At 57.2% G+C, this 56167-nt stretch carries 53 protein-coding genes and 1 pseudogene (1 of these 54 only partly in view); 26 read left to right on the forward strand and 28 right to left on the reverse strand.

The features are described 5' to 3' along the window. The 3 genes in view from WD071_RS15590 to WD071_RS15600 are tightly spaced (at most 46 nt apart) and all read left to right on the forward strand, a layout consistent with a single transcriptional unit that may run on beyond the window. Positions 1 to 678, forward strand: partial view of a M16 family metallopeptidase gene (locus WD071_RS15590; protein WP_368049320.1) — the 3' portion only. The gene continues 753 nt to the left of window position 1, outside the view; the window shows 678 of its 1431 coding nt (coding positions 754-1431); its start codon lies off the left edge, out of view; its stop codon occupies positions 676 to 678. A 1-nt stretch (position 679) separates the two neighbouring features. Next, positions 680 to 1429, forward strand: coding sequence for an SURF1 family protein (locus tag WD071_RS15595; protein ID WP_368049321.1), 750 nt, complete (start codon positions 680 to 682; stop codon positions 1427 to 1429). A gap of 46 nt (positions 1430 to 1475) precedes the next feature. Continuing rightward, positions 1476 to 3020, forward strand: a complete 1545-nt coding sequence (locus tag WD071_RS15600; RefSeq protein WP_368049322.1) for a RimK family protein — start codon at positions 1476 to 1478, stop codon at positions 3018 to 3020. Here WD071_RS15600 and WD071_RS15605 read toward each other — a convergent pair. From WD071_RS15605 to WD071_RS15640, 8 genes are all read right to left on the reverse strand, one after another. Then, complete coding sequence (locus tag WD071_RS15605) at positions 2977 to 4140, reverse strand: peptidase C39 family protein (protein ID WP_368049323.1); 1164 nt, start codon at positions 4138 to 4140, stop codon at positions 2977 to 2979. The genes WD071_RS15600 and WD071_RS15605 overlap by 44 nt on opposite strands. Positions 4141 to 4169: 29 nt before the next feature. After that, entirely contained in the window at positions 4170 to 4814 is a 645-nt protein-coding gene (locus WD071_RS15610; protein ID WP_368049324.1) for an OmpA family protein, read from the reverse strand. 90 nt (positions 4815 to 4904) lie between these two features. Continuing rightward, complete coding sequence (locus tag WD071_RS15615) at positions 4905 to 5915, reverse strand: NAD(P)/FAD-dependent oxidoreductase (protein ID WP_368049325.1); 1011 nt, start codon at positions 5913 to 5915, stop codon at positions 4905 to 4907. Further along, the gene (locus WD071_RS15620) at positions 5912 to 6496 is read right to left on the reverse strand and encodes a lipocalin family protein (protein ID WP_368049326.1); all 585 of its coding nucleotides are present in this window, start codon (positions 6494 to 6496) and stop codon (positions 5912 to 5914) included. The genes WD071_RS15615 and WD071_RS15620 overlap by 4 nt, the downstream gene beginning before the upstream one ends. Before the next feature lie 14 nt (positions 6497 to 6510). Then, positions 6511 to 7242, reverse strand: a complete 732-nt coding sequence (locus WD071_RS15625) for an SDR family NAD(P)-dependent oxidoreductase (protein ID WP_368049327.1) — start codon at positions 7240 to 7242, stop codon at positions 6511 to 6513. Continuing rightward, positions 7242 to 8771, reverse strand: coding sequence for a cryptochrome/photolyase family protein (locus WD071_RS15630; protein ID WP_368049328.1), 1530 nt, complete (start codon positions 8769 to 8771; stop codon positions 7242 to 7244). The genes WD071_RS15625 and WD071_RS15630 overlap by 1 nt, the downstream gene beginning before the upstream one ends. Beyond that, the gene (locus WD071_RS15635) at positions 8768 to 9151 is read right to left on the reverse strand and encodes a thiol-disulfide oxidoreductase DCC family protein (protein WP_368049329.1); all 384 of its coding nucleotides are present in this window, start codon (positions 9149 to 9151) and stop codon (positions 8768 to 8770) included. The genes WD071_RS15630 and WD071_RS15635 overlap by 4 nt, the downstream gene beginning before the upstream one ends. Positions 9152 to 9192: 41 nt before the next feature. Further along, positions 9193 to 10704 carry a methyl-accepting chemotaxis protein gene (locus WD071_RS15640; protein ID WP_368049330.1) on the reverse strand — a complete coding sequence of 504 codons (1512 nt, stop codon included), beginning with the start codon at positions 10702 to 10704 and terminating at the stop codon, positions 9193 to 9195. Between the two features lie 219 nt (positions 10705 to 10923). Between WD071_RS15640 and WD071_RS15645 the strand changes: the two genes are divergently transcribed. After that, positions 10924 to 12402 (forward strand): PhoX family phosphatase, encoded by a 1479-nt coding sequence (locus WD071_RS15645; RefSeq protein ID WP_368049331.1) that lies wholly within the window; start codon positions 10924 to 10926, stop codon positions 12400 to 12402. Here the strand turns inward: WD071_RS15645 and WD071_RS15650 are convergent. After that, positions 12399 to 13430, reverse strand: a complete 1032-nt coding sequence (locus WD071_RS15650) for a hypothetical protein (protein WP_368049332.1) — start codon at positions 13428 to 13430, stop codon at positions 12399 to 12401. The genes WD071_RS15645 and WD071_RS15650 overlap by 4 nt on opposite strands. 199 nt (positions 13431 to 13629) lie before the next feature. Between WD071_RS15650 and WD071_RS15655 the strand changes: the two genes are divergently transcribed. Next, positions 13630 to 13827, forward strand: a complete 198-nt coding sequence (locus WD071_RS15655) for a (2Fe-2S)-binding protein (RefSeq protein WP_368049333.1) — start codon at positions 13630 to 13632, stop codon at positions 13825 to 13827. Positions 13828 to 14035: 208 nt separating this feature from the next. Then, the gene (bfr, locus tag WD071_RS15660) at positions 14036 to 14500 is read left to right on the forward strand and encodes a bacterioferritin (RefSeq protein ID WP_368049334.1); all 465 of its coding nucleotides are present in this window, start codon (positions 14036 to 14038) and stop codon (positions 14498 to 14500) included. A gap of 35 nt (positions 14501 to 14535) precedes the next feature. Here the strand turns inward: bfr and WD071_RS15665 are convergent, their stop codons facing one another. Then, positions 14536 to 15639, reverse strand: a complete 1104-nt coding sequence (locus WD071_RS15665) for an alpha/beta fold hydrolase (protein ID WP_368049335.1) — start codon at positions 15637 to 15639, stop codon at positions 14536 to 14538. Positions 15640 to 15711: 72 nt separating this feature from the next. Between WD071_RS15665 and WD071_RS15670 the strand changes: the two genes are divergently transcribed. After that, positions 15712 to 16032, forward strand: a complete 321-nt coding sequence (locus WD071_RS15670; protein WP_368049336.1) for a DUF3301 domain-containing protein — start codon at positions 15712 to 15714, stop codon at positions 16030 to 16032. A 21-nt stretch (positions 16033 to 16053) separates the two neighbouring features. Here WD071_RS15670 and WD071_RS15675 read toward each other — a convergent pair whose 3' ends face one another. Next, entirely contained in the window at positions 16054 to 18027 is a 1974-nt protein-coding gene (locus WD071_RS15675) for an alkyl/aryl-sulfatase (RefSeq protein WP_368049337.1), read from the reverse strand. Positions 18028 to 18241: 214 nt separating this feature from the next. Between WD071_RS15675 and WD071_RS15680 the strand changes: the two genes are divergently transcribed. Next, positions 18242 to 19471, forward strand: a complete 1230-nt coding sequence (locus WD071_RS15680; RefSeq protein WP_368049338.1) for an epoxide hydrolase family protein — start codon at positions 18242 to 18244, stop codon at positions 19469 to 19471. A gap of 5 nt (positions 19472 to 19476) precedes the next feature. Here WD071_RS15680 and WD071_RS15685 read toward each other — a convergent pair whose 3' ends face one another. After that, a complete protein-coding gene (locus tag WD071_RS15685; protein WP_368049339.1) occupies positions 19477 to 20106 on the reverse strand; it encodes a hypothetical protein in 630 nt (209 codons plus the stop codon). Between the two features lie 155 nt (positions 20107 to 20261). Here WD071_RS15685 and WD071_RS15690 point away from each other — a divergent pair, with 155 nt between their 5' ends. Then, positions 20262 to 22580 (forward strand): penicillin acylase family protein, encoded by a 2319-nt coding sequence (locus WD071_RS15690; RefSeq protein ID WP_368049340.1) that lies wholly within the window; start codon positions 20262 to 20264, stop codon positions 22578 to 22580. Between the two features lie 57 nt (positions 22581 to 22637). Here the strand turns inward: WD071_RS15690 and WD071_RS15695 are convergent, their stop codons facing one another. Together WD071_RS15695 and WD071_RS15700 are read right to left on the reverse strand one after the other, a co-directional pair. Next, entirely contained in the window at positions 22638 to 23192 is a 555-nt protein-coding gene (locus WD071_RS15695) for a hypothetical protein (RefSeq protein WP_368049341.1), read from the reverse strand. A 92-nt stretch (positions 23193 to 23284) separates the two neighbouring features. Then, positions 23285 to 23800 (reverse strand): MarR family winged helix-turn-helix transcriptional regulator, encoded by a 516-nt coding sequence (locus WD071_RS15700; RefSeq protein WP_368049342.1) that lies wholly within the window; start codon positions 23798 to 23800, stop codon positions 23285 to 23287. 100 nt (positions 23801 to 23900) lie between these two features. Here WD071_RS15700 and WD071_RS15705 point away from each other — a divergent pair, with 100 nt between their 5' ends. After that, entirely contained in the window at positions 23901 to 24437 is a 537-nt protein-coding gene (locus tag WD071_RS15705; RefSeq protein ID WP_368049343.1) for a hypothetical protein, read from the forward strand. 7 nt (positions 24438 to 24444) lie between these two features. On the opposite strand, the gene WD071_RS15710 is transcribed toward WD071_RS15705, so the two are convergent. After that, positions 24445 to 26469, reverse strand: coding sequence for a 4Fe-4S binding protein (locus tag WD071_RS15710; RefSeq protein ID WP_368049344.1), 2025 nt, complete (start codon positions 26467 to 26469; stop codon positions 24445 to 24447). 135 nt (positions 26470 to 26604) lie between these two features. Between WD071_RS15710 and WD071_RS15715 the strand changes: the two genes are divergently transcribed. After that, positions 26605 to 27066 (forward strand): isoprenylcysteine carboxylmethyltransferase family protein, encoded by a 462-nt coding sequence (locus WD071_RS15715; protein WP_368049345.1) that lies wholly within the window; start codon positions 26605 to 26607, stop codon positions 27064 to 27066. 48 nt (positions 27067 to 27114) lie between these two features. On the opposite strand, the gene WD071_RS15720 is transcribed toward WD071_RS15715, so the two are convergent. Continuing rightward, entirely contained in the window at positions 27115 to 27777 is a 663-nt protein-coding gene (locus tag WD071_RS15720; RefSeq protein ID WP_368049346.1) for a hypothetical protein, read from the reverse strand. A gap of 166 nt (positions 27778 to 27943) precedes the next feature. On the opposite strand from WD071_RS15720, the gene WD071_RS15725 reads away from it, so the two are divergent. The 8 genes from WD071_RS15725 to WD071_RS15760 all read left to right on the forward strand — a co-directional run bounded on the left by WD071_RS15725 (position 27944) and on the right by WD071_RS15760 (position 37295). Continuing rightward, a complete protein-coding gene (locus tag WD071_RS15725) occupies positions 27944 to 28675 on the forward strand; it encodes a MauE/DoxX family redox-associated membrane protein (protein WP_368049347.1) in 732 nt (243 codons plus the stop codon). Positions 28676 to 28793: 118 nt separating this feature from the next. Then, on the forward strand, positions 28794 to 31031 hold the full coding sequence (locus WD071_RS15730) for an NADP-dependent isocitrate dehydrogenase (RefSeq protein WP_368049348.1): 2238 nt from the start codon (positions 28794 to 28796) through the stop codon (positions 31029 to 31031). Positions 31032 to 31165: 134 nt separating this feature from the next. Then, entirely contained in the window at positions 31166 to 31501 is a 336-nt protein-coding gene (locus WD071_RS15735) for a hypothetical protein (RefSeq protein WP_368049349.1), read from the forward strand. Beyond that, positions 31498 to 32715, forward strand: coding sequence for a type II toxin-antitoxin system HipA family toxin (locus WD071_RS15740; protein ID WP_368049350.1), 1218 nt, complete (start codon positions 31498 to 31500; stop codon positions 32713 to 32715). Before WD071_RS15735 ends, WD071_RS15740 begins: the two co-directional genes overlap by 4 nt. 126 nt (positions 32716 to 32841) lie before the next feature. Next, positions 32842 to 35019, forward strand: coding sequence for a TonB-dependent siderophore receptor (locus tag WD071_RS15745; RefSeq protein ID WP_368049351.1), 2178 nt, complete (start codon positions 32842 to 32844; stop codon positions 35017 to 35019). 31 nt (positions 35020 to 35050) lie between these two features. After that, entirely contained in the window at positions 35051 to 35326 is a 276-nt protein-coding gene (locus WD071_RS15750; RefSeq protein ID WP_368049352.1) for a hypothetical protein, read from the forward strand. Further along, positions 35323 to 36966 carry a PepSY-associated TM helix domain-containing protein gene (locus tag WD071_RS15755; RefSeq protein WP_368049353.1) on the forward strand — a complete coding sequence of 548 codons (1644 nt, stop codon included), beginning with the start codon at positions 35323 to 35325 and terminating at the stop codon, positions 36964 to 36966. The genes WD071_RS15750 and WD071_RS15755 overlap by 4 nt, the downstream gene beginning before the upstream one ends. Continuing rightward, complete coding sequence (locus WD071_RS15760; RefSeq protein WP_368049354.1) at positions 36963 to 37295, forward strand: DUF3325 domain-containing protein; 333 nt, start codon at positions 36963 to 36965, stop codon at positions 37293 to 37295. Before WD071_RS15755 ends, WD071_RS15760 begins: the two co-directional genes overlap by 4 nt. Here WD071_RS15760 and WD071_RS15765 read toward each other — a convergent pair. After that, on the reverse strand, positions 37216 to 38691 hold the full coding sequence (locus WD071_RS15765; RefSeq protein ID WP_368049355.1) for a PepSY-associated TM helix domain-containing protein: 1476 nt from the start codon (positions 38689 to 38691) through the stop codon (positions 37216 to 37218). The genes WD071_RS15760 and WD071_RS15765 overlap by 80 nt on opposite strands. Before the next feature lie 29 nt (positions 38692 to 38720). Next, on the reverse strand, positions 38721 to 39329 hold the full coding sequence (locus tag WD071_RS15770; protein ID WP_368049356.1) for a hypothetical protein: 609 nt from the start codon (positions 39327 to 39329) through the stop codon (positions 38721 to 38723). Positions 39330 to 39568: 239 nt separating this feature from the next. Between WD071_RS15770 and WD071_RS15775 the strand changes: the two genes are divergently transcribed. After that, positions 39569 to 40231, forward strand: a complete 663-nt coding sequence (locus WD071_RS15775) for a putative 2OG-Fe(II) oxygenase (RefSeq protein ID WP_368049357.1) — start codon at positions 39569 to 39571, stop codon at positions 40229 to 40231. Positions 40232 to 40306: 75 nt separating this feature from the next. On the opposite strand, the gene WD071_RS15780 is transcribed toward WD071_RS15775, so the two are convergent. The 4 genes from WD071_RS15780 to WD071_RS15795 are packed head-to-tail and all read right to left on the reverse strand — an operon-like array spanning position 40307 to position 45398. Further along, positions 40307 to 43519 (reverse strand): SNF2-related protein, encoded by a 3213-nt coding sequence (locus tag WD071_RS15780; protein ID WP_368049358.1) that lies wholly within the window; start codon positions 43517 to 43519, stop codon positions 40307 to 40309. Between the two features lie 57 nt (positions 43520 to 43576). After that, positions 43577 to 44071: a hypothetical protein gene (locus WD071_RS15785; RefSeq protein WP_368049359.1), complete on the reverse strand. Its 495-nt coding sequence runs from the start codon at positions 44069 to 44071 to the stop codon at positions 43577 to 43579. 55 nt (positions 44072 to 44126) lie between these two features. Continuing rightward, positions 44127 to 44312 carry a DUF2256 domain-containing protein gene (locus WD071_RS15790; RefSeq protein ID WP_368049360.1) on the reverse strand — a complete coding sequence of 62 codons (186 nt, stop codon included), beginning with the start codon at positions 44310 to 44312 and terminating at the stop codon, positions 44127 to 44129. Next, positions 44313 to 45398 carry a PQQ-dependent sugar dehydrogenase gene (locus WD071_RS15795; RefSeq protein ID WP_368049361.1) on the reverse strand — a complete coding sequence of 362 codons (1086 nt, stop codon included), beginning with the start codon at positions 45396 to 45398 and terminating at the stop codon, positions 44313 to 44315. Positions 45399 to 45518: 120 nt separating this feature from the next. Here WD071_RS15795 and WD071_RS15800 point away from each other — a divergent pair, with 120 nt between their 5' ends. Further along, positions 45519 to 45992 (forward strand): hypothetical protein, encoded by a 474-nt coding sequence (locus tag WD071_RS15800; protein WP_368049362.1) that lies wholly within the window; start codon positions 45519 to 45521, stop codon positions 45990 to 45992. Further along, on the forward strand, positions 45985 to 46779 hold the full coding sequence (locus tag WD071_RS15805) for an SDR family NAD(P)-dependent oxidoreductase (protein WP_368049363.1): 795 nt from the start codon (positions 45985 to 45987) through the stop codon (positions 46777 to 46779). Before WD071_RS15800 ends, WD071_RS15805 begins: the two co-directional genes overlap by 8 nt. Before the next feature lie 57 nt (positions 46780 to 46836). Here WD071_RS15805 and WD071_RS15810 read toward each other — a convergent pair whose 3' ends face one another. Both WD071_RS15810 and WD071_RS15815 read right to left on the reverse strand, forming a co-directional pair. Next, entirely contained in the window at positions 46837 to 47922 is a 1086-nt protein-coding gene (locus tag WD071_RS15810; RefSeq protein WP_368049364.1) for a strictosidine synthase family protein, read from the reverse strand. Between the two features lie 75 nt (positions 47923 to 47997). Further along, positions 47998 to 48960 (reverse strand): alpha/beta fold hydrolase, encoded by a 963-nt coding sequence (locus tag WD071_RS15815; protein WP_368049365.1) that lies wholly within the window; start codon positions 48958 to 48960, stop codon positions 47998 to 48000. Between the two features lie 470 nt (positions 48961 to 49430). Here WD071_RS15815 and WD071_RS15820 point away from each other — a divergent pair. Then, positions 49431 to 49544 (forward strand): annotated as a pseudogene (locus WD071_RS15820) (glycine zipper 2TM domain-containing protein); the annotation flags it as partial. A 220-nt stretch (positions 49545 to 49764) separates the two neighbouring features. Here WD071_RS15820 and WD071_RS15825 read toward each other — a convergent pair. The 3 genes from WD071_RS15825 to WD071_RS15835 all read right to left on the reverse strand — a co-directional run bounded on the left by WD071_RS15825 (position 49765) and on the right by WD071_RS15835 (position 51806). After that, positions 49765 to 50691: a hypothetical protein gene (locus WD071_RS15825; protein ID WP_368049366.1), complete on the reverse strand. Its 927-nt coding sequence runs from the start codon at positions 50689 to 50691 to the stop codon at positions 49765 to 49767. Between the two features lie 103 nt (positions 50692 to 50794). Next, entirely contained in the window at positions 50795 to 51412 is a 618-nt protein-coding gene (locus WD071_RS15830) for a DUF998 domain-containing protein (protein ID WP_368049367.1), read from the reverse strand. Then, complete coding sequence (locus tag WD071_RS15835; protein ID WP_368049368.1) at positions 51405 to 51806, reverse strand: YchJ family protein; 402 nt, start codon at positions 51804 to 51806, stop codon at positions 51405 to 51407. Before WD071_RS15835 ends, WD071_RS15830 begins: the two co-directional genes overlap by 8 nt. Positions 51807 to 51918: 112 nt before the next feature. Between WD071_RS15835 and WD071_RS15840 the strand changes: the two genes are divergently transcribed. The 3 genes from WD071_RS15840 (at position 51919) to WD071_RS15850 (ending at position 53823) form a co-directional block, all read left to right on the forward strand. Next, on the forward strand, positions 51919 to 53175 hold the full coding sequence (locus tag WD071_RS15840; RefSeq protein ID WP_368049369.1) for a trans-acting enoyl reductase family protein: 1257 nt from the start codon (positions 51919 to 51921) through the stop codon (positions 53173 to 53175). A 125-nt stretch (positions 53176 to 53300) separates the two neighbouring features. Further along, a complete protein-coding gene (locus tag WD071_RS15845) occupies positions 53301 to 53558 on the forward strand; it encodes a hypothetical protein (protein WP_368049370.1) in 258 nt (85 codons plus the stop codon). Further along, positions 53548 to 53823: a type II toxin-antitoxin system YafQ family toxin gene (locus tag WD071_RS15850; protein WP_368049371.1), complete on the forward strand. Its 276-nt coding sequence runs from the start codon at positions 53548 to 53550 to the stop codon at positions 53821 to 53823. Before WD071_RS15845 ends, WD071_RS15850 begins: the two co-directional genes overlap by 11 nt. On the opposite strand, the gene WD071_RS15855 is transcribed toward WD071_RS15850, so the two are convergent. Beyond that, the gene (locus WD071_RS15855; protein ID WP_368049372.1) at positions 53817 to 55910 is read right to left on the reverse strand and encodes an amidohydrolase family protein; all 2094 of its coding nucleotides are present in this window, start codon (positions 55908 to 55910) and stop codon (positions 53817 to 53819) included. The two genes, WD071_RS15850 and WD071_RS15855, sit on opposite strands and share 7 nt — an antisense overlap. Between the last annotated feature and the right edge of the window lie 257 nt (positions 55911 to 56167).

Below are 56167 nucleotides of genomic sequence, written 5' to 3' on the forward strand. Positions count from 1 at the left end.
GCGGGAGAGGCGTTGACGCTGGAGTTCCCCGGTGTTGACTATGAGTTTACCCCGGGAATCTATTTTGTTGACAAGTCCGATGTTAATCAAAGTTATGTACTGTTGGGTCATATTGGTGGCATGCGTGATAACCCTGACTATGCTGCACTGCAGGTCATGAACCGGGTATTAAGCGGCGGTTTTTCCAGTCGCCTGATGCAGGTCGTGCGCAGCGAAATGGGGCTGGCCTATTCGGTATTCGGCTCTTATGGCAGTGGTATACATTTTCCGGGCACATTTACCGCCGGTGTCATGACCCAGAGTGAGTCAACGGCCGAAGCAATACAGGCGATTATTGGCCAGATTGAGCGTTTGCAGGACGAAGCGATAACCGACGAAGAGCTGGCCCAGACCAAGGATCAGTTTCTCAACACCCTGGTTTTCCAGTACACCAGTATTGCCTCGGTGCTGCGTGAACGCATGTCCAACGATTACGCCGGGCTGCCGCCGGATACGTTTGAGCGTCTGGTCGAAGAAGTATCCGCCGTGACTGTTGACGACGTGCAGCGCGTTGCCCGGGAATACCTGCGCCCCGATGCCCTGCGTATTCTGGTGGTCGGTAACGATGCCGAGTTGGGAGACCAGCTTGAGGTCTTCGGTGACGTGAACAGTATTGATATCTCGATTCCGGAGAACTGAGATGCGCCTGGGCACGACCTTGCAGCTTGGCAGGCTCACGCTGAAAGTTGATGCCTTTATTGTGCTGTGCATTTTTCTCAGTTGCGGCATGTTCGTCAGTCTGGGTTTCTGGCAACTGGACCGGGCGGCGGAAAAGCGCGCGCTCTCTGCCGCCTATCAGGAAGCGGCGCAGGCCGAGCCGGTAGCATACGAGTCATTGTCGCACGCTGATGCAGAACGGGTAACCAACAATCAGCGGATGGCATTGCAGGGACGTTTTCAGAGTGAAATATCCTTTCTGGTGCTTTACCAGTTCTTCCGGGGGCAACCGGGCTATGAACTGGTAACACCCTTCAGGCCTGCCTCCGGTGGCGATCTGGTTCTGATCAGCCGCGGCTGGATTGCACCGGGTAGTCATGGTGACCGGCCCGAGGTTCCTGCTGTTGAAGGTGAGCAAACCCTGATTGCCCGCGTTTATCTTCCCGAGTCGGAAATACCGGCAGGGGAGGTCACGGATGACAGCTGGCCAGTCAGGTTGCCGCGGCTGAATTTGACCCAGGCCGGTCGTCTGCTGGGTGAACCCGTTGTTCCGTATGTCTTGCGGCTGGAGTCAGATCAGCCCGGGGTTCAGGCCCGGCACTGGTCACAACCCGATTTCAGTACTCGCAGTCACTACGCATATACGGCACAATGGTTTGGCCTGGCAGCGTTGGTTTTGTTGCTGTCGTTTGTTTATGCCAGCAACGTTCTCAGTGTGCTGCGAGACAGATAAATCGAATTTGCCCCCCCCCGTCCTTTTTTGTGGAGTTTTTATACGAATGCCGCAGTTATACCTGGTTGTTGATGATCTCAGTCAATGGACGCACACCTTGCCCGGTGAAGCCGTTATCAGCTTTGAAACCTACCTTACCGAACATCCGATCAAAGGTCAGAAAAAAACACGTATCATCAACCTGTGTAATACCGACCAATACCTGAGTACCGGGTATTACTGTTCCCTGCTTGCAGAAGCACGTGGTCACAAAGTACTGCCGCCGGCCAATACCCTCACGGACCTGAGCAGTCAGCAGTTGACGCTGGTGCAGGCGGCCGAGGTATTGGAGGATCTCAATCATAAAGATCTGACGCGAACCGATGATGGATACGCGTTCCGGGTTTACTTTGGGCGCACGGCTTTGCCGCAACTCAAGCTGCTGGCGCGCCGGTTGTTTGAGCGTTTTCCCTGTCCCATCCTTGAAGTGCGCCTGGCGTTTCTGCCGGGTCTGCAAACCAGCGTTGCGGCAGCACCGGAAGAAGTCGTCGCGCCCGTGGATGCTGCGGGTGAGCACACCGTGTCTGACAGCTGGCAGATACGGTCTGTGCATGCGGTTGCTTATGCCGAACTGGACGAGCAGTCAACGCCGGAGTTTGTTGCTGCGCTGGAGAAGTTCACTCAAAGTGTCTGGCGCAAACCACGGAGCAGCAAAGCCAGTCGCTGGGACATGGCAATCCTGGTCAATCCGAGGGAAAAGCTGCCGCCCAGTGATGCCAAGGCACTAAAGAAGATGGAGCGCGCCGCACAAAAAATGGGGTTCGCGGTTGAATTTATTGGTCCACAGGATTACGCGCGACTGGGCGAGTTTGATGCGCTGTTCATTCGCGAAACAACAGCAATAGATCATCATACCTATCGTTTCGCCCGCAAGGCGGAAATTGAAGGCCTGGTCGTGATGGACGACCCGACGTCGATCCTGCGCTGCTGCAACAAGGTGTTTCTGCAGGATGCGTTCACCTACAGCGGCGTGCCAACGCCATTGACGCGTATTGTATCGTCCGGCTCGGAAGCCTCACTGGATGCACTTGAAGAAGCGTTTACCTACCCGATTGTTCTTAAAATACCCAACAGTGCCTTCTCGGTAGGCGTGATGAAAGCCGAAGACAGAGCCATGCTCAAAAAAATGCTGAATGAGCTGCTGGCCAAGTCTGCCCTGATCCTGGCGCAGGAATACCTGTACACCGAGTTTGACTGGCGAGTGGGTGTGTTAAACAATCGCCCCCTGTTTGCCTGCCGTTACTTCATGGCCAAAGGGCACTGGCAGATTTACAACCATGGCGAGGATCGAATCGGCAGCGGTGGCTGGGAAACCCTGCCTACCTATGAGGTGCCCAAAGCGGTGCTGGACGCAGCATTGAAATCGGCGCGCATTATCGGTGACGGTTTGTACGGCATCGACATCAAGCAGCATGGCGACAAGGTTTATGTCATTGAAGTGAACGACAACCCGAGCCTGGAAGAAGGTGTTGAGGATGCATTTATCGGCGACGAACTGTATATGCAGATCATGAGCGAGTTCGCCCGTCGCCTCGAGAACCGCGGGCGCTGATCACCACAGCGGTGCGCAGTTTGTCTTTGCCAAACTGCGACATGCGGGTAAAGTCCGTGCGGGCAATAGGCAGGTCCTCGCAGTCCAGTCCGGTCTGCTCCTCCAGTGACGGGTCCGGGTCGTGAACAAAAAAGCAGGTGTCATCGTACGCCGTGATGGTGACCCAGTGGGGAGCCTTTTTGCGATCCAGCCGGTAACTGCTGACCAGCGCCAGAACCAGCGCGCCATCCTTGATGGCCTGCTCCAGGTCCTGCTGGGATACATCCTGATACAAAACAGGGATGCTGTTGGCACTGACCCGTTCCAGAAACTGATTATGCACAAGAGCCATGATCAGTTTTTTGTCCGGATCCCGTACGCCCTCCAGGAACAGCGCGCCGGTCTGGTTGACATAGATCTTTGCATCAAAACCGCGTTTATGGGCCGCCAGGGCCAGGCCAAAGGGGTGGCAACCGCCATGCCCTGAGGTCATGAAAATTGTGGTCGCCTCGCGCCAGATATCCAGCTCGACAAGCTGTTCAGGTTTGAGGCGTTTGTCCAATGCTGCCATTGCCATCATCAGAGATGCCGGGCCGCAGGTAAAGCTGGTGGTTTGCTGATACCAGGGCACGGCGTGACCGCGTCGGCGTTTGGGGGCATCACGAATGATCTTCTGCATACGCAGGGCGTCGCGATGATCCTCGTAGTAGTCCTCCAGGGTGCCAAATGCAACATAACCAGCAGACTCATAAAGCTTTATGGCAGCACTGTTATCTTTGGCGACTTCCAGGCGCATGAAAAAGCGCTGGCGATTGACCGAGGCAGTTTCCAGCGACTGTAGAAGTTTCGCGCCGATGCCTTTGCCACGCGCATCGCGGGCGATTGCAATGGAATACAGGCGAGCAAGGTGGGTGGCGCCATGAAACAGAACCAGCCCATAACCCAAAAGCTGGCCCTGCTCGACAGCAACCATGAATTCACGGTTGGGTGCCTGAATCCAATGCCGCAGGCGGCGTCTGCTCAGCCTGTCGCTGTCAAAGCTGGCCTGTTCCAGATCGTGTAAAGCGTCAAGATCTTCCAGCACGGCTGGCCTGATCCTGACGCTGACGCTGACGCTGACGTTGGCTTTAGCGTGCGGCATGAGTGTCCCGCGGCTCTGTGCCTGTGCCCTTACTGAATGGCAACAATCTGCAGTTCGACGCGCCGGTTCATGGCACGGCCTGACTCATTGTCGTTACTGGCAACAGGCTCATCCGGGCCCATGCCCTGGCTGATCAGACGGTTCTGTTCAATGCCCGTCGCTGCCAGAAAGTTGGCGACACTGTTTGCACGCCGATTGGACAAATCGTAGTTGTAATCGCGTGCGCCGGTGGAGTCGGTATGGCCTGTTACCCGCAAGCGCGTGTCAGTGTACTTGTACAGAATCGTGGACACTGAATTCAATACCGGCTCAAAGTTGGGACGGATGGTATAAGCATCGGTGGCAAAAGTGATATTGCCAGGCATGACCAGATCAAGCTGATCACCGTTGCGGCGTACCTGAACACCGGTGCCCTGCAACTCTTCACGCAGTTCGGCTTCCTGTGCATCCATGTAGGCACCCACGCCGGCACCGATGGCACCGCAGCCCAGCGCCGCATTACGCGCATGCTGGCCGCTGTCCCGGGACCCGATCAATCCGCAGACCACGCCGCCAATGGCACCATAGGTGGCCGCGCGCGCTGCCTGCCGTTCGCCAGTGTAGGGGTTGGTGGTGCAAGCCGCCATGGCCGCTGTTGCCAGTATCAATAAAGAAAAACTTACCAGTTTGGACATAATCATCACTCCTTTGTGAACACCACAGTTACGACAGTCTATCATGCCGGTGGTTACATTAACGTTACATTAACGGATCAGCGTTGTGATTTATTCCATGGAGGCGATGTTGCGTGCCAGCGCGTGGCCGCTAAGCCAGGCGCCCTCTACGCGGCCGCCGTTGAGCCAGTCGCCACAAAGGCCCAGTTTCAGGGCTGCATCCCATGCGCAAACTTCGGGTTGTGGTGATGACACCGGCTCTGAATAGCGCCAGCGGTGTGCTGTCACACTGACCGGGGCAGGGCCGCCCAGGGCGGTAAACGCCTGTGTGAGGGCGTCCATGACGGCGTCTGTGCTGTCTTCCAGGTGTTGCCCGCTCCAGCTGGTGCTGGCATGCAGAACCCAGGTTTCGCTGTCAGGACGGCCGGGCTTGCTGTTGTCGCGGGCGATCCAGCGCAACGGGCCGGCATTGACGAAAGCGGCATCAAATGGCAGGGGTACCGGCGTGCTGAAACTGAGCATGGCTGCCCAGCATGGCAACATGTCACTGGCCTCGCACAGTGCCGTCATCCGGTTGCAATGTGCTTGCGTCAGGCTCGCCGCCTGCGCTGACGGAATGGCCAGAACAACTGCGTCATAACGGGTCTTTTCGAGCGCTTCGTGTGCCGGTGTGGTTTCATCAAACCGCAATTGCCAGCGGTGCTCGTGCCTGCTCAGTTCGGTCACCCGCGCCGAGGTGGTCATGCCAAGTTCATTTGCCAGCCAGCGCGCCGGTGAGGACATTCGGGGTATGCCAACGTAGCGTGACGGTGTGTTATCCCGGCGGTGAGGTGAACCCTCGCCCAGCACAGCGACGGTGGTCTGCCACAGGCCGGCGACACCGGCGCGTTGCCAGCGTTCCAGCTCTGCCATGAACAGCGGGTGGCGCGCAGTAAAGTACTGGGCACCATGATCCGCCTGCCAGTCGTCGCCGCGCCGCGTGCTCATGCGCCCGCCAGTACCGCGTGATTTGTCGAAGACGCTGACTCGCATGCCCAGGTTTTCCAGCTGCGCAGCGCAGGACAGCCCGGCGATGCCGGCGCCGACAACGGCAATGTGGGGGGTATTCAGCAAACAGCTCATGGCAGATTCCGGCTCTGATCAACCTCGATCAAATCCTCGATTGCAAAACCACTGTCACCGGCCTGCTTGATCAGAGCATCATAAACAGTACTGTCCAATACGGGCTCGCGCGCCAGAATCCACAGGTAGTCTCGCGAAGGTCCACTGATCATGGCCCACTGGTAGCTGTCCTGCTCATGATTCCGGCCATCATCCTGGTCAAGAGCAATAATATGGTAACCACCGTAGAACGGACCAAAAAAACTTACTTTCAGGGACCCCTGGCTGGGGTCACCGACAAATTTGGCCCTTCCGTCAGCCTCGTCCCATTGTTGTTCGTCGTTGTTGTAGCCGCGGTTCAGCACGCTGACGCTGTTGTCTTCCTGCAACTCATACTCAGCAGTGACATTGCTGAGGCCGCGCTCGAACCGATGATCAAGACGGGCGATTTCGTACCAACGTCCTGTGTAGCGATTGATATCAAAATTATCTACAACACTCAGCCCGTCGGGCGGTGCTGATGAACAGGCTGCCAGCGTCAAGGTGAACAGAAGAACTGCCAGCAAGCGTATGGAAGCGGATTGTTCCGGTTTCTTGGACATAATAGGTATACCTGTCACCATGATATGGGTTTCCCTGCCCAGTCGAGATAACTGGCTTCACCGTCGATGGGCAGAGTCGTGGCCAGCGAAAGCAATTTACTGGCTACAAAATCAACATCAAAAAGTTTATCTTCCGGTACGTTGCGCTGGAAGGGTTTTGACAAATTCGTGTCGACTGTGCCCGGGTGAAACGCGACCAGCTTTACATTGGGCGCGCGCCTGGCGTACTCGATGGCGGCGGTTTTGATCACCATATTCAGCGCAGCTTTTGATGCGCGATAACTATACCATCCACCTTTGTGATTGTCGGAGATGCTGCCGACGCGGGCGCTCAATACAAACACGCGGCACGGTTCTTCACCACGCAGAATGTTCAACAGTGACATAAGCCAATAGGCGGGCATGACCGAATTGATACGCAGTACTTCAAGCATATTGCTCATGTTCAACTCCTCGGCGCGTTTCTCCGGTTTGATCGCATCAGTGTGCAAAATGCCGGTGCTGATTACAAGCTGCCTGATCCAGCCCTGCATTGGCGCCATCTCGCGCACCAGGTGATCGATGCCCGCCTCGGAGTAGTCGCAGACAAACTGCTGAACAGACGCGGGCAGCGCAAGCGGCGCCCGGCTGACTGCCAGTATGCCGTCGCCAGGCTGCTCCCGGGCGAGTCGCTGGATAACGGCACCGCCAATGCCGCTGCCCGCACCAATAATTAAACTGTAGTGTCTGTCGTTGATGGGTTGCATTACAGATTGTCCAGATTTTCCAGTAGTTTTGTTGCGTGCTGCGTCAAAGCCTGTTTTTTGCTGTCAGCCATTTTATCGTAACTGCGATAAATCATGGTCATTCTCGGATTGCTGCTGAACCTGTCCCGATGGCGGCTCATGAAATGCCAGTACAGGCTGTTGAACGGGCAACTGTCGTGCTCGGTACTGGTTTTGACCGAATACCGGCAATGTTTGCAATAGTCCGACATTTTGTTGATGTAGTTGCCTGATGCAGCATACGGTTTGCTGCCCAGCAATCCGTCGTCGGCATGCATTACCATGCCCAGGGTATTGGGCAGCTCAACCCAGTCGTAGGCATCGGCATAAACGGCCAGGTACCAGTCGCAAATCTCGCCAGGCGTGATGCCTGCCAGCAGGGCAAAGTTGCCGGTCACCATCAGGCGCTGGATGTGGTGAGCATAGGCATGGTCAAAGGTGTTGTTGAACGCCTCGCGCATGCAGTTCATGTCGGTTTCGCCGCTCCAGTAATAGGACGGCAGACTGCGAGAGTTGTTGAGCGCATTGTTGGCGGCGTAGGTCGGCATCATCAGCCAGTACAGGCCGCGCACGTATTCGCGCCAGCCAAGGATCTGACGGATAAACCCTTCGGTCGCGTTCAGCGGCACCTTGCCGGCCCGATGCGCAGCCAGCGCCGCATCACAGACTTCGCGCGGATTCAGCAAACCACAGTTGAGGCTGGTCGACAGCAGGCTGTGAAACATGAAGGGTTCACCCTGTGTCATGGCATCCTGAAAATCACCAAACCACGGCAAGCGCTGCTCAACAAAATCCGCCAGCGCCGTCAGCGCCTGGTCGCGCGTGACTGGCCAGTTGAAGCGGGACAGGTCTCCCGGATGGTCGGGGAAATGTTTATCGACCAGGTCAAACACAGCCTTGTCGTCATCAGTGTAGGAATATGCCGGCAGGGCAGGCAGCGGTGGTTCACCGCGGTAGGGGCGGCGATTGCTGCTGTCGAAATTCCACGCGCCGCCAACCGGTTGTTTGCCGTCCATCAGTATGTTCGTGCTGCGGCGCATGTCGCGGTAAAAAAACTCCATGCGCAACTGTTTACGGTCACGGGCCCAGTCGGCGAAGCGTTGTTTGCTGCAAAGGAAGCGGTCATCATCGAGCACGGTCACCGGGATGCCCAGGCGATGTTGCCAGTTGCTGATGATGTCGTGATGCAGTCGATACTCGCCGCATTCGGTCATTATCAGGTTGCTCGGTTTGTGCTGGTGCGTTAATGCTGCGACAACATCCAGCAGGCTGTGTTGTGCACTTTCTGCGTCGAAGTGATGGTAGTGCACCTGCCAGCCATCGTTCTGCAATGTTTTTGCAAAGTGCCGCATGGCACAGAATAGCAAGGCGATCTTCTGTTTGTGGTGTTTGACGTAGCGTGCCTCGGCGCTGACCTCGGCCATGACGATAAGGTCAGTGCTTTTATCGAGTTCGCGCAGGCAGGACAGCCCGGTGCTTAGCTGGTCACCCAGAATCAGTGCGTACTTCATCGGCAATTGTCGTCGCAGACCGATCGACGACCAAACAGGGCAGAGATTCGGTGCCGGTGGCGGGCAAAAAAGCGATACACCAGATCGGCGACCGGACGGATCAGCGGCCAGCGCAGAAAGGCAAACCAGTGACCCTTGCCGACCAGTTGCCAGGCTTCACAGGTCACGTCCAGGCCGTAGATCATGGTACCGTCGGCACGTTCACCGTGCAGCATTTTGTCGGCAGCGACTACGTCAATATGCGGAAATCGCTGTGCAAAATCAGCGGCATTGATATCCTGCAGATCCAGCGCCGAGGTTTTATCCAGACGTCGCAAATGGTTGATCTCTGTCAGGCACAGGGGACACTGGCCGTCGTAGAATACCCGCAGTTGAGACATGGCTTGGTGGTAATCCTCGTATAGGGTGAAAGCGTGTGTTCTCAGCGTTGTTGCCGGGTCTTGAAGCGGTGCAGCTGGCTCTCCAGTTCCCCGCTAAGCGCTTGCAACTCGGCTGACAGGCCGGCCAGATCCACTGCCTGCGCAGCATTGCTGCGCGCGATACCATCGACTTCACCCAGATGATTGGCAACATCGTCACCCACCGCCGTCTGTTCTTGGGTGGCGGCAGCGATCATGTCGTTAAGACGGGAAATCTGGGTGACTTCTGTCGCCATTTCTGACAGGGTTTCAACGCTGGCATCGGCGGCCTGCAGGCATCGCTGCACTGCATTCTGGCTCCGTCCCATGGCGTCGTGTGCGGACTCCGAGGCGCCCTGCAGGCGTTCAATAAACCGTTCGATCTCGGCGGTGGATTGTGCGGTGCGTTTTGACAGGTTACGTACTTCATCGGCAACCACCGCAAAGCCGCGGCCGTGATCACCGGCGCGGGCTGCTTCAATGGCCGCGTTCAGAGCCAGCAGGTTGGTCTGCTCGGCAACACCTTTAATGACGTCGACCACCTGATAAATGTCGGCCGCCAGTTTGGCGGTGCCCGATACCGCTTCGCCGGTGAGCGCGATATCCTTGTTCAGCGCCGTAATCTCCTGCTTGATGTTCTGCATGGCGCGGTTACCCTGCGTCGAATGGTCGTCGGCATTGCGGGCAGCCGAGGCGGCCTGTTCGGCGTTGCGGGCAACTTCGGAGGTGGCCGTGCTCATTTCACGCATGGCCTGCACCATGTAGTCGCTTTCACTGGCCTGACGTTCGGCGCTGGCACTGACCTGTGATGACTTCTCCGTCAGTGCTCCGCCCATATCACGCAGGCTGTTGAGCTTCTGGTTGATGCCAACCACCAATGATTCCAGTTGATCCACAAAACCGTTAAAAGCTTCTGCGACCGGAGTGTCAAGGTCGACGCGGAAAGACAGGTCAACGCCCTGGCCCGACTGCGACATCCGGCCGGTGGCATGGGCGATGGACTCGCTTTCCAGCGCGTCGCGACAGGCCAGCACGGCCAGATAAATCAGCACACCGGCTTCGGCGATAACATAACCGGCATGGACAAAAATCATGCTCCACATGGCATGTTCAGTCACCCAGACGCCAAAACCATTGATCTGCAAATAAAAGAACAGAAAGTGGTGAATGGCAATGGTGACGGTGGCAACCACGATCGGGAGCCAGTCACGGTAATAGATTAACAGCGCCAGTAGCACAAAAATGGAGAAGTGCATTTCGATAGTGCCGTGACTTTGATGGATGTGAAGCGCGGACATCACCATGAATGACACTGCCATCAGGCACCGGTACAGCCGTGTGCCACGGATGGTCTGCAGCAGTGCTGCCATGGTCGCCAGGGTGCCACCCCCAATAATCAGGGCGCTGCCCCAGGTCCCGTGCCAGGGCGCGAGCGCCAGAGCATAGAGCAAACAAACGCCAAGCACGCCGGTCATGATGACATCGGCACGTTTGTGATGTTCGGAAGACTGACCAGCCTGCGTAAACATATTCATGAATGATGGCTCAATAAAAAAGAAGGGTATCTCTGTTTATCGGCACTGCTGATGGCAGCTTGATGCGTCGAGCATTGGTTGCAGATAAAAATTCAATGAATATACGTCGCGGGGCAACTTTCGGTTCAGCCGACCCGGATGTAATGGCACTGTCATAATAAAGTTGTTAAATATGCTTCCGTTTCAGGAATGGCATTCCCGTACTGTAGAGGTAGCACCATGACAAACCAAAAGCCGGATAATCCCGAACGTCGATTCATGCTTAAAAGTAGCGCCATGGCCGTTGCCTTTGCCGCATCGCCGGCGGTCAATGCGCTGCAATCGATGGCCACTCAGCAGCGCAGCGGTCGGCCACTGGGCTCGTCATTGGCCGACAGCCCTTACGGCCCGGTGCGCCCGGTGGCAGACAGCATCACGGGTCTGGAGCTACTGCAACTGCCGGAAGGCTTCAACTACGCTACTCTGTCCTGGACCGGCGATACCATGAGCAATGGCCAGTCCGTGCCTGCCCGATCTGACGGTATGGGTGTGGTAGCCGAGCGCGGCGACGAAATCATCCTGATCAGAAATCACGAGGTGGGCGCGGGTCCGCTGATCAATGCCCTGGGACTCTACGATGAGGCGCTGGCGGCAGATGGGCAGAACGTTGGCGGCGGCAATACCACCGTGCATTTTTCGCGCAGTCAGCGTCGTGAAATTCGCACTGTGCCCAGCCTGGGTGGCACCATGGTCAACTGCGCGGGTGGCGTCACTCCCTGGGGTACCTGGCTGTCCTGCGAAGAGACCGTCGCTGACAACACCGCGACAGGCGGTCGCAAACACGGTTATGTCTTCGAGGTCACCGTTGAGCCCGAACATACCAGTGCCCAGCCCATTGTGGACATGGGACGCTTTGATCATGAGGCGGCGGCCGTTGATCCCGCTACCAGTTACGTCTACATGACAGAAGACAATCGCAACCGTTCGTGTATTTATCGTTACCTGCCGGTAGACACCAGTCAACAACCGGGCTCTCTTGAGCAAGGTGGTCGTCTGCAGGCAGCCAGAGTCGTCGGCGTGCAACGCGCGGATATGCTGATACCGGAACTGGGTGAAGAAGTGGAAATCGAATGGGTTGATATTGCTGATCCGGATATGGCGCCCGAAGGTGAGGCCAGCGGCCCCTACCTGCAGGCTCGCGAAGCAGGCGCGTTGAGTCTCAGCCGTGGTGAGGGTATCTGGTATTCGGAAGGACTGTTTTACATTGTTGATACCAGTGCCGGACGCAACGAGCAAGGTAATGCCGGATACGGCGATGGCGCGGTCTGGATGCTTGATCCGGCCAGCAACCGCATGCGCTGTCTGTTTGCCTCTACCGACGCGAAGATGGCCAATAATCCGGACAATGTCACCGTCAGTCCCCGCGGTGGTGTGGTGATGTGTGAGGACGGCGGCGGTGTCGAAGACGAGTTCGGCTTTGGTGAACGTTTGATGGGCCTGAAGACCAACGGCGAGTCATTCATTTTTGCCAAGAACAATATCGTGCTCAGCGAAGCCGACATCTCCCGCTCGGGTAAGCAATGTGAGCCCGGTGACTACCGGGGGGCTGAGCTCGCGGGTGCGTGTTTTGATCCCAGCGGTGAGTTTCTGTTTGTGAACATAATGGGGCCGGGTATTACGTTTGCCGTATGGGGTCCCTGGGAACGGGGTCCATTTTAAAAAGCTACCTCGTCCTGCTCCTGGCGGCGTTTGCCGGCCAGGATGCCGGGCAGGGCGTAGTTGCCTTCGTGGCAGGCGTATTCGTAAATGCGTTCGCCTGCCGGGCGGGCGTGCAGCACCATCTCTGCGGTCCAGGGTTGTGTGTAGGCCACCGGGTCGTTCATGGTGAAGCTGTAGACAATCTCCTCTGCTGAGACCATGCGCAGTCGTTCGGTCACTTCCAGCCCCGGCCCCGAGCCATAGTGTGATTGCTGTGGGTGCATATTGCGGGTGGTTACCACCAGGGTATCTCCTTCCCAGCGCCCCACCGAGTCGCCCATCCACTTATGCACGTCCGGGGGCAGGTGCGCGCCGTGCAGGCGGATGATACGCGCATCATGCATCATTTCCGCCATGATCATCACGTAGTTTTCCGTCTGCACAATCTGGTAATTGTTGTTGTAGATGATGGGCATCATGGGTGGCCCGGCGCTGGAGTTGGAGGTGCGGAAGTCGTAGAACAACAGACAGCGTTCGCCTATTGTTGCCATTTCCGGGCCCAGAAAGGCGTCGTCGCCGTGCAGGTCTCGCCAGTGTTCCATCAGGTTCTGTTCCGGCGCACCCTCGCGGAAAGGAATCTGCCCGTCAGGTGGATCAATGATCATTGAGGTGCGGTATTCGCCATCAATCTGCACAACCTGTGTGCCGCGGTCCAGCCAGAAGGTATTGTAGGCCGCTGCGGTATTGCCATCGGTGGGGGGCGGCCGGTTCGGGTCGCTGGGGGCAAATGACTGTTGTTCGCGCTGCTGTGCGCTCTGCTGCAGCGTCAACGCTTCTTCGGCACTCATGACGCGTTGCTCGCCCAGGCGCGCCGGACGTTGCAGGGGCGTTTGTGTGCCATTGCTCCAGATACCCTGCAGATCGGGCTGTCCGGAAGCGGTGCGGGGTATGTCCTGAGCAGACACAGCAGCACTGAGGCCCGCCAGCATAAGCAAAACCAGGAGTTGTTGGTGTCGGCGGATGCTCTTGTTTTTGTTGATTGTCAGCATGGTGTCACCTGCCTCTGAAGTGAGTTGGCTTTCCTTCTGTTTCAGATCCACTGTTACTGGCCACTATAGCTGAAATCAAGACCATTGACTTGTCGGCGCGATACGTGGAAATTATTTTACGCATCGTATTGACAATCATTCCTATTCGCGTTTATTCTGCAGCCTGTCTTGAGCAATGAATTCCAGTGAGGCTGCCCGAATGTACGTTTGCATATGCCGCCAGATAACCGATAAACAGATCCGCGAGTACTGTGCGGATGGCAATGCCTCGCTGGCAGATGTGCGTGCTGATCTCGGCCTGGCCAGTGATTGTGGGCGCTGTGGCAAATATGCCCGCCAGATCATTGCAGAGACGGTATCCGCAGTCAGCTGCAAGGACATCGCCTACGCCGCTTGACTCTGCCACTCAGGGCGCCTGTCCCGGGCGCCTTACAGAATCCGAATCATTCTCGTTCACAATCTCTTTTTCTTTTTAGTCTCAACGACTTAGCGCGCTTTTTCTTGACTTGAGAAGCGTTTGCCGTCAGGCTTGTCTCCTGAATCAGGGCGCTGTCCGTCAGCACCGCCCAGACTGTTTAAGAGTCAACCATGCTCAGGAGTTTCCCATGAAAGCCGACAAAACCATGATCAAACACCTCAACAAAGCGCTTGGCAACGAGCTGGTGGCGATCAATCAGTATTTCCTGCACTCGCGTATGTACAAGGATCGCGGCCTGATCAAACTGGCCGATAAAGAGTACGAAGAGTCCATTGATGAGATGAAGCACGCCGATCAGCTGATCGAACGCATTCTGTTTCTGGAAGGGCTGCCCAATCTGCAAAGTCTGGGCAAACTGTTTATTGGCGAGCACACCAAAGAGATGCTGGAGTGCGACCTGAAGCTGGAGAACGTGGCGATTCCTGACCTGCGCGACGGCATCGAGTATGCCGAGTCCATCCGTGACTACGTCAGCCGCGACCTGCTGTCATCGATTCTGGAAAGCGAAGAAGACCACGTGGACTGGCTGGAAACCCAGCTCAGCCTGATTGATTCGGTGGGACTGGAGAATTATCAGCAGTCGATGATGTAAGCCCCCGGGTTGCCGGAAAAGAACCTGGAGGGGCATCACAGCCCTTCCAGGAATTCCAGCACCGCCGCATTGGTCGCTTCCGGCAGCTCCTGCTGAATCCAGTGCCCGGCTTCCGGCAACACCACCACGCCACGCAAGTCTTCCACCACGCGATTCATCGCGCCCTGCAAGCGGCCCTGAGAGGCGCCGCCAATTACCACGTCCTTTTCACCGGCAATAAACAGCGTCGGTACCGTGATTTTTTCACCGGCCAGATGCGGGGTGATTTCCCAGTTGCGGTGGAAGTTGCGATAGTAGTTCACACCACCGCGGAAACCAGCTGCTTCAAACTGACTGACAAAATAGTCCAGGTCGTCCTGTGTCAGCCAGTCCGGCAACCCTGTCGCCGCGCCCAGGCGTGGAATCCAGCCACCGGCGGAGCGATGCCGGTCGGTCACCTGTGGCGCCTCGCGTGGTGAATCCGGTGACAGGTACAGGCGGCTGAGCAGGCCGCGCGGATTTGCATCATATTCGGCTTCAGCAACACCGGGCTCCTGGTGATAAAGAATGTAATAAAAATTGTCACCAAAGGTATTCTGCCAGCCCACCAGCGGTGACTCTGCCGGCCGTCCGCCGTAAGGCACACTCATCGCCACCAGCGCCGAGAAGCGCTCCGGGTGCAGCAGCACGGTATTCCAGGCAACAATGGAGCCCCAGTCGTGGCCCATCAGAATGGCCTTGTCTTCGCCATAGGCATCAACGATACCAACAATATCGGCCGCCACGGTCACGATGTCGTAGTCTTCCACATCCGGCGGCGCCTCGGTGGCGCCATAACCGCGCATGTCCGGCGCCACCACGCGGTAACCGGCATCGGCAACGGCCTTGATCTGGTGCCGCCAGGAATACCAGGATTCGGGCCAGCCGTGGGCCATGATCACCAGCGGGCCACTGTCACCCATGGTGGCCAGGCGCATGCGGATGCCATTGGTTTCAATAAAACGGAAGCTGATGCCATCGATGGGCGATTGTTCATTCATAAGTGCGTTCTCGGTCCGGGCGCCGGTTTGCGCCAACACGTTTGCAGGGCTTAGCACCGCAGCCAGGCACAGCAGGGCAGCGGCTTTGAGAATCGGGAAATGCGATAATGACTTTTTCATGCTCAGGTGCTCCCGGGCTTTGTTATGATGCATCGGAGCTTACAACATTTACCCTGACAGAAGAACCGCCCTATGTTGAGTCTGATGGATCTGGTCTGGTTGGCGCTGCTGGTGGTGCTGGTCAATCACTGGTGGCGATCACGCGATGCCAAGGCCTTTGCCCTGCAATACGCTGCGCGCCGCTGCAAGGAGCTGGACCTGCAATTGCTGGATCAGAGCATGGTGCTCAAACAAAGCCGCCTGCGCCGCGGTGACACCAGTGTGCTGCAATGGTATCGCCGCTACGATTTTGAATTCTCCTCCACCGGCCACGAGCGTTATCCGGGTACGGTGGAACTGGCCGGCAACCGTCTGCTTGGCATCGAGATGTCGGCTTATGTGACTACCGATTGAGCGCTTGTCTGTCGGCGCCCCTCAGCGGGTGCCGGGCATGATTTCAAACACCGGATCAAATTCCACCAGTACCGATGCCAGCTGCTGCAGCACGGCCGCATTGCCGGTGACCTGTCCTCGCCCGCTGGTCAGCTGACTGCCCAGCGTTGCCTGCCCCAAGATCACCTGGTCCAGGTCGCTGCGGTCCATGGTGATACTGGCATCGGCCTGGTCAGAGGCATAACCGGCGATATTGGTCAGCGTGCCGCCGCGCATCTCGATGACAAACTGCTCGCCAGTGTCCGGTGTGCTGAAGTTGATGATAAATGCCATGCCGTCGGCCAGTTGGCTGTCGACCCGCGTGGCAATGGCGTCCCACCACTGCGAGGTGGTCATTGCCCGGGCCAGGTCGGGGCTGGTGCCACGCGCCGGACCGGCCGGTGCGACACCGACACGAAGCTCCTGCGCCGCGGTCAGGAACACATTGCGCATGCTGGCGCTTTCGTATTGATACCCCAGTTGTTCAAAAGTGGCGGCCAGCAGCTCCTTGCCCTGCTGATTGTCGGGTTCCGCGTATACCAGTTTGTTGAGGATTTCCATGGCATGGCGGTACTGTCCTTCATCGAAAAGGCCCTGTGCGCGCGGCAGAATGGCGTCAGCGCCGCCCATCATCTCCACATACAGCGGTGCCGAGTCTTCCGGTGACAGTGGCGCCAGCGTGGCAGGGTTGCCATCCCAGTACCCCAGGTAACGGTTGATCACCGCGCGTGAATTGTGGAATTCCGAGCCATGATACTGGCGCACACTCCAGCTTTGCTGCAGTGACTGGGGTACCTGATACTCGTTATGCATCTGGCTGATGGTGATTCCTCTGTTAGCCAGATTCAGTACCTGGTTATTCAGGTTGGCGTAGGCGTCACGCTGGTCACGCATGACTTCCTGGATACGCTCATTGCCCCAGCGCGGCCAGTTATGTGAGGAAATCATCACCTCGGCGTCCTGACCAAAGCGATACAACGCTTCATTGATCTGGCGCGACCAGGACAGCGCATCGCGCACCAATGCGCCGCGCAGGGTGTAGATATTGTGAATGGTGGCGGTGATGTTCTCCGCCGCCCAGAACACATTGTGGTCCGGGAACCAGGCATTCATTTCCGCGGGCGCCTCGGTGCCGGGGGTGTTCTGGAATACAATGCGCACGCCGTCAATGGTGTGTTCCTCAAAGTCATCAGTAACCACCACCGTGGGCGCAATCAGGCCGCTGCTGCCGCGTGCCAGGGCTTTGCCGATGGCCGAATCCACCTGGCCGAACGGTCCTGCCGCCAGCGGGTTGCCGTATTGATAAGAGGCGCGCCGGGTCATGGCGTTGCCGGCATACACGTTCTCGGAAATCGCCTCTTCCATGAAGCCCACAGGCGCGTAGACATCGACCCGCCCGCTTTGTACGTCGTCATCATCGATGACACCGCGCACGCCGCCAAAATGATCGATATGCGAATGCGAGTAGACCACTGCGCTCACCGGCCGGTCGCCGAGTTGTTCGTTGGCAAAGGCCAGCGCCGCCTGCGCGGTTTCCCGGGTCAGCAGTACGTCAAAGACAATCCAGCCCTGTTCGCCACGGACCAGCGTCATATTGGCCAGGTCGTAACCACGGATCTGGTAAATGAAATCCGGCACCACTTCATAAAGGCCATAGTTCATGTTCAGCGTTGCCTGGCGCTGCAGGGACGGGTGGATGCTGTCGTAATCCTGACCGTCCAGTAAAAAGTCATAACGACCGATATCCCATACCACATTGCCTGCCGCGCCCAGAATCTGCCGGTAATCGGGCGCGGCCACAAAACCGCGCCGTGATTCGCCGAAGTCGCGCTGATCGGCGAAAGGTAATGAGGCTCTTAGCGTATCCTGGCGCGCCGATGTGGCAGCACTGGCCGGGCTGGTTTGTGCCTGAGTGACCGTGCTCAAGGTGAGCATGAGGGCGAGAGTGATAAAATAGTGAATACGGGTGATGCGCATGACACGTGCCTCGCGTTTTTGTTTTAGTCGCAGTAAAGCCGAATTGGGTTTTCAGTTCAAGTCAGCCGTTGCTAAGATGGCGCAGGCAATATGATGGTTCAGGCAAAATACCAATCGAGGTGACGGCACCATGTGTTCAGGGCAACGGGAGAGTCAGCGTACAAAAAGCGCTGGCGATTGGCGGTCAGAGTTGTTTACAGCCAGTGTCAGCCTCATGTTCGTGCTTACCGCCCTCGCCGCTGGCGGGATCGCGCACGCCCAGAATACAACACAAAGTGAATCAACCATGCCCGATTATTCTATTCGACCCTTCAGCATAGCAGTACCAGACGCTGCACTTGAGGATCTGGCAGAGCGCCTGCAGCGCACCCGCTTGCCAGACCAGATTCCCGGTACCGATTGGGCTTATGGCACCAACACGGACTGGCTGACAGACTTGCTGGCATACTGGCGTGAGGACTTTGACTGGCGCGCGCAGGAGCGCAGCCTCAACCGTTTTGACCAGTACATCACGCATATCGACGGTGTCGATTTGCACTTTATTCATCAGCGTTCCCCGCACGAACAGGCGACGCCGCTGTTGCTGACCCACGGCTGGCCCGGCTCCATTGTTGAATTCCGGCATATCATTGACGCGCTGACGCATCCGGAAGAGCACGGCGGCAGCGCTGACGATGCCTTTCATGTCATTGCGCCGTCACTGCCCGGATTTGCTTTTTCCGGCAAACCCACCGAGCCGGGTTACAACCCCGAGCGCATGGCGCATATGCTGGCAAGCCTGATGCAGCGCCTGGGTTATCAGCGTTACGGGGCACAGGGCGGCGACTGGGGTGGCATCATCAATCGCATCCTGGCGGCGCGCTACCCTGACCGGTTGATCGGCCTGCATTCCAATTTTGTGCTGGCCAGCGCGCCGCGCGATCCGGATATCCTGGCCGCCACACCCGCGGCAGACATTGAGCGTCGTGAAGCCCGGCAGGCCTACATGGCCAATGAAGTGGGTTATCAGCAGATTCAGGGCACTAAACCGCAGACACTGGGCGTGGGGTTAAACGATTCGCCGGCCGGGCTGGCAGCGTGGATTGGTGAGAAATTCCATGGCTGGAGCGATCTGCCCGAGGGTGATATCCACGATAAATTCAGCAGGGAAGATCTGCTGACCAATATCAGCGTGTACTGGTTTACCCAGAGCATCACGTCGTCGGCGCGCATCTATTACGAAAACCGGAACGTGCCAATGAACGAACCGCTGGGGTACGTCAGTGTACCCACGGCCGGTGCCATTTTTCCGAAAGAAATTTACCTGACGCCAAGGCTGTGGGCCGAGCAGTCCTACAATATTGTGCGCTGGACCGAGATGCCGCGCGGCGGCCACTTCGCCGCGCTGGAAGAGACGCAGCTGCTGCTGAATGATATTCGCGCGTTTTTCGCGGAATTGGAGTAATGGCTTTAAAGTGGCGGATGTCCCCATGGGTCCGGCGGTGTTGCGACTTCATTGCTCAGGTCAAACTCGACCCGGAACAGTCGATCAGAATCCCGGCGTGCCAGCTCATAGACAAACTGTTCGCCCGGCTCGATCTCCATGGCCCAGACATTGGTCAGTGACACCAACATGTCGCCACGGGTGAACATATCAATGGAAAACTGGTCGACGGGAAATTCCTGACGCGAGGCTGTGCCCGCGCTGCTGGTATCACCGCCGTACATCGTCACGGCATCATCGCTGCCATCTTCATGGCGGTGATCGTGTTTCAGGCGCAAGCCTTCGTCGGTGTGCGTGAGTATCCAGGTGCGGCTGTGATCATTGCCGACATGGAAGGGAATACGGATCTCGTTGTTGTTGCACTCACGCACATGCATCACCAGGGTTTGCCCGACAAAGGGATCATCATCCAGCTGCGGAGTGTTAACGGCGACACGACCGGCAAAGGACTGACCGCAGTGCTGAGCGATATTGGCCATGAACTGATCGACTGGCCGTACATCCGGGTTGGCACCGGTTCCTGTGGTAACCGGATCGCTGCAGGCGACCAGGGACAGCAAGGCGATCTGTACCGTTGTTGTTAAAACCTTGTTCATGCTGACACCCTTGGCAGTCGGTTGCTTGAGGGCTTGAGCCTAGCGTGTTTCCCCTGCGCTGGCAATGTGACGCTGAGCTGACCCTGCGTTTGTTTTGACATGTATGACAACGGCTTCTATGCTGATGAGCGAATACTCTTATCCGGAGAAAAACAATGAAAATGCCCGTGCTGCCTGTCACCCCAGTGCTTTTGTCATCCCTGCTGGTTCTGAGTGCCTGCTCCGATTCATCCCAAACGCCTACTGCACAGACGCCGACAGCCGAGACCGACTACCGGTACGAGACTGATATCCGCTGGACTTCCTATGGTATTCCACACGTCAAGGCCGACGATTGGGGCAGTCTGGGTTATGGCTTTGCCTATGCCACGGCCCGCGATGCGATCTGCACCATCGCCCGGGATGTACTGATGGTCAATGGCGAACTGGCGCTCAACTTTGGTGAGGATGGCGGCAACCTGCAAAGCGATATTTTTCATCGCTCGGTGCTGGACGAAAACATGATCCAACGCTTCCGCGCAGGTCAGAGCAGTCAGACCAATGAATTTTCCGCCGGTTATGTGGCGGGCTATAACCGCTACCTGGCCGAACACGGCGACGACCTGCCACCGGCCTGTGCCAATGAGGACTGGGTGCGCAGCATTACCGGACTGGATCTGGACAAGCTGACCATTGGCGTAGGCATCCGTTATGGGCTGGGCCTGTTCCAGCGCGAAATGGCCAATGCGGCACCGCCGGGGGCGCCCGTCGCCAGCCTGGACAGCAATTTTGACATCGACGCCGGTATTGGCAGCAACGCCATTGCCATGGGCAGTGCGGTCACCGAGTCGGGCCGCGGCCTGCTGCTGGGCAATCCGCACTATCCCTGGCAGGGCTCCTCGCGCTTTCACATGATTCATACCACCATACCCGGTGAGGTCGATGTCATGGGGGTCAGTCTGTACACCACCAACCGGGTTGCGATTGGGTTTAACCATGATGTGGCGTGGACCCATACCGTGTCCACCGGTATGCGCTCCACCGTGTATGCGCTGGAGCTGGACCCGGAGAATCCGACACGCTATCGCTATGGTGATGACTACCGGGATATGGAACGGGTCAGCATTGAAGTGCCGGTGGCCAATCAGGAAGGTGGCACCAGTATGATCGCGCGTGACGTCTACATGAGTCACTATGGCCCGCTGGTAGTGTCCGATCAGTTGCCGTGGACCGAGACTACTGCATTCGCCATTCGTGACGTCAACCTCTACAACGACAAGTCAGCAGCCACCTACGACGCCTTGAACAAGGCGCGCAATATTGATGAGGTTGAAGCCGCGCTCAGTCTGCAGGGGGTGTCCTGGGTCAATACCATTGCAGCGGATAGCGATGGCACGGCTTTTTATGCCGATATCAGCGTAGTGCCCAATGTTGACAGTGCCCTGATCGAGGCCTGCCGGATAGACGCCGACAATGTCCCGTCGCGGGTGGTGCTGCTCAATGGCAGTAATCCTGAATGTGAATGGTATGAATCTGCCGAATCAGAGATACCTGGCGCTATGCCGGCTGACAATATGCCGCGTATTCGCCGCGACGACTACGTCCACAATGCCAATGACAGCTACTGGCTGTCGACGCCGCGTGAACCGCTGGAAGGCTACTCGCCCATCATCGGTTCGGAGCGCACGCCGGTCAGTCTGCGTACCCGCGCGGGACTGAGTTTTATCGAAGAAGCACTGGCCACCGGCGAAAAGATGCGCCCGGAACATATACAGGACATGTTGTTCAGTCACCGTCACTTTGGCGCCGAGCTGTTTCTGGACGAGGTGCTGGGGCTGTGCGCTGATGTCAGTGAACCGGTTAATTTTAACGGCAATGATGTTGATATCACTGCGGCCTGCGACGCACTGGCAGGCTGGGATCGGCGTGCCGATACAGACAGCCGTGGTGTGCACGTGTGGCGGGAGTTCTGGCGACAGGCAGCGCGCATTGATGATCGTTATGTGGTGCCCTTTGATGCCGCTGATCCGGTCAATACGCCCCGTCAACTGGCCGTAGAGCAACCGGCGGTGCGCAGCGGATTGCTGCAGGCCCTGGCGCATGCGCAGACGTTTTTCCAGGATCAGGGTATCGCATTGGTCGCCACCCTGGGTTCACTGCAGTACGAACCCCGAAACGACGAGCGCATAGCGATACCCGGCGGTGCCGGCGGTGCCGGTATGTGGAGCGTGATTACTTCACAATTCAATGCCGAAGCGGGGGCCTACACCCCGATTCTGCACGGTAACAGCTACATGCAGGTGATCAGCTGGGATGAGGATGGCCGGGTAGATCCCCGCGGCATACTGAGCTATTCACAATCGGAAGATTCGCGTTCACCGCACTTCGCGGATCAGACCCGTTTGTATTCACAAAGTCAGTGGCTGGATCTGCCCTTCCACGAAGAAGACATCCTGGCAGACCCGGCCCTGCAGACGCTGACGCTACGAGAATAGTCTTATGCGGCTTTGATAATCCTCGGGGGTCATGCCCCGAGGATCAAGCCCCGAGGGTTAAGCGTCAGGGGCGCGGCAGCGCGGATCTGACTGCTGAATTCCCGTAATCATCTCGCGGCTTAACGGCAGCGGATCACAGCCATGGCCGGTCTCGCAGATCATGTCCCACTGCGGCTCGGCCTTGATGTGGCAGTCCAGACAATTGCCACCGAAGCGATTGACCACATCGGTGAATCCGCGCACGGTAATCTCCGAGCCTTCCGCGCTGACATTCAATTCAAAGAATTCCCAGTCATTGGTTTCCGGGCTGGTGCCGGCAGGTTGTTTAACCATGACTTCGGTCGGCACCAGCTGTACCACAGAGCCGGTCGGGTAGGGTGCACCGTCTTCAGCATTGGCAGCGGCCAGCGTGGCGTCAAGATCACCCAGCAGGTTATCGATGAAGAACCCGCGTACCGGTGTCATGTCGGTCAGACAGTCAAACGTGGTTTCGTCGACTGCGATGGGCTCACTGGTCTGCGCCATCAACTGGCTGATGCCAGCGCCGGCAGTGAGCACGGCGGCGGCCAGACCCAGTGCAGGGCGTGAACGCCCGGAGAGTGGTTTTTTCATGATGTATCCCTCGGTTGCTTGTGTTGCTGGCGATCATATCGCGTGCGATATAAATTGGCAATGCAATGCGGCAAAGCGTGCCTGTCCTGCGTTCACTGCAAATGCTTAAGCAATGCGTCCAGCTGTTGTTTCAGTTTCACGCCTTCTTCCAGCGGATAACCCGCGCGCTCGAACAGCTGCTGTGGAATGCAGGCGCATTTATGCTTCAGGCTCTGGCCCTTGCGGGTCAGGGAGATATTGACCACGCGCTCATCATCAAGGTTGCGCGTGCGCACGATGACATCCATCGCTTCCAGTCGCTTCAGCAAAGGGGTCACGGTATTGGTGGCCAGCTGTGCGCGCTGACCGATGTGCGAGACAGTGCAGGGCGCATCCTCCCACAGGATCAACAGCACAATATATTGCGGGTAGGTCAGCCCCAGCGGCTCCAGCAGGGGTTGGTACAGACGCGTGATCAGGCGTGAGGCGGCGTACAGCGGAAAACACAGCTGATTGTCCAGGCGCAGGTATTTGTCCGTATCTGCGACCTGGTTGTCCGGGGCATCGGCCCGTTTTGAGGGTTTGCCCGGCGCTGGTTTGCTGGCAGTCTTGGGTCTGGTCTGGGCCATGATGCTGAACGTATCCTGTGGGTATCGGTGCTGTTGCCTGACAATGTGCCTATAATGGCCAACTTTGCTGAAGAATTAAACTGTTGACGGGAGATTGGGTGTGGCTTTGATGGTTCGATTGTTGTTTTGCGGCCTGTTTGTGATGTTGCTGGGGGCGTGCACCAGCGCGCGGGTGTTGACCGAGTGGCCGGCGTCGGTGCCTGCCCAGCAGATTTTCCTGCAGGCCTACGAACAGGACGCAGTCAACCAGGCGCAGCAGACCAATGTTCAGTATCTGACCTGGATTGTGCGTTTTTACGAAGGCTGGGAGATGATGCCCACGGGTTGGAACGACATGACGCCGGTGGTACTCAGTGATCTGGGTGTGCAGCAAGCCGAACAGGTTGCTGAACTGCGTGACGAGCTGGGCGTCATGATCGCTGCCGAGTGGGCCAAGGACAATGATGTGCGCATTATTGATACCGCCATGCTCAGCCTTTGGGGCGGGGTGATGGTGGCAGCGCTGGAGCCTGAGGTGCGCATTGATGCCATCGAACTGATTACCGACGATGTCGAGCGATTGCTGGCCGGTGAGCTGGCACCGGCCCGGATCAATGACGAGCGCTACGCCAGCCGGTTGCCAATCGACCTGGACTGACCCGTTGTCATGACGTTGGCTTCAGCTCCTTGTGCCGTACGATGATTTTGCTCATGTCATGGCGGCAGGAGCCGGCCTTGTTGATGAGTTTGGTTTCGCAGATATCGCAGCGCACACATTCCTTGAAATCGATCTTCTCGCGGCGAATTGCACCGGTCGGGCAGGCATGTTCACAGACCGTGCAGACTGAGCATTGCGGCACCCGCCTGATGCGTAACGGACTGACCAGTGACACGACCCCCAGGGCAGCCCCCAGCGGACACACATAACGGCAGTAGAAGCGTGGTACCACCACGCAGGCCAGCAGGATGGCCGCCAGAATGGCAAACAGCAGCGCTGATCCGCTCAGGAAAAACAGCGTGCCGAACGGTTCAAAATACTGGAACACGGCGACATTGTTGGCAAACAGCGCTGCGCCGATGATGAATGCCAGAAAACCGTATTTGGTATACAGCCCCAGGTCGTGCCATTTTTGCGGAACCTTGAGCAACCAGCGTCTGGGCGTAAAGCGGGTGATGAAATCCTGCACCGCGCCAAACGGGCACAGCGATGAGCAGAACAGTCGTCCCCAGATCAGCGTTGTCACAACGGTGAAGACCACAATCATCAACAGCGGCAGATTGTTGAGCAGGAAGCCGGGGCCCTGCAGCATGGCGCCGGTAATGTGTGCCACCGACAGGAAGCCCGCCTTCATGAAACCCAGATAGACCATCACCAGCGTTAATGCTGCCCAGCGCCAGCGTGCACTCTTGCGGAAGAATGCAGTCAGCACCAGGGCAAAAATCAACAGCAGCATAGCGACCTCACCCCAGGGTGTGACACCCCAGGGCGGATCATTGAGGAACTGACGAATGACACTGTTCTCCGCGCGCTCGATGCGTTCGATTTCCTCAGCGCTCAGGATGGGATCGCCGCTGGCCAGACGCTGCCCCAGGCCCGTGATTTCGTATTGCAGCTCATAGGGATCGAGGCTGCCCAGTGGCTGATAAAAAATATTGATGGGCTGCGATAGATCATAACGATCATCCAGCACAATGGCGCCGGCAAACTCCGCGCGGTTGGTGATCAGTCCTTCGTCGGCGTTGCCTGCCGAGACCAGCAGATTGGCCGTCAGCCGCCGCATGGGCAGATCGCCCTGCTGCAGATGTAAACGATCCTGCCGGAATTGCTGATAACCGTCGCCGCCCACCGCCATCAGAATCATCTGGTTGCCACCGAGCCTGGCACTGGCATCACGCTCGGAGCGTGCGTAGGCTGTGCTGCCGATAAAATACTCACCCAGCGCCGGATGCCCCATGTAAGTGAAGGTCAGGGTCAGGGTTTCGCCACCGGGCAGAGTCATGCTGATCTGTTTGATGATGTCCTGTGCGACCAGTTCATCCCAGCTGTATTGCCTCATTTCATCCAGGATGCGCTGTGAGCGGGCACGCTCCACAGCACTGCCGGGCGTGAAACCATTGTAGGCACCGGCCACCCGTCGGGCAGCTTCCCGGATACCACGGGTGATCGCAAAACTGCTCACCGTGGCGCCGGCAATACCGTCAATATCGCTGTTGATGCGGAAATCATCGGCGATGGATTTGCCCGCGAACTGACCCTGGAATACCGGGTCAGCCAGAAAGTCGCCCAGTGTGTTCACATAGGATTCGACGTACTGCAGAATTTTCATGCCGGTAAGCTGATTGTTCAGATCGACCCCCACCAGCATGGGTATGGGAGCACTGAATCCACGTTCCTCTGGCGGCACATCTGCCGTCAGGAAAACATAACCAATCAGTTCCCGGCCACCGTTGCTGGTCGAGCGAAAGGCCTGATAGACCGGCGGTTCGCCCTGTTTGTCGGAGAATTCATCGGCCCCGGGCATGACCTGCTGCAACCACTCGGGCTGCACATCGGTGGAAAATGGCGTACGCACCGGATTGCCCTCGATTGGCTGACGCGGGGGCTGGGCACTCACCACTGCGCTGCTCAGTATCATGGCCAGCCCGATGACGAGGGCGGTGCAAAGTCGATACAATCTGGTATGGAGCATAAGGCGCGCTAGTCCTGTTCTGTGCATTCTGGGCGAATGGCGCATACTATACCGTTGGCGCCCGGGCAGTGGTAGCTGAGCGCCGGGGCGCGCCACAAAAAATCACGTTTGGCTGGCTGCTTGAAAGGCAACGATATGACGTCACTGGAACTGAAAATACCGCCATTGCTGCTGGTGCTGATAAGCGCCGCGCTGATGTGGCAATTGCAGGATTTTTACCCTTTGCCCTGGCTGAATTCGCTGCCCGGGCTGGTGGTGGCGGTTTTGTTGGTGGTGGCTGGCCTGGCTGCGGTCGTGGCGGGCGGCCTGGCTTTTCGTCGGGCACAGACCACTGTCGATCCGCGTTATCCGGAGCAAACCTCGCAACTGGTCACCGGAGGCATTTACCGACTTACCCGTAACCCGATGTACCTGGGTATGGCGCTGGCCCTGGCGGGCTGGGCCGTTTACCTGGCCGATGTTACGGCATTCCTGATGTTGGCGCTGTTCATCCGGTATATGGGGCGTTATCAGATCGGGCCGGAAGAGAGGATACTGCTGAACAAGTTCGGCAGTGAGTTTGAACAGTATTGCGCCGGGGTGCGGCGCTGGATCTGAGCGCCATGGGACAGGTCTGACTTTTGTCCCATGGCGTCAGAAAACCAGTTACGACCCTGTTGTTGAGCCATCGGTTGTGCTGTCATCAGTAGTGCCGTCATCAGATGATTCATCGTCAGCCTGATCGTCATCCGTGTCGTCATCAACAAAACCGTCTCCGGATGTGTCGCCGTCGACAAAACCATCACCGTCATCGTCAATATCCAGTGGCTCAGCGCTGACTGTCAGGCCACGAACGGTCAGCAGGCCCAGCATGCCGTTGTACCAGTCAGACATGTTCAATGGGTCACCATCAGCCACTGTGAGCACTACGCCCAGTTGATACACGCCTTCAGGCAGGAATTCGACATCGACCTCATCAATGCGGAACAGGTTTGACGTTTCTGCGCTGGCCTCATTGCTCACAGACACTGCCTGCAGCGTGGTATCCGGGTAGAAGATCATAAGGTAGGCATCGACTTCTCCTTCCTGAATCACGTCGGCACCACGCGGGAACCGGACGCCGATTTCCAGCAAGTCGCCGGAGTAGAAAATCTGTCGATTGGCCTGGATGATGGCTTTGACGCCATTGGAAGCGTTGCCGTGGCCCAGATTTTTGTTCTTGCCCGGGGCATTGGCAGAGTTGCCTTGGGCCATCGCCGGTTGCAGGGCGCCGACAGAAAATGCGAACAGCATTATCAGTAAACTCAGTTTTTGATTCAGGCTTTTCATCTGATTGTTCCTTTTTAGCTATGTTGGAGGGTTGCATTGAACCTAACGTATGGCCTTGCCGTTTTATTCCAGAGCGCCCGGTTTATCTGTGCAGCCTGATGGCTCTGATGTAAATGCACGATATGTTATGGTGTGGTTGGCAAATGATGCGGTAGGAGGTAACACCATGGCTAAAACGGCAACCCTGTACCGAATGGTCAGCGATCAGCACCTGTGTCCGTTCGGCCTGAAATCCCGTGATCTGCTTAAGCGCAAAGGTTTCGAGGTTGACGACAAACCGCTCGAATCCCGAGAAGAAACCGATGCATTCATGCGTGAGCATCAGGTGGATACCACGCCGCAGACCTTTATTGACGGCAAGCGCGTAGGCGGCTACGACGCGCTGCGTGAATACTTCGGGATGCCGTCGGAGAAAAAAGACGGCACCACCTACGTGCCGGTGCTGGCCATCTTCCTGTCCGCCTTTGCCATGTCGGTGGCGCTGGTGTGGAATGTCAGTGGCACGCTGGCGGCAATACCCGTGCTGGAGTGGTTCGTGGCCCTCACCATGTGCGCCCTGGCCATTCAGAAACTGCGCGATCTGACCGCTTTCTCCAACCAGTTCATTGTTTACGACCTGCTGGCCATGCGCGTGGTACGGTATGCTTATGTGTATCCGTTCGCGGAGCTGTATGTGGGCGTTGCCATGCTGGCAGGCCTGACTGCGTGGGCGGTTTCGCCCATTGCCCTGTTTATCGGGGGTGTGGGTGCGGTGTCTGTGTTCAAGGCGGTGTATATCGACAAGCGCGAGTTGAAATGCGCGTGCGTTGGCGGCAACAGCAATGTGCCCCTGGGGTTTGTTTCCCTGACCGAGAACCTGTTCATGATACTGGCGGCGGTCTGGATGTGGGTACGCTAGCGTCAGCGCCAGGATGGTCAATAAAGTGGTAACAGTCTGCCACACTTGAGCTTTATTTCAGTGTTATAATCCTGCGTTTAGAGAGATTCCCGCCAAGAACTTAAGCACAGGAATAACCATGTCGACTGCTAACACCTCAGATACCGCAAAGATCATCTACACTGAAACGGATGAAGCGCCGCGCCTGGCAACCTACTCGTTGCTGCCGATTATCCGGTCGTTCACCAAGGCCGCTGGCGTTTCCGTGGAAACCCGTGATATTTCCCTGGCAGGCCGTATTATTGCGACGTTCCCGGAATTCCTGGCCGAAGATCAACGCATCGGTGATGCCCTTGCGGAGCTGGGCGAGCTGGCAAAAACGCCGGAAGCCAATATTATCAAATTGCCCAATATCAGTGCGTCGATTCCACAACTGGTCGCCGCCATCAAGGAGCTGCAGGCGCAGGGTTACAAGCTGCCGGACTATCCTTTTGAGCCCAAAACCGATGAAGAGCGTGACATCCAGGCCCGTTATGGCAAAGTCAAAGGTTCAGCGGTGAACCCGGTTTTGCGCGAAGGCAACTCAGACCGCCGTGCACCCGCCTCGGTGAAAAATTACGCCAAAAAGCACCCGCATCGCATGGGTAAATGGTCGACTGATTCCAAAACGCGCGTTGCGCACATGAGCGACGGCGATTTTTACGGCAGCGAGCAGTCCAAAACCTTCGCGCAGGCCGATGACCTCAAGATTGTTTTCAGGACAGTAGCCGGTGAGCAGGTATTGCGCGAGTCGGTCAAGGTGCTGGAAGGTGAAGTCGTGGATGCCGCCCGCATGAGTGCAGCCAGATTGCAGACCTTCCTCGCTGAGGAAACTGCCGCTGCCAAAGAGCAGGGTGTACTGCTGTCATTGCACCTGAAAGCCACCATGATGAAAGTCTCTGACCCCATCATGTTTGGCCACGCGGTCAGGGTATTTTATAAATCCGTGTTCGACAAACATGCTGACACTTTTAAACAGCTCGGCGTGGATGTGACCAATGGTTTCGGTGATGTCGTGGCCAAAATCGCCACGCTGCCCGATGATCAGCGCGCCGCCATCGAGGCCGACATCCAGGCGGTGTACAACAGCCAGCCGGAACTGGCCATGGTCAATTCCGACAAAGGCATTACCAACCTGCACGTGCCCAGCGATGTCATTATCGATGCGTCGATGCCCGCCATGATCCGTGATTCCGGTAAGATGTGGGATCGCAAGGGCGAGCGTCAGGATACCCTGGCCATGGTGCCCGACCGCTCCTACGCTGGCGTCTATCAGGAAACCATCAGCTTCTGCCGTGAACACGGTGCCTTCGACCCGGCTACCATGGGCACCTGCCCCAATGTGGGCCTGATGGCACAGAAAGCGGAAGAATACGGCTCGCATGATAAAACCTTCGAAATACCTGCTGACGGCAACGTTGTGGTACTGAACAAGACCGGTGACACCGTGTTTTCCCACGAAGTTGAGAAAGGTGACATCTGGCGCATGTGTCAGGTCAAAGACGCTCCCATACGCGACTGGGTCAAACTGGCGGTGTCGCGTTCGCGCCTCAGTGGCATGCCTGCCGTGTTCTGGCTGGACAGCAACCGCGCACATGACAATGAGCTGATCAAGAAGGTGAATGCGTATCTGAAAGAGCACGACACCAGCGGTCTGGACATCCAGATCATGTCACCCGATGCCGCAACCCGGCACACGCTGAAGCGCATGAAAAACGGCGAAGATACGATTTCGGTGACTGGCAATGTGCTGCGTGATTATCTGACCGACCTGTTCCCGATTCTGGAGCTGGGTACCTCGGCCAAGATGCTGTCCATTGTACCGCTGATGAATGGCGGCGGACTGTTTGAAACCGGTGCCGGTGGTTCCGCGCCTAAACACGTGCAACAGTTTGTGGAAGAAAACTACCTGCGCTGGGATTCGCTGGGTGAATTCCTGGCGCTGGCCGCATCTCTGGAGCACCTGGCTCAGCGCAACAACAACGAACGCGCCCAGATCCTGGCAGATGCACTGGATCAGGCCACGGCGAAGTTCCTGGATAATGACAAGTCGCCAGCCCGCAAGATTGGGCAGATTGACAACCGTGGCAGCCACTTCTACCTGGGCATGTACTGGGCCGAAGCGCTGGCCGCGCAGAGCAAAGATGCTGCCCTGGCCGAGCGTTTCGGCAAGCTGGCGGCGCTTTTGAACAGCAAGGAAGCCGAGATCCTGGCCGAACTCAATGGCGTGCAGGGTTCTCCGGTTGAAATCGGTGGTTACTACCAGCCCAATGGCGAGTTGGTGTCCGCCGCTCTGCGGCCGTCTGCCACGCTGAATGCGGCGTTGGCCGGGCTTTGATACTGACTCGGGGGTGCTGACATCGGTCATCCTGTAATGACTGGAGTATCAGCCGATTAAGTATTGCTCAAGACAATAATATGTCTTATATTATGAACAATTAGCGACTTATTGTTATTAATATAAGACATCTTATGAAAACCCATGCCACCAGTACTCTGCCGCGCGCAGCCCGCCATGCCCTGATCAAATTGGGTGAAGACATCGCGATTGCGCGCAAAAAACGTCGCATTTCAACGGTGTCCATGGCCGAGCGTGCATTCATCAGCCGTGGCACACTCTACAAGGTCGAGAAGGGCGATCCATCGGTTTCCATGGGTATTTACGTGACCGTGCTCGCGATGCTGGGCCTGGTTGACGGACTGGGGAATGTCGCCGATCGTAGCACTGACACCCTGGGGCTGGACATAGACGAAGACCGGCTGCCCCAAAAAGTGCAGCCGCGTCGTCCGAGGCCGGAACGCCCATGACGGACACCATCGAGATCTACATGGATCATGCCGATGGGACACATTTTGTGGGCAGATGTCGTTATGTCGCCAAACGTCGTGGGCAGAGCTCGGTTTTCGAATACGCAGAAGAATGGCTGAAAAATCCCCACGCTTTCGCTCTGGATCCGGCAAACCTGCCCTTGCGCGAGGGGCAGATCTACACCACGTCCGACAAGTCGGCACTGCCTGGTGCCATGCGGGATAGCGCCCCTGACCGATGGGGGCAGCAGTTGATCAAACGGGCCTTTCGCAAAGCGGGGGAAAATCGGGTTCTAACAGAGATCGACTACCTGTTAGCGATCACCGATCAAACGCGAATTGGTGCCCTGCGCTACAAGCGTGAGGGTGAAATCAGTTTTGATCATGACATAGGTCATTATCGGGTCCCTCCATTGATTCAATTACCGGCACTGATCAACGCCGCGGATGCCGTTCAAACCAATACTGAAACAGCTGAAGATTTAAAGCTGCTGTTGAATGAAGGTTCACCACTGGGTGGCGCACGCCCGAAATCAGCGGTCATGGACAATGACGGCACCCTGGCCATCGCCAAATTTCCCAAACCCGACGATGATCGCAGCATCACGCATGGCGAAGTGTTGGCAATGACACTGGCCGCCAAGGCCGGCATGCACGTCGCGACAGCAAAATTGCAGGACGTGGCAGGTCGGCCGGTTGCATTGATAACACGCTTCGATCGCAGGCAAGGGCAGCGTATTCCGTTTTTGTCGGCCATGAGTTTGCTGGGTCTTAACGATGGCGACGAGGCAACCTATACCGATATCGCCGAATGTATTCGGATGTACTCCAGTGAACCAACGGTCGATCTACATGAACTTTGGCGGCGAATTGTTTTCAGCGTGCTGATTGGCAATCTTGACGATCATTTGCGTAACCACGGATTCCTGTATGATAGAAATGGCAAATGGCGATTGTCACCAGCCTATGACCTGAATCCTGTGCCCCTGGAAGAAAAGCCCCGTGAATTAAGTACGTGGATATCGGATGAAGGGCCGGATGCCGATCTTGATATTGCCCGCAGAGCAGCGCCGTTTTTTGCGCTGACGCACGAACAGGCCGAAGCCATTATTCTGGAGGTGACGGCTGCATTGCGCGGGTGGCAGCATATCGCACGACAACTGGACATGAGTAGCGCAGACATCGCGCTGTATTCGACAGCAATTCAATCGTGACCCGGTCCGCGAGGTACTGAAGGCGGTTAGATCAGGTATTTGAAATATATTTATCGCTTTTCTTGCAAACGATAACGATTCTCGATAGCATTCGCGTTTTGTTAAGCTGGCAAGGGAAGATAGATCATGTTTGAATTTCACACCACAGTGGAGCCTCGTGCGGGTCGCGCCACAGTTATTACCTCATTAGCCTCATTACTCACCTTGACGCTGTGCAGCGTCGGGTATGCCCAGTCCTCACAGGACAGTGCCGAAACCGGCGACTCGGTTGATGAAATCATTGTCACCAGCCGCTACACCACCAACGAACGCCTCGATTCCGCCACCGGTCTGGGCCTGACTCTGTACGAGACGCCGCAGTCCGTCAGTGTGATGACCGCCGAGCGCATCGCCGACCAGAATCTGCGCTCGCTGACCGATGTTGTCGACAACGCTGCGGGCGTCTCGGCCCGGGCGCAGGACAGCACCCGCTCGACATATTCCTCACGCGGCTTTTCCGTGAACAACTACCAGATTGATGGTGTGCCGATCTACTGGCAGCCCGGCAATAACGCTGGCGAAACCCAGTCCGACACCAGCCTGTACGAGCGCGTAGAAGTGGTACGTGGCGCGACAGGGTTGCTCACCGGCGCCGGTAATCCGTCTGCGTCGATCAACCTGGTGCGCAAACACGCGGACAGCCGGGAATTTACCAGTTCGCTGAGCGCCTCGGCCGGGCGCTGGAATACCTACGGGCTGACTGCTGATGTCAGCACCCCTTTGAATGCCAGCGGTACTGTACGCGGGCGTCTGGTGACACACTATCAGGACGGTGATTCGTTCCGCGCTCTTGGCGGAGACACCAAAACCGTGCTTTACGGCGTGATCGACATGGATGTGACCGACCAGACATTACTGCGCGTTGGTGCCACCTACCAGGACAATGAACCCACGGCCTCTACCTGGGGCGGTCTGCCCACCTGGCATGCCGATGGTTCGCGCACTGACTGGTCGCGCAGCAAAACCATTGGTGCCCACTGGACCACCTGGTCGTCCGAAGTCGAGAACTATTATGTGGATCTGGTGCATGAATTCCGCAATGGCTGGAATGCCAAACTGAGCCTGAACAATAACGTCAATGCATCAAAACAGATGCTGATTTACATGTCAGGCGCGCCGGACCGCGAAACCGGACTGGGTATGAGGCCATCACCCCGCAACGCCGACACCGATCGCGAGCAGACCAGTATCAGCCTGAACGTCAATGGCGATTATCAGTTGCTGGGCCGAGTGCATGAAGTGACCTTTGGTGTGGTTGATCACACAGAGGACAATATTGCCTTCTCCCGGGCACGCAGCAATATCGCGCCGGTCGGCAATTTTAATCAGTGGGATGGCAGTTATCCGCAAGCGACCTGGGGTGTCCGCAATACCGATATTGAGTCCACGACTGATCAGTTTGGTGTTTATGGTGCTACGCGTCTGTCATTGACTGATCAATTTAAAGTGATCGCCGGTGGCCGCCTGGCGGACTGGGAACAGGCAGGCGTTGCTTACGGTACGGCGCGATCATTCGGAGACACCAATGTATTTATTCCGTATGTCGGTGCGCTGTACGAATTCAACAATCAGCACACGGTTTATGGCAGCTATACAGAAATCTTCCAGCCGCAGAATCTGCAGGATCGCAATGGTGACTTCCTGGATCCGATCACTGGCGAAAGTCAGGAACTGGGTCTGAAAAGCCTGTTCTTTGATGGTGCTTTGCAAACCACGGTATCGGTGTTTGATATTCTGCAGGACGATCTGGGGCAGCCCGATGGCGACTTCATCGTACCGGGTTCCGACAACGGCCAGGCCTACTTTGCCGCCGAAGGCGCCAACAGTACCGGCTACGAAATGGAAATTGTGGGACAACTGGCGTCAGGCTGGGATGTCAGCTTCAGTTACACGCGTTTTGAGGTGGAAGACGCGGCCGGCAATGACGTCAATACCGACAATCCGCGCGAGCTGCTGAAACTGTACAGCACTTACCGCTTCGCCGGTGCGCTGAACAGCCTGACTGTAGCCGGCGGTGTCAACTGGCAGGGTCGTGAGTACATGAATGCTACCAATCCCGTAACCGGTTCCAGCGAGCGGTTGGAGCAGGAAGCATTCAGTCTGGTCAGTCTGATGGCGCGTTATGACATCAGTGCCAATCTGTCGGCGCAGTTGAACGTCGATAACCTGCTGGACGAAACCTACTACAGCCAGATCGGTTTCTACAGTCAGCTGGAGTACGGTCAGCCGCGGAATGTGACCGCATCGCTGCGTTATGACTTCTGAACAGGCCTTGTCAGCGTCGGGGAGTGAGCGAATGGATATGCACGGGTGGCGACTGATCTCACTGATAGCTGCCGGTCTGCTCGGGGGGTATGCATTTGCCTCTGCGGCCGGCGTCTTTCTCGGAGGTGTGCTGACAGGGTCGCGCAGTGAGGCGGCGATGACCGGGCATCTGCTTGGGTTTGTGGTCTACGCCGCCGCAATCGTCTGGGTGGCGCATACGCGCCGTCCGGGCCTTGCCTGGCTGGTTTTTGTCACCGGCGCCATAACGCTGACGCTGGCGGGTCAAGCGCTGGTCGCTCAGTCATGAGCCGCCGTCGATCCGACAGCCGCGCCGCAACGCCAGCCAAGGCGGGCTTTCGTCAGACCATGACGTGGTTGCACACCTGGGTGGGGCTGACCTTTATCTGGTTGCTGTTTTTTGTTTTTGTGACCGGAACGGCAGGCTATTTTGACACGGAAATCGATCGCTGGATGCAACCGGAACTTCCGCCCGCGCAAATCGGGGTCGATGCATCGGACAGCGTGCCGGTGTTGTTAAATCATGCCCGTCTTGTGGCACCTGGCGCTGAACAATGGTTCTTGTCTCTTCCTGTCGACCGCAACCAACCCTATGCCAGTCTGTTCTGGCGCGGCGCTGATCCTGAACAAGGCGCGCAGCAAACGTCAGGCAACGCGCTGATCGATTTGCGTGATGGTGCCGTTTTGCAAGCGCGTGATACCGGCGGCGGTCAGTTGCTGTACCAGATGCATTGGCGGCTGCATTATCTCAGTCGTAACTATTCCGACTGGATCATCACCTTGGCCACGATGTTCATGTTTGTTGCCATCATTGCCGGCGTGATTATTCACAAGCGTATATTTCGTGACTTTTTTACTTTTCGTCCCGGAAAAGGGCAGCGCTCATGGCTTGATGCGCACAACTTGCTGAGCGTGGCAGCACTGCCGTTTCATTTGATGATCACCTACTCCGGCCTGTTGTTCATGGGGTTCTCATTCATGCCCCTGGTATACTCTGCCTACTACGGCACTGACAACGGCGCCCGAGGTGAATTCTTTGCCGAGGTATTTGATCCGCCCGGGTTGACGGCGGCCGCTGGCGAGGCGGCGCCATTGGTGTCGCTGGCGCTGGTCGTGGCGGAAGCGGAGCAGCATTGGGGCGAGAACCGGGTGCGAAGCCTGGATATTCGGCATCCGGGAGATGCCAATGCGCGTATTTTCGTTCACGAAAATGCTGAGCAAACGGTCGCCAACAGTGAGGGCCTATTGGTATTTGATGGCAGCAACGGCAGTCTGATTCATGCCTTGCCATCTGCCACATCCACCACCAAGCGCATACGTGATGTATCACTGGGCTTGCATGAAGGGTTGTTTGCTGCTCCCGTGCTGCGCTGGTTATATTTCTTCTCCGGCGTGCTGGGCACGGGCATGGTGGCCACTGGCATGGTGATGTGGACCGTCAAACGCCGTGAGCAGGCCGTGCGGACCAGGGTGCCGCCATCGGCGGGTTTGCTGCTGGTGGAGAAATTGAATGTGGGCACAATAGCCGGGTTGTTTGTGGGCATCGCCGCTTACTTCTGGGCCAATCGTTTGTTGCCGGTCGACTTTGTGTCACGCGCCGACTGGGAAGCGCATGCCCTGTTTCTGACCTGGGCGGCCATGCTTTTGCATGCGGCAGTGCGACCTACCCGACAGGCCTGGGTTGAGCAGTTCGCGCTGGGCGGACTCGCGTTTGCCGCGCTGCCGGTGCTCAACTGGCTGACCACGGATCGCCATCTTGGACAATCAGTGCCCGCGCAGGACTGGGTGTTGGCCGGGTTTGATCTGACCGTACTGGCGCTGGGTCTCACATTATTGGTGATCGCCGGATATCTGGCATCACGTTTGGGTTATGTTAACCGGCACTTGCCACACGATGCGGCTGCATCGACGCTGGGAGTGTCGCGATGACTCAGCCGCCGCTGCTGTCACTGGTTTTATGTCTGCTTGTCCTCGCCGGCGTGGGCAGTCTGGCGGTTGCCTCTGCCCGCTACCGACAGCGCAGTACGCCAGTACCCATGGCGGGCGTCTGGCGTGTCTCGGGCTGGGTGTTGGTGGCTCTGGCCAGCGTGGTCGCCATTGTTTTGCAGGGCTGGGCCATGGCACTGGTGTATCTGCTGGCCGCGGCGACGCTGGCAACAACAAGTGTGGTGCTGGTGCTCAGCTACCGGCCTCGCTGGCTGGTGCCGATTGTGTTGGTGGCGCTGCCGAGCGGACTGTTGTTGTTTGCTGGAATATGAACAGGCCGGCGGCCAGTGCCAGCCAGACCAGATTCACACTCAGGCTGCCGCCCTGCCACGCAGCCGACCCAAAACGCAGGGTGTGAACCACAGGCACGGCGGCGGTCACAAGCCATGCCCACTGCCGCAGATGATACGCCCACGCCAGCGGTGTGCCCCGGCGCCAGGCGATGGCGGCCAGTATCAACAAACCTCCCCAGAACACCGGGATCGGCGCTATGCCCAGTGCCAGGTGCATCACGGCGGACAAGGATATCAGCAGCAGTGTGCCCCACACGCTGAACTGCCACAGCCGGTCAATGGTGTCGGCCGGTAATTTGCGTTGCCGTCGTTTCGCCAGCCAGATGTTGACGCCGGTGGCGGTGACGATGCACAGCGCTGTGCCCAGCAAAAGGAAGATTATCTTGACCGGCATGCCGCCAAAATGTCCGAAATGCAGCCGATACAGCGATGCCTGCATTTGTCCCCCGACACTGGCTGCTGCGCCGCCGACCGCACGCAGGTAATTGCCATCAGCGTCGTAGCGGTGGCTTTGTGACCAGTACAGGCGGTCGGGCTGGATCGCACTGAGTTCTACCTCTTGTCCGTCGGTAGCGGGTTCATAAACAGACAGGTAAAACACCTGGTCAAGCGGTGATCGTTCGGAGAATGACTGCCAGATGGCGTCGAAATCGGGCAGTGCTGTCGATACGGCAGTTTGTTCTGCTGCAGGTGCCGGGTCACCCGTTTCTGGTGCTTGTAGCAGGGAAGCCGCCAGACTGATGGCGCCCGCCAGGCCGAGGATGGCACCGGTGACCGCAATGATCAGATGAAATGGCGCTGCCCAGACGCTGAGCCGGTTGTGCAGATCAGTCTGTTGCAATTGCCGCGAGCGTGACAGGCGCAGCGAAAATGCATCGCGCAGGATGCCCGGGTGGGCGAGAAAGCCGGAAACAATGAGAGCTGTCAGCAACACGCCGAATATCCCGACGATGACAACGCCCAGCTCCAGCGGCAGGTTCAGAGCAAAATGCAATCGGGCCAGAAATGACGTCCACGGGCGATCAACATCCGCCTCCAGCGATCCGTCCGCAGCCACGTAGCGGCGTTGTTCACCATAACTGATGGACATACGTGGCCAGTCGGAGGTAGGCATGTCCAGGCCAATAAAGTCCGGCGCATGGCCCAGGTCAGCAATGGCATGTTGCACGGCCTGTTCGATGCGCTGCCCGCTGACTTCCATGGTCTCGATGGTGGCGGTGGGTTGTTCCCAGCGCCAGAATTCTTTGTAGAACACGGCCAGCGTGCCGCTGACACAAATTACATACATCAGAAAAGCAGCCGTCAGTCCCAGTACCGAGTGGCCAGACAGCATCTGCCGGAAAAAATTGGCATCGGGTTTTTTTAATCGGGTCATGCGGGACTCCCTGTCAGGGTAAATTGCTGTCAGTGCAACAATAACAACAGCGTTAACGCAAGTACTGTACTCGATGTCATGATGATGGTTGGACCTGTCAGCCTTGTGGCGGTGCAGGCCCAGGCCATGCCCGCCGTCCAGATCAGTGTCACTGCCAGCCGTTCGGTGAACACGCGGTCTGCGTCGATGGACATGAGAAGCTGCGCCAGCAAGAGGCTGGTGGTCAGTGCAAACAGAGCGGCCAATGGGCCTGCGACCAGAAAGCGTGCGCCGCCGCGCAGCCAGGTCCGGGCCGGGACGGCAGAGTAGCCGGCGGGGGAGGATTGCACGGCGGCAGCGCCACCTTGCCCGGTGCGTTGTGCTGTGGTTCTGGTCTGCATCGGCCATTGTCCCTGAACGGCTATCCAGGTGATGATCAGCACCATCAAGACACTGATCCCGACAGGCAGACCGATCCAGGTGCCACCGGCAATGCTCCAGCCTGCCAGCGACAACGCCAGTATTCCCCAACCTGGGATCAGGCCACCGCGTTTGTGCCAGCGCCAGGATCGATAGATCAGACCGATGCCCACCAACATGGCCAGCGTCGCGGCACCCGCCCAGAGTGCGTGGATATGTTGCCAGTAGAAGACAGTCATGCCGGGCGGCCTCATTGCAAAACCATAATGATAGTAATTATCGTTTAGCTTTGCAATTTATCCAGAGCGGCATAATGGGGACGGAGGGAATACTTTTTATTCCCTCAAAAGTATTCCCTCCGTCCCCATTCTGCCTTCCCCATTCTCGCGTTTGCCGGGGCCATGCGCACAAGCTAAGATTGCTTGAGCGAGCGGGTAACGTGTGCCTGCTCCATTGGCGATACCTAGAGAGGCAGGTTATGGGTCAGATAATTCAAATGTTCAGTCATCCGGTGATCACACTTGATGACTACCCGGGCATCGACGCCATCGCTGACACATTCCATGCCAAGGCAATGGGCTTGATGCAGGAATATCCCGACGCGGGTCTTATCAGTGACGCCTGGCACAGTGGCAAGCGCGCACAAAGTGCAGATGATATCAGGCAGCATGGATTCACCTCGTATTACAGCGTGAATCTGGCCAAGCAAGCAGACTTTGATTTCATAAATAGTGCCGCTCGCGAGGTGTTTGCGCAGTATCTGCGCGTGGTCGACAAGGCCGGCATTGACATGCGACTGGACAGTGCCTGGGCATCGGTCTATGGCAGGGGGCACTACGTGCCGCAGCACACCCATCCGATGTCACATCTGAGCCTGGTGTTCTACGCGGCCGCTACCGACGGAACCGGCAAGCTGGTGTTCGAGAACCCGGCCCGCGCACATTTCCAGCACTTCTATCCACCTGAGATCTGCTGGATGCCGTACCGGTTTTCCATCCAGCCGAAAAAAGGCATGTTTGTGGTGTTCCCCAGCTATATGACCCACAACACCGAGCCGCATGAGAGCGATGACCTGAGGATAATCTATTCGGCAAACGTGCAGCTTGGGTTCAGCAAACTGACGGATGCCGAGAAAGCCTAGGAAAGAATGGGGACGGAGGGAATACTTAATCAGCCTTTGAGCTGACTAAGTATTCCCTCCGTCCCCATTCTTTGTTTAAGTATTCCCTCCGTCCCCATTCTTTCCTGACAGCAGCGAGAGCAGGGCGTCTTGATCCAGGGGTACGCTGCTGGCGACAGCGTCATCAAACAGTCTGTCGGCCAGCGTCTGCTTTTTCTGCTGCATCTGTTGTATGCGCTCTTCCACGGTATCGGCGGCGACCAGCTTGTAGACAAAAACCGGTTTGTCCTGACCGATGCGGTGCGCACGGTCGGTTGCCTGATTTTCCACCGCAGGGTTCCACCACGGATCCATGTGGATGACAACATCGGCGGTGGTCAGATTCAGACCGCTGCCACCGGCTTTCAGGCTGATCAGGAATACACTGGCTTCGCCGCGCTGGAAACGATCTATCTGCTCCTGACGCTTCCGGGTCTGCCCGGTCAGTTTGCAATAGGAGATATCCAATGCCGTCAACTCCTGTTCAATCAGCGCCAGTAATTCCGTAAATTGCGAGAAGATCAGCACACGGCGACCTTCTTCCAGCAGCTGCGGCAGATTGTCGGTCAGCCAGTCCATTTTGGCGTGTTCACGAATGGCAGCGGCTTTTTCCAACTTGACCAGGCGCGGATCGATACAGGCCTGGCGCAATTTCAATAACGCATCCAGAAACTGGATATGACTGCGCTGCATGCCCTGCTGGGCCACCAGGTCGCGGATGCGCTTTTCCATGCTGACCCGGATGCTCTCGTACAGTGCCCGTTGCTTACCTGCCAGTTCGACGTACTGCACAATCTCTGTTTTGGGTGGCAACTCCTTCACCACCTCTGATTTTCTGCGGCGCAACATAAAGGGGGCGACCCGGCGTGCCAGCAACTTTTGCTGCTCAGCATCAGCATGCTTTTCAATCGGTGTACGAAACTGCTGCTGAAACGTCTTGCGTCCGGCCAGCAAGCCGGGCAGTGCAAAGTCCATCAGCGACCACAGCTCACCCAGGTGATTCTCCAGCGGTGTGCCGGTCAGACAAAGACGCGTGCGCGCGTTCACGCGGCGCGCCTGGACGGAGATTTTAGTGGTCGGGTTCTTTATAGCCTGCGCCTCATCCAGGATCAGTACGCTGAAATGAATGTCCTTATAGTGCTCAATGTCACGTGGCAGCAAAGGGTAGGTAGTAATGACCACATCGCTTCTTGCGATATGTGCAAAGGCACTGGCACGGTCCGGGCCATGAATCAGCGTCACCTTCAGGTGCGGGGCAAACCGTGCGGCCTCATGCATCCAGTTGCCCGTCAGACTGGTCGGCGCCAGGATCAGCGCCGGGGTATCCAGCTGGCCCTGGTCCTTGATGTGCTGCAGCAGGGCCAGCGCCTGCAGGGTTTTGCCCAAGCCCATGTCATCTGCCAGGATACCGCCCAGATGATAACGATGCAGAAACGCCAGCCAGTTAAGTCCGTCCTGTTGATAGGGACGCAGCGTCGCCTGCATTTGCGGAGACAAAGGTACGGCCTCTATGCCGTTAAAGTCCCTGAGTTGCTGAAGTAGTTGTTGCGTCATCGGCGCAGCGCGGTAATTCAGATCCGGTATATCCTGCAGTTGCGCTATCTGAAAAGCTGCCAGCCGGGCGGGTTTGTTTAATTGTTTGCGGTTATACAGTTCGGTAATCAGATCCTGCACGGTGTTTAATGCGCGGGTATCGATGCGTAGCCACTCGCCTTCATCAGGGATGATCAGCTCATCGGGACTACCCTGCTTCAGCCACTGCGCCACCACATCCGTGGTGTTGAGTTCGCGTCCGTCACTCAGCGGCAGGCTCAGGCCCAGCTCAAACCAGTGACTGGATTCATCGCTGATGTCAAATTCAAACTCAACGTTGCTGATGTTCGGGTGCACACTGTCATCGAATTGCACCCGCCAGCCACGTTGTTCCAGTGCCGGGATCTGCCGTGCCAGAAAATCCTCCCAGAAGGCAATCAAGCCGGGGACTTGCCTGGGTTCCGGTAGCCAGGCAAAGGCGTGGTCATTCACCTGGCTGTGCAGCTTCAGGCCGACCTCGCGCAATTGCGCCAGGTATTGATCTTCCTGTGCCATATCACGGTTGATCTGGACCAGTTGATCACCTATTTGTTGTGGTTCATCGTGCAGGCGTGACGCCGGGTCGTAACGTGGCGCCTGTTGTTGGCCGGCGTATTCAAAATGTACCAGGGCCGCCGGCAACGAAGGGTTGCCGAACAGACTGACCGGCTCCAGTGTCAGGCATGGCAACGGCTCATTGGCTTCAACCGCTTGCGGCAGTTCAACCGGCACCGGCAACTGGTCCGCATTCAATACACGTCGCAGTTTAGCGGCGATCGTAGGCATCTCGTCGGACGGGACTGGCGGCATGTCCATCAGGTGCGTGAGCTGATGAGGGGCTACAGGTGTGATCAGATCACCGAGTTGCGATTGCGCCAGGTTTAGATAAAACGGTGGTGTGGTGGTAATGGGCAACCAACTGGCATCGCTGTCCACATATGCCAATTCGGCAAGGCCGGCACGTAACTGATAGTGCCCGCGTGCATCAGTGTCCCACTGCCACTGCAAGGTATGCGCGGGTCCGCGCGTGACCACCTGGCCGGCGCAAATCAAGCGCCCGGTGTGCAGCATGTGTTCCAGCGCCAGTCGCGCGGCTTCTCCATCAAGCTCGCAGCCCGACAGTTCGTGATAACGAGGCAGTAATTGCAGGATGGCAACATCTTCCTCGGTCACATGTGCGGGGCGATTCCATCTCAGCGAATAGTAGTCTGGCGTAAAATAAGTGAGCTGGCTCCACTTCCCGTTCTTTTTCAGATAGGCCTTCTTCAGGTGCAGCCGAACCTGCTGCCCGGACACCCTCAACTCGTACAATACATGGTGTCGGCCATAGGTCAGCGTGTCGGTTCTTGCGGTGCCACTGTCGGGCAGTTCGCTTAACCAGCGTTGTAGGGCATCAGGTTGCCGCCCCCGATCGCGCTGAGCTGCCATGTCATTATCTGCCAGCCATTGCAGGGCCGCCGCTACCGCATGTTTACAGTCAAACCCCACGGGACAGCTGCAGTCGCCACTGAGAAAATGACCCATACTGACAATCACGCGATAGGGGCGCGTGCCCGAACCCTGCACCTCGGCGTAGAAACTGCTCTGGCCGGGCGCATACTCGGTGATGCGGGCCTGACCGCTGCGGTAATAGCGCAGGCCGCGATCAAAGGTGACGTCTGAGGCCATGTCCTGGATGTCTTTGATGGTGAACTGCATGAAGTCAATCGTCCGTTGGCGTGTGCGCCGTACTACAAAACCATGAGGGATGCCTGATCACGGCGCCAGGCTGGAACGTGCCTGCGTGCCCCACTTGCCGCTGTCATCCTGCGTCACAATATAAAGCGACTCATAGGTTCCGATGGATTCATTGTTGCTGTTAAAACGTTGAAATACCGTATTGATATGCACTTTGCCGGAAGACACCAGCACTGCCTCACGGCTCAGCCAGTGCGAATGATCCCAGCCAATTGCTGCCAGCCTGTCGAACGTGGACTGTTGGGCGAACTCGTCAGCACTTTGCCACACCGTCACGGTGCCGCTGGCAAACCGCACATGCGGGTAATTCAGGGTCGCTGCCCAGGCCTGCATGTCACGGTTGTTGAAGGTGCGCATGAAATCATCCAGCGCGGCCATGGCGCCGGCCACTGCCTGTGCATTGTCATCTGTGCCATCGGCCTGCATTGACGGGGTCTGTGCGAGCAGGGCTGCCGGGCTGAACCACAGGTAACAAAGGAGCAGGGTGAGGGCTTGCAGTTTACAGGTCTTCATAGCAAAGCTTCCTGAATGTCGGTTGGCAAACACGCAGCATAACATCCATTGGCTGTTAAGTTTTGAGTCTGGCTGCTCGGCATTTGTCAGAGCAATATAAAACCTGATCCCAGTTCCTGGCCCACGCTTTGCGCCAGCTCATGGGTCGGCCGCAGGTTTTGCAGGGCTTGCTGGGCAGGGTTTGTTTGTTGCCCTTAAAGCTGGCCACCCCGGACTGGTCCGGGCTCCTTGATTTAGGCATTTATGGCGTGATGCGCAGCACTGAGCCGCTACTGTGATCGGTCAGCACATAAATGGCGCCGTCCGGGCCAACGCGTACATCACGCATGCGTTGGTCCAGAGACTGCAGCAGGCGCTGTTCGCTGACCACCTGTTCATCTTCGATCACCAGACGGTGAATGGCGCGGCTGCCCAAACCAGCCACCAGCACATTGCCGTTCCAGTCGCTGAACAATTCGCCGCGGTACACCGCCAGTCCGCCCGGCGCGATGGCGGACTGCCAGATATGCACCGGGTTACGGATCCCGGGCAGTTCAGAGAACGGCGTGACCCGCGCGCCGCTGTAATTGACGGCGTGGGCCACGATAGGCCAGCCGTAATTGGTGCCCGGCGTCAGGATATTGAGTTCGTCGCCGCCGCGTGGGCCGTGTTCGTGTTGCCAGATGCGATCAAGGGTCGGGTCATAAGCGATACCCTGCACGTTGCGATGGCCGTAGGTGAAAATTTCCGGGCTGGCACCGCTTTGGCCCTGAAACGGGTTGTTAACGGGAGCGGAGCCATCGGCGTTAAGACGAAACACGCTGCCGGTGTGACTGCTCAAACGCTGGGCGTCTTCGCGGTAGTCAAAACCGTCGCCATAACCGACCAGCAGGGTGCCATCGGGCAACCACAACATGCGCGCGCCATAGTGCACGGGCGTTGCGCGCAGGGGCTGTGCACGGAAGATTTCTTCGACATCGGTCAGTGTGGTGTCTTGCAGCCGACCGCGTACCACCAGCAGGGAATTGGCGTCAGCGGTACCCGAGGCCAGTGACAGGTAAAGCATGCCACTGTCAGCAAAGTCCGGTGCCGGTAGCACCTCGAACAGACCACCCTGGCTGTTGGCATAGACTGACGGAACGCCACTGACGGCCTCTGGCAGCAGTGTGCCGTTTTCGATAATGCGCAGCCGGCCGGCGCGCTCGGTCACCAGCATGCGACCGTCGGGCAGAAAGGCCAGCGACCACGGATTCTCCAGACCGTCGGCCACGGTGTCGACCTGTAAGTCCTGGGCGGCGATCGTTGGCGCCAGTGCAAGCATAAACAGGCTGGCAAGCAGTTTTTTCATGGCAATATCCGCGCAGCAGAAATTTAGGTACTATCTTAACAGATCAATAGGCTTAACAGATCAATAGGCTTAACAGATCAATAGGCTTAGCAGATCAATAACGAGACGGGGATTGATTGCATGCAACTCAAAACAATCGGCAGTGTGGTGGCAGCGTGGCTACTGGCCGTTTTGACCGCAACGGTGCTGGGCTCCATCATCCAGACACAGTTCAATATGGCTGCCATAGCAAATCTGGACGTAACGATTCCGGTGGGCACCTGGTTGATGGCGACGGTGCAGGACATATTCAATTTCGGGCTGTTGTACGGCTTGCTGGTGGCGATCGCGCTGGCCGTCGGTTTTGCTGTAGCGGCATTGCTGACCGGGCGGTTTGCTGAGCGATTGGCGCTGCCGCGTATCCCGATGTTTGTGCTGGCCGGTGCCGTGGCGGTTCTGGTGCTGCTGTTGACGCTCAATGCGGTGTTGCCGATGACGCCGATTGCGGCAACCCGCAACACTGCCGCCCTGGTGTTGATGGCATTGGCGGGGGCACCGGCAGGCTGGGTGTATTCCCGCTTCAGAGCCCGCAAATCAGGAGGCAGCCATGTCTGATCGTCTCGCCCTCATCACCGGCGCCACCAGTGGCATTGGCGCCGCCTACGCTGATGCATTCGCCAGGCAGGGTTACAATTTAATATTGACCGGGCGCCGGGAAAAAGAGCTCAAGCAACTGGCCGAGCGCCTGTCGCAGGCATACGCTGCTGAGGTGACGCTGAAACTCGGCGATCTGTCAGACCCTGATGACTTGCAGGCGCTGACCGATACCATCACTCAACTACCCGCGCTGGACGCCCTGGTTAATAACGCCGGTTATGCTGAAGATGGCCGTCTGGGCGATATCGAATGGCCCAAACATCAGGCGCTGCTGGATGTGCACGTTACCGCGACTACCAAGTTGACCCACGCGGCGCTGCCCAATCTGCTCAAAGCCAAAGGTATCCTGATCAACGTTGCGTCGGTGGCCAGCTGGCTGCCGACGGCCGATAGTGTCCTGTATGGCCCGACCAAGGCATATGTGCGAAGTTTCACCGAAAGTGTTGGCCTGGCCTATCGCCATGACGGCCTGAAAGCACTGGCCCTGTGTCCGGGTTTTACCATCACTGATTTCCACTCGCGTATGGGTATCGACCCGGATACATTCTACAAGGACAAAGGTTTTACCCGTGCCTGGACGGCAGAGCAGGTGGTGGCACAATCATTCAAGGATATCGACAAGGGCCGGTTGAATTCAGTGCAGGGATGGAATTACAAGCTGCTGGTGTTTCTGGTCCGGCACCTGCCGGTCACGTGGATGTTCGCGGCATTGGGGCGCTCGAAGTCGGCGCGGTTTACCAAGTAATCAGTTTCGCCGCCGCCTATTTTTGAAGCCCTGGATATTCTTATATCAAGGTCCGGTTCAGAGCGCACAGTCCACAATATGGTCTTCAAACACAGAACCAATCAGCAGTCTTCCATCGCGCCAGGCAGCGACGCTGGCGCCCGAAATAAGCTCACCTGCGTCGATGAATTCGGTACTGACCTGATACTCAGGAGCGCCCGGTCGCACACGAACAGCCTGTGAAGGCGAAAGAACGCTTTCGTCAGCAGCATGACGAATAAACGTAAGCAGGCGCGGGTGCCCGCCAATCCAGAGGTCACCAGTGGCCGGATCGATCTCGATATTGTCGGCCCCGAAGCCCACATCGATACCTTGCTGGTGTGTCAGTGAACCGCTGGCCGGGTCGCGCTGATAGACATTAATCCGGTTGCGGCTGACTTCAGCAACGTACAACTGCGCGCCGTCGGGGGAGACGTTAATACCATTGGCATAACTGAGCCGGTCGGCTGCTTCGCCAAATGCCTCTCCGTCGAAATAAACCACATTGGCCAGGGGCAGGCGCAGATAATCTTCCAACTGCCGCAGCGCGCCCGGGCCTGAACCATGGTCGTTGCTGACGTAGAAGCGATCATGGTCTACACCCACCACATCATTGGGGCTGATCAACAGTTCATTCGCATGGGTCTGTCGGTGAAGCAGCGTGTCGCCCGTCACATCAAATACTTCAATGGTATGCAACGGGCCAGATGCGTTGCCTTCGGGTGTGCCAAACAGGGACTCACCGGGGTGGTTGACCACAAACAGCGTCTCACGGCCATCGGCACCGACATACAACGAGATCCCGTGGGGGCGGAAGTCAAGGTCGGCATCCGGAGTCAGGTTGACCGGTGTGGCCGAGGGTGTGTTCAGGTCGTAGCGGTAGATGGCGCCGGGCGAGGGGTTCCCGCTGATCACCGAGCGCCGGTCATCACTGGAAATATAGGCGAAGCGCCCATCGGGATGGATGGTGATATCTTCGCTGCCGGGCATCCCGGGGATCTGGCGGCATTGACCGGGGTGCTGGTTGACGAGGGTCCGGAATTCACCGGCATCGTTTGCCAGATAAATCACATAGGCAATGAACAAGACACACACCGCGCCGAATACAGTCAGGAATTTACTCATCACATCACGCCCTCATCAGGTATCGGGTTACCGAGTATCGCACGTCCGGTTGTATAGCAGATTCATGTGCGAACCTCAACGCTGCGCACCCAGCCACCAGCGGATGGTATCGGTCACTGTGTCCGCTGCATCCTGTTGCACAAAATGTCCTGCGTCCGGTACTGCGACAATGGTGGTGCTGGCATCGTTCCAGTCCCAGGTGTTGTTCAGGCCATCAGAGTGCAGGGCGGTGTCGTCCAGGCCATGCAATACCAGGAGTGGCACGTTCAGCTGCGGAACAGCAGGTGAGACCAGCGGTGGTGTGTCTGACAACGCGGGCAGAGGCGGGTAGTTGCGCTTGTAATAGGCAAGCATGGCATCAAAATCAGATTGGGAGAAAGCCTCGACATAACGCTGCCGCGCCACCGGATCCTGTACCCAGCCGGCCAGCGTCTGTGGCAGCATCGGTCCGCCAAAAAAGATATTCGGATCCGACGGACTGCCGTTCTGAAACGCCTGCGCGTAACCACTGTTGGCGCGCTGCGCTTCGTTGATGGTCAGTTCGCGGATCATACCGTTGGGGTGGGGCAGGTTCATCACAATCAGCCGGTCCACCATCTGCGGGTAGGCAAAGGCAAAATTCCACGCCACCATGCCGCCCCAGTCATGCCCGACCACAATGGCACTGTCCTGGCCAAATTCGCGGATCACTGCCGCCACATCGGAAGTCAGCAGTCGCATGTCATAGTTCTCATCACCGTCGGGCTGACCGCTCAGGTTGTAGCCGCGCTGATCAATGGCCACCACTTGATACGCATCCTGCAAGCCTTCCATCTGATCTCGCCAGCTGTACCAGAAATCCGGGAAACCGTGAATCATCACCATCAACGGGCCTTCACCCACGGTGGCGTAGTGAATCCGCACGCCATCATTGTCAGCGTAACCGTGGGTGGCCGTGTCCCAGACATCGGCGTGCAGGTTGGTAGTTGTCAGTAGAGTGGCTGCCAGCATAGCGATCGTTGGCAGGATCTGTATTGCCATGCGTTTGATGATGTTCATGCGTTGCGCCTCCGTGGGTCGGGCGTGGTTTGACCGTCGTTTGCCTCGTGTTTCTCAGTGAAACGAATTATGGCGCGGGAGTAAAGTGCCTTTGGTAACGTTACTGAGTTGTTACGATAATGGGTAAAGAAACGATTTTTGCTGTGTTTCACTGAATTAGAGAGTAAGCTCATGGACTCAACAGTTACTGATGCAAACATCAGACAACTGTGCCCACCTGGCCGCGTTGGTTCAGGGGGAGTCAGTCACACCAGGGAATCATGAAAATTCAATTCGTTCTTCGTTCAGCAGGTCTGTCAATCATGCTCGCAACTATTGCCGCGTGCTCGCAGCCTGAAGCTTCATCCTCGCCAAATTCGGGGATGGTTTCTACGACTACCACCACAATCGAGTCATGTAGCTCCTGTGGTGTCGTCCGCTCTATCTCCCCGGTCACCCAGGATGGTAGCAGCAACGGCACCGGCGCGGTCATAGGCGCAGTGGTTGGCGGCGTAGCTGGCAATCAGGTTGGCGGCGGCAGTGGTCAACAAATTGCCACGGTTGCCGGCGCGATTGGCGGGGCACTGCTGGGTAATAATATCGAACAGAACCGCAATGCCACGACTCTTTACCACATTGTGGTGGATATGGAAGAAGGTGGGCAGCAATCGGTTACTGTCGCCGATCCGCTGAATATCAGCCCGGGCTCATCGGTTAACGTCTACGGCGACAATATAACGCTGCGTTAATCCTCTTAACGGTAAAAAACGGAAACTCAGGGCTGCCCATCGGGTGATGCCCTGGGTTTCCGTTTTTGTCAGAACCCTAGCGCGCAGCCTCTCTGGCGGCTTCTTCCGCTTCCTGTCGCCGGGCACCGGCCAGGATTCCCGGCATGGCGTAGTTACCCTCATGACAGGCGTATTCGTACATGGGTCCCTCGCTGGCATGGAAGCTCAGCTCCGCAGTCCAGGGCTGTGAATACAGATTGTCATCGTCCACGATCAACTCGCCATCTTCATACCAGCCACGTGAGTCCCCAAACCACTGCTGCAAAGCGGCCGGTCGCTGATTGGCGCGCGCAGTCGCGGCATCCGGGTAGATGGGAATAATGCGTGCGTCGTGAACCATCTCCACTTCAATCACCACGTAATCATCGGTCTGCACAAAGCGGTAGGTGCTGTTGTACAGCGTGCCCATCATGCCGGGGCCGGCAGTGTTGCCAAAACCGATCAGGCAACGCTCGGCTAGTGGCATGGCTTCGGGCCCGGACATATCGCCCACACCGGTGGCGTAACGCACCCCAAAGTTGCGGCGCTGAAACTCGGCACGCGGGCTTTCCAGATGCGGGATCTGGCCGTTCTCCGGATCGATAATATAAGAACTGCGGAACTCCCCCTTGACCCGTGCCAGCGATGAACCCGGATCAATCCAGAAGTCGTTGTAGGCGCGCAGGCCAAAGTCATCACTGCCGGCGGCGGGCGGAGCGACAGTATCGGCACTGTCTGGCGCTTCAAATTCACCGGCGGGCAGGCCGGCAATGCTGGTGCCACTGGCAATCAGCTGCGCCTGGGCGGCGGTGACAACAAGTGGCTCGACATTTTCGGGCCGCGATAACCGGGTCAGCGCAGCGTTGGTCCACACGCCGCCAAGTTCGGGGCGGGTGTCGGTTTGGGCGAAACTCACGGTGCTGCTGATGGTCAGCGTCAAGGCAAAAAAGGCAGGTACGGGCAGGACGAATCTGGCGCAGGGCATGGCGTATCTCCTGATGATTGTCATTTTATGGAGCTTTGATGTACGCACAATCAAGAATGTAGCTGTGTCAGTGGGCGATGTAAAGCAGGCGGGCAGGCGTTGCTCAACCAGATCGTGCAACTGGCCTGAGCGTCGGGCTTCGCCAGGTATAAACCAGCAACCACAGCGCGATCACAAAAATCTCAGCCTTCTGCGCCATGGCAGACGTGCCCAGGTTGTAGTCCGTCTCGCCATTCCAGATTAATAGCAGCAGTGCCGCAGTGCTAAGCGCCGCCATCACCACGCTGAACGTCCACAGCACATCATGGCGGTGCAGCCAGACATGCAGCCACAGGAACAGGGGAAACAATATCAGGTGCATGGCAGCCCCAATGTTATGGGGCGTCTTGATGGTGTAAGGGAAAATGGCGACCAGCACCGTACCCACGGCTGCCAATACGAGCAAAGTCACTACCAGCAAATCGCCAGCAGTTTGTCGCCACTGAAACAACCGATACGCTATCAGCAGCTGGGTTATGGCGACAGAATAAAAACCAGTGGTCAATAACCAGCCGGCCGGACCGACGGCATAGATGCTCAGGGTCTGGCGCCACAGCGATAAATCGTCGCGCACAATATGCACTACAATGAACGTGAGGCAAAACCAAAGAATCGAGGCAAATGCGACGTTGCGGTAAAGGTTGTCGTTAAGAGAGGCTGGCATAGCGTTATGATCAGGCATCTATTAGCTCCGCATCAACATAAAACCACCGTCCGTCCTGCCGCACAAACCGCGACTTTTCATGGTGCAGTTGGGTCTGGCCGTCGACGTCACGCCAGTAAGCCTTGAATTCCACCATTGCGCTGTTGCCCTGCTGATGACTGTCGACGATGTCCAGTTGTACCCAGCCGGTATCAGCAGCACCCATGTCCGCCGCGCTGACCGCCGGGCGGGTGGTCGGGTGCCAGGTTTGCAGCAGGTAGTCGCCCAGCCCGCCCAGGGCATACGCACTGTAACGTGAACGCATGAGTTGTTTAGCCGTGCGCGGTGTGGCGGTGCCCGCATGGAAGGCACCGCAGCAGGCGGGCAGACGTTTGTTACTGCCGCAGGGGCATTTGGCGTGTGGTTTGATCATGTGATCCTATTTTGCCGTCAGTCTGATGCCGTTGTATATTTGTGTGCGATAAAAAGAGCGTACATGATGCATTCTTTGATCGAAGGTTTCACCCACGGACACGGAGTTCAAAATGACCAAACCACTGATTGTATTTGGCGCCACCAGCTTTGTCGGGCAGATTCTCTGCCGCTATTTGCACGAGCTGAATCATGATGGTGAATTGAACTGGCTGATGGCAGCGCGCTCCGAGGAAAAACTCAAACGCATGCAACAGGAGCTGGGTGGTCCGCATATGCCGGAATACCGGCTCGCCGATGCCGCCAACGACACGCAGCTGCGTGCCCTGTGCGACGAGGCCGGCGTCATCATTTCTACTGTGGGCCCTTATGCCCTGTATGGTGAGCCACTGATCAAGGCGTGTGTGGAGACCGGCACGGATTATTGTGACCTGACCGGGGAGACGCAGTGGATCCGGCGCATGATTGATCGGTACGAAAACAAGGCCCGGGATAGCGGCGCGCGCATTGTACATTGCTGCGGCTTTGACTCCATCCCTTCGGATCTGGGTGTCTGGTTTCTGCAACAGCAGGCTCAAAAACAGTTGGGTACCCACTGCCAGCAGGTAAAAATGCGGGTGCGCAAATTCAAGGGTGGTTTCTCTGGCGGCACGGTGGCCAGCATGATGAACGTCGCCAAGGAAGCTGCAAAAGATTCCGCGCTGCGCCGTGAACTGAGCGATCCTTACGCCTTGTGTCCGGCGGACAGCAAACCCACGGTGCGGCAGCCCAAAATCGGCGCCGCCATGGATGAGGATGTGAACAGCTGGATTGCACCGTTTGTCATGGAAGCCATCAATACCCGAATCGTACACCGCTCAAATGCGTTGCTGGGCCATCCATGGGGTCAGGACTTCCTTTATGACGAGGCAGTCATGACCGGGGCCGAAAAGAAAGGGCAAAGCCGGGCCAAGCGCACCGCGCTGGGTCAGTCGTTGATGATGCTGGGTTTTGCCGTGCCGCCCACGCGCTGGCTGATGAGTCGCTTCCTGCCCAAACCCGGCGAAGGCCCGAGCCCGGAGATGCAGCGCACCGGCTTCTTTGACCTGGTGTTTGTCGGCCATTCCTCTAGCACCGAAGGAGACAATACAGGCGACAGCGTCGGCACCAAACAGACTGTCCGCACCACGCTGTATGGCGAGCGCGATCCGGGCTATGGGGCTACCGCGAGAATGCTGGGTCAGGCTGCGCTGTGTCTGCGCGATGATGTCAGCAAGAAAGACAAACCCGGCGGTTTCTGGACGCCAGCGTCGGCGCTGGCCGAGCCGCTGATTCCGCGGCTGGAAGCGCACGCGGGGCTGTCATTCAAGGTGGTACCGGAGTCGCTGTAACCTGACGGCTTTGACGGCCGTACCTGCCTGTGAGCGGAATAAGTGCCGCAATCGGCTCTTTAAATGGCGCACTAATAAGAGTACTATTAATCGTACTGTAACGAGTGCTTTAGAAGGTGATACGGATGCGTGCACTAACTGCCAATGACATAAAAACCCGCGGGGTCAGCGCCCTGGAAGAAGGCTTGCAGCATAATGATGAGGTGCTGATCTCCGTGCGCGGCGAGGAACGTTATGTGGTCATGGCGATTGAAACCTATAACCGCTTGCGTGAGCTGGAGCTGGCTGCCGCCGTGGCCGAAGCGAAAGCCGATTATGCGGCCGGGCGTTACAACACGGACAGCGTGACAGACCACATAAAGCGGATCACTGATGACCTATAGGCTGGTTTATACCGACAGCTATATGCGCCGTGCGAGGAAATTTCTCAAACGTCATCCGCAGATCCTGGGGCAGTATGAAAAAACACTTCAGCTGCTGGAGCTGAACCCCCACCATCCTTCCCTTCGATTGCACCGCCTCGAGGGTTCACTCAACGGCCTGTCGTCGGTATCGATCAATATGAGTTATCGCATTGTGCTGGCATTGCTGATTCAGGATCGCGACATTATTCTGATTGATATTGGCAATCACGATCAGGTTTATTGAGCCAATATCCGTGGCGCCTCCGTAAACGGTCGAATGCCAAACTCAGGATAAATGTCGCTGGGAAAATAAAAATTGCCATCTTTAACAACCAATGAAATCGTCTTGATGGCTTTCAGATCCGCCGTCGGATCACCGGGAATCAGGAAAAAATCAGCCAGTTTTCCTTGTTCAATCGAACCCAGTTCTTCGTCCTGACCCAGGTAACTTGCCATATCAAGCGTCGCCATTTTCAGCACCTCAGCCGCAGTCATGCCGATCTCCTGGTAGAGCTCCAGCTCGCGGTGATAGCTAAACGACCCACCCAGGTCGGTGCCCGGAATAATCACCACACCCTGATCGCGCATTTCGCGCACTGTTTCCAGAATCTTGGCAAAACCCTGACGGTAGGCGATGTCGTCCTCAGGAGAGGCGATTTCAGAGCGTGCCGTTCTGGCATTGCGCTGAATACCCACGGGCATATTGTCGATGTAGTCCACCATGCCGGGTGCCACCTCGCCATTGCGAGACAACATCAGGTTCTCATGAATGGCCAGCGTCGGGTCAATACCCATGCCGCGCTCGGCCATGCTTGAAATGGTAGATTGCACCGCGGAAGAATTGATATCGATGGCGGGGAATCGCTTCATGGCGGTCAGCCGCAATAACGTGCGGGTATCTTCGTCAGGCGCCAATACCCAGCCCAACATAACCTGATTAATGTGCGTCAGCTCATCGTATCCGGCAGCAATCATGGCATCGGCATTAGAAAAGGCGGGCACATGTCCTGCAACACGCAGGCCGCGAGCGTGCGCTTCAGTCACCATGGCCGGCACCCATTCCGGGTTCATGCTGTTGTAGATTTTGATCTGATGATAGTGGCCCTGATCGGCATACCACCGCACGGCAGCCAGTGCTTCCTCTTGGGTTGAAACCAGGATGCCACTGTTGGAGTTGAAAGGGCTTCTGCCCTCGATAAAGCCGCTGCGATGAATGCGCGGCCCGACCAATCTGCCCGACTCGATTTTGTTAATCAGGTCATCGAGTACCTCATTATTGTTGCCCATATCACGAAAGCTGGTGACCCCGGCCGCAATATTCAGCAGCGCACTGCCCTGGCCCGCATGCGCATGCATTTCATACATCCCGGCCACTAACGTGCCGCCCGCGCCATCGATCACAATCTCATCGGCATCAGGCGCCTGTACCACGCCGTCAATTGATGCGATCCGATTCTCTGCAACCAGCACGGATACTGGATCAGAAAGGCTTAAGCTGCCTGGTTCGAATACCCTGACATTATTGATGCGCACGGGTTTATCAAAAACGCGGGTGACTTCTTCCTGTATGGATTCAAAGCGGCGGGTTGCGTATTCGGCAGCCAGATCACGCAGGCGCTCCTCTTCAGCCTCGAAGCCGGATCGCACCAGCGCAAATCTTTCAGTCATGGATGCAAACAGCAGACCGGACTCATCCAGCGCAAAATAACTCGGATTCAGGTCAATGCCCGACAGTGCATAGGTGGTGACAGCCATTGACGCGCCATCGCTGTCGGTGACATCCAGCGTCTCGATAGTGTCCAGTTTAAGCTCGCCAGCAGGCAGCACGGCCAGGGTATTTCCCTCAGCGGCCAATAACAGCCGTGCATAAACCCACAAGGCGTAGGGGCTGGATTCCTGGGCCACATACAAATTGGCCTCCGCCAACTCTGCTGCGCTGGACCCGGTGGTATCTGTCCAAGTCGCTCTGCCACCTTCAACCTCAAACTGCTCTGAGATGATATTGCCAAAGGTTGTTGCGCCCGTAATATGCCAGCTACGCGGTACACCCTCATCAGTAAACTCAATGACTTCTTCAACCGAGGGGCCGCGACCATTGTTGCGGTACTCATAACCAACATTGGTGACGTCGCCGTGTTGCACGTCCATCTGGCCAACCCGCGTCCCCGAGATAAGCGCCGTAAACGTCTCAGCCCCGGCAGGGCGCGCAAACGCGGTCTCCTCCGACACAGCAGCGGCAGGTGGTGTTGGTTCCTGCGGGCTGCAGGCTGCAAGTGACAGGGCTGCGGCTATCAGCACAAGGACTGCGCTGCTTCGGCGTTTTGAATTCATTCTGGGCTCCGTGATTTGGTTGTTTTTCAACAGTCTGTTAGTTCCTAATTTCGCAGAATCCGAGCATGAAATCTACAGGAAATGGCGAGCAGCGGCTCGCTGTGCATTCCACTGGCCTGCCTGCAATTCACTGATCGTGGCAGCCAGAACAGATCAGACGTCGCGTTGTTCATGGTTCGGCCAATTGCTCTGTTAACATGCGTCCAATTGCACGCTAGTGCTTCGTCCAATTGTACTATTTGTGGACTGCGGGCCAG

The organism is Pseudohongiella sp., assembly GCF_040877505.1.
GTDB lineage: Bacteria > Pseudomonadota > Gammaproteobacteria > Pseudomonadales > Pseudohongiellaceae > Pseudohongiella.

What these genes read in the sequence shown, in the direction of transcription:
- WD071_RS15735 (WP_368049349.1), top strand. Translation starts at nt 31,166, where the DNA reads ATGAAAACCCATGCCACCAGTACTCTGCCGCGCGCAGCCCGCCATGCC.
- WD071_RS15825 (WP_368049366.1), bottom strand. Translation starts at nt 50,691, where the DNA reads ATGCCCTGCGCCAGATTCGTCCTGCCCGTACCTGCCTTTTTTGCCTTG.
- WD071_RS15645 (WP_368049331.1), top strand. Translation starts at nt 10,924, where the DNA reads ATGACAAACCAAAAGCCGGATAATCCCGAACGTCGATTCATGCTTAAA.
- WD071_RS15785 (WP_368049359.1), bottom strand. Translation starts at nt 44,071, where the DNA reads ATGAAGACCTGTAAACTGCAAGCCCTCACCCTGCTCCTTTGTTACCTG.
- WD071_RS15720 (WP_368049346.1), bottom strand. Translation starts at nt 27,777, where the DNA reads ATGAAAAGCCTGAATCAAAAACTGAGTTTACTGATAATGCTGTTCGCA.
- WD071_RS15615 (WP_368049325.1), bottom strand. Translation starts at nt 5,915, where the DNA reads ATGAGCTGTTTGCTGAATACCCCCCACATTGCCGTTGTCGGCGCCGGC.
- WD071_RS15605 (WP_368049323.1), bottom strand. Translation starts at nt 4,140, where the DNA reads ATGCCGCACGCTAAAGCCAACGTCAGCGTCAGCGTCAGCGTCAGGATC.
- WD071_RS15840 (WP_368049369.1), top strand. Translation starts at nt 51,919, where the DNA reads ATGACCAAACCACTGATTGTATTTGGCGCCACCAGCTTTGTCGGGCAG.
- WD071_RS15795 (WP_368049361.1), bottom strand. Translation starts at nt 45,398, where the DNA reads ATGAAAAAACTGCTTGCCAGCCTGTTTATGCTTGCACTGGCGCCAACG.
- WD071_RS15775 (WP_368049357.1), top strand. Translation starts at nt 39,569, where the DNA reads ATGGGTCAGATAATTCAAATGTTCAGTCATCCGGTGATCACACTTGAT.
- WD071_RS15810 (WP_368049364.1), bottom strand. Translation starts at nt 47,922, where the DNA reads ATGAGTAAATTCCTGACTGTATTCGGCGCGGTGTGTGTCTTGTTCATT.
- WD071_RS15800 (WP_368049362.1), top strand. Translation starts at nt 45,519, where the DNA reads ATGCAACTCAAAACAATCGGCAGTGTGGTGGCAGCGTGGCTACTGGCC.
- WD071_RS15600 (WP_368049322.1), top strand. Translation starts at nt 1,476, where the DNA reads ATGCCGCAGTTATACCTGGTTGTTGATGATCTCAGTCAATGGACGCAC.
- WD071_RS15790 (WP_368049360.1), bottom strand. Translation starts at nt 44,312, where the DNA reads ATGCCTAAATCAAGGAGCCCGGACCAGTCCGGGGTGGCCAGCTTTAAG.
- WD071_RS15760 (WP_368049354.1), top strand. Translation starts at nt 36,963, where the DNA reads ATGACTCAGCCGCCGCTGCTGTCACTGGTTTTATGTCTGCTTGTCCTC.
- WD071_RS15765 (WP_368049355.1), bottom strand. Translation starts at nt 38,691, where the DNA reads ATGACCCGATTAAAAAAACCCGATGCCAATTTTTTCCGGCAGATGCTG.
- WD071_RS15730 (WP_368049348.1), top strand. Translation starts at nt 28,794, where the DNA reads ATGTCGACTGCTAACACCTCAGATACCGCAAAGATCATCTACACTGAA.
- WD071_RS15780 (WP_368049358.1), bottom strand. Translation starts at nt 43,519, where the DNA reads ATGCAGTTCACCATCAAAGACATCCAGGACATGGCCTCAGACGTCACC.
- WD071_RS15700 (WP_368049342.1), bottom strand. Translation starts at nt 23,800, where the DNA reads ATGGCCCAGACCAGACCCAAGACTGCCAGCAAACCAGCGCCGGGCAAA.
- WD071_RS15740 (WP_368049350.1), top strand. Translation starts at nt 31,498, where the DNA reads ATGACGGACACCATCGAGATCTACATGGATCATGCCGATGGGACACAT.
- WD071_RS15835 (WP_368049368.1), bottom strand. Translation starts at nt 51,806, where the DNA reads ATGATCAAACCACACGCCAAATGCCCCTGCGGCAGTAACAAACGTCTG.
- WD071_RS15680 (WP_368049338.1), top strand. Translation starts at nt 18,242, where the DNA reads ATGTTCGTGCTTACCGCCCTCGCCGCTGGCGGGATCGCGCACGCCCAG.
- WD071_RS15685 (WP_368049339.1), bottom strand. Translation starts at nt 20,106, where the DNA reads ATGAACAAGGTTTTAACAACAACGGTACAGATCGCCTTGCTGTCCCTG.
- WD071_RS15630 (WP_368049328.1), bottom strand. Translation starts at nt 8,771, where the DNA reads ATGAAGTACGCACTGATTCTGGGTGACCAGCTAAGCACCGGGCTGTCC.
- WD071_RS15650 (WP_368049332.1), bottom strand. Translation starts at nt 13,430, where the DNA reads ATGCTGACAATCAACAAAAACAAGAGCATCCGCCGACACCAACAACTC.
- WD071_RS15640 (WP_368049330.1), bottom strand. Translation starts at nt 10,704, where the DNA reads ATGAATATGTTTACGCAGGCTGGTCAGTCTTCCGAACATCACAAACGT.
- WD071_RS15655 (WP_368049333.1), top strand. Translation starts at nt 13,630, where the DNA reads ATGTACGTTTGCATATGCCGCCAGATAACCGATAAACAGATCCGCGAG.
- WD071_RS15815 (WP_368049365.1), bottom strand. Translation starts at nt 48,960, where the DNA reads ATGAACATCATCAAACGCATGGCAATACAGATCCTGCCAACGATCGCT.
- WD071_RS15625 (WP_368049327.1), bottom strand. Translation starts at nt 7,242, where the DNA reads ATGCAACCCATCAACGACAGACACTACAGTTTAATTATTGGTGCGGGC.
- WD071_RS15620 (WP_368049326.1), bottom strand. Translation starts at nt 6,496, where the DNA reads ATGTCCAAGAAACCGGAACAATCCGCTTCCATACGCTTGCTGGCAGTT.
- WD071_RS15635 (WP_368049329.1), bottom strand. Translation starts at nt 9,151, where the DNA reads ATGTCTCAACTGCGGGTATTCTACGACGGCCAGTGTCCCCTGTGCCTG.
- WD071_RS15595 (WP_368049321.1), top strand. Translation starts at nt 680, where the DNA reads ATGCGCCTGGGCACGACCTTGCAGCTTGGCAGGCTCACGCTGAAAGTT.
- WD071_RS15830 (WP_368049367.1), bottom strand. Translation starts at nt 51,412, where the DNA reads ATGCCTGATCATAACGCTATGCCAGCCTCTCTTAACGACAACCTTTAC.
- WD071_RS15750 (WP_368049352.1), top strand. Translation starts at nt 35,051, where the DNA reads ATGGATATGCACGGGTGGCGACTGATCTCACTGATAGCTGCCGGTCTG.
- WD071_RS15845 (WP_368049370.1), top strand. Translation starts at nt 53,301, where the DNA reads ATGCGTGCACTAACTGCCAATGACATAAAAACCCGCGGGGTCAGCGCC.
- WD071_RS15805 (WP_368049363.1), top strand. Translation starts at nt 45,985, where the DNA reads ATGTCTGATCGTCTCGCCCTCATCACCGGCGCCACCAGTGGCATTGGC.
- WD071_RS15610 (WP_368049324.1), bottom strand. Translation starts at nt 4,814, where the DNA reads ATGTCCAAACTGGTAAGTTTTTCTTTATTGATACTGGCAACAGCGGCC.
- WD071_RS15745 (WP_368049351.1), top strand. Translation starts at nt 32,842, where the DNA reads ATGTTTGAATTTCACACCACAGTGGAGCCTCGTGCGGGTCGCGCCACA.
- WD071_RS15690 (WP_368049340.1), top strand. Translation starts at nt 20,262, where the DNA reads ATGAAAATGCCCGTGCTGCCTGTCACCCCAGTGCTTTTGTCATCCCTG.
- WD071_RS15695 (WP_368049341.1), bottom strand. Translation starts at nt 23,192, where the DNA reads ATGAAAAAACCACTCTCCGGGCGTTCACGCCCTGCACTGGGTCTGGCC.
- bfr (WP_368049334.1), top strand. Translation starts at nt 14,036, where the DNA reads ATGAAAGCCGACAAAACCATGATCAAACACCTCAACAAAGCGCTTGGC.
- WD071_RS15710 (WP_368049344.1), bottom strand. Translation starts at nt 26,469, where the DNA reads ATGCTCCATACCAGATTGTATCGACTTTGCACCGCCCTCGTCATCGGG.
- WD071_RS15755 (WP_368049353.1), top strand. Translation starts at nt 35,323, where the DNA reads ATGAGCCGCCGTCGATCCGACAGCCGCGCCGCAACGCCAGCCAAGGCG.
- WD071_RS15665 (WP_368049335.1), bottom strand. Translation starts at nt 15,639, where the DNA reads ATGAAAAAGTCATTATCGCATTTCCCGATTCTCAAAGCCGCTGCCCTG.
- WD071_RS15670 (WP_368049336.1), top strand. Translation starts at nt 15,712, where the DNA reads ATGTTGAGTCTGATGGATCTGGTCTGGTTGGCGCTGCTGGTGGTGCTG.
- WD071_RS15855 (WP_368049372.1), bottom strand. Translation starts at nt 55,910, where the DNA reads ATGAATTCAAAACGCCGAAGCAGCGCAGTCCTTGTGCTGATAGCCGCA.
- WD071_RS15725 (WP_368049347.1), top strand. Translation starts at nt 27,944, where the DNA reads ATGGCTAAAACGGCAACCCTGTACCGAATGGTCAGCGATCAGCACCTG.
- WD071_RS15850 (WP_368049371.1), top strand. Translation starts at nt 53,548, where the DNA reads ATGACCTATAGGCTGGTTTATACCGACAGCTATATGCGCCGTGCGAGG.
- WD071_RS15770 (WP_368049356.1), bottom strand. Translation starts at nt 39,329, where the DNA reads ATGACTGTCTTCTACTGGCAACATATCCACGCACTCTGGGCGGGTGCC.
- WD071_RS15675 (WP_368049337.1), bottom strand. Translation starts at nt 18,027, where the DNA reads ATGCGCATCACCCGTATTCACTATTTTATCACTCTCGCCCTCATGCTC.
- WD071_RS15715 (WP_368049345.1), top strand. Translation starts at nt 26,605, where the DNA reads ATGACGTCACTGGAACTGAAAATACCGCCATTGCTGCTGGTGCTGATA.